This is a genomic window from Novosphingobium sp., assembly GCF_040079535.1.
GTDB lineage: Bacteria > Pseudomonadota > Alphaproteobacteria > Sphingomonadales > Sphingomonadaceae > Novosphingobium.
Genome location: NZ_JBEBKB010000015.1, coordinates 1 through 55919 on the forward strand (window position 1 = coordinate 1; position 55919 = coordinate 55919).

General features: G+C 62.5%; 57 protein-coding genes (1 of these 57 running past the window's edge). 24 read left to right on the forward strand and 33 right to left on the reverse strand.

Annotated elements, in window-relative coordinates:
• From ABL914_RS06870 to fabI, 3 genes are all read left to right on the forward strand, one after another.
• The coding region (locus ABL914_RS06870) for a DnaJ C-terminal domain-containing protein (protein ID WP_391562429.1) at positions 1 to 514 on the forward strand (514 nt) is incomplete at its 5' end.
• An 11-nt stretch (positions 515 to 525) separates the two neighbouring features.
• Entirely contained in the window at positions 526 to 1557 is a 1032-nt protein-coding gene (locus tag ABL914_RS06875; protein ID WP_391562430.1) for a YihY/virulence factor BrkB family protein, read from the forward strand.
• Positions 1554 to 2375, forward strand: coding sequence for an enoyl-ACP reductase FabI (gene fabI, locus ABL914_RS06880; RefSeq protein ID WP_391562431.1), 822 nt, complete (start codon positions 1554 to 1556; stop codon positions 2373 to 2375). Before ABL914_RS06875 ends, fabI begins: the two co-directional genes overlap by 4 nt.
• A 137-nt stretch (positions 2376 to 2512) precedes the next feature.
• Here fabI and ABL914_RS06885 read toward each other — a convergent pair whose 3' ends face one another.
• The 9 genes from ABL914_RS06885 to ABL914_RS06925 all read right to left on the reverse strand — a co-directional run bounded on the left by ABL914_RS06885 (position 2513) and on the right by ABL914_RS06925 (position 9687).
• Entirely contained in the window at positions 2513 to 3088 is a 576-nt protein-coding gene (locus ABL914_RS06885; protein WP_391562432.1) for a hypothetical protein, read from the reverse strand.
• A 119-nt stretch (positions 3089 to 3207) separates the two neighbouring features.
• Complete coding sequence (locus tag ABL914_RS06890; RefSeq protein ID WP_391562433.1) at positions 3208 to 3723, reverse strand: demethoxyubiquinone hydroxylase family protein; 516 nt, start codon at positions 3721 to 3723, stop codon at positions 3208 to 3210.
• Positions 3720 to 4232, reverse strand: a complete 513-nt coding sequence (locus ABL914_RS06895; RefSeq protein WP_391562493.1) for a disulfide bond formation protein B — start codon at positions 4230 to 4232, stop codon at positions 3720 to 3722. Before ABL914_RS06895 ends, ABL914_RS06890 begins: the two co-directional genes overlap by 4 nt.
• Complete coding sequence (locus tag ABL914_RS06900; protein ID WP_391562434.1) at positions 4232 to 5566, reverse strand: S41 family peptidase; 1335 nt, start codon at positions 5564 to 5566, stop codon at positions 4232 to 4234. Before ABL914_RS06900 ends, ABL914_RS06895 begins: the two co-directional genes overlap by 1 nt.
• A 97-nt stretch (positions 5567 to 5663) precedes the next feature.
• Positions 5664 to 6884 (reverse strand): murein hydrolase activator EnvC family protein, encoded by a 1221-nt coding sequence (locus tag ABL914_RS06905; protein WP_391562435.1) that lies wholly within the window; start codon positions 6882 to 6884, stop codon positions 5664 to 5666.
• Between the two features lie 8 nt (positions 6885 to 6892).
• On the reverse strand, positions 6893 to 7315 hold the full coding sequence (locus tag ABL914_RS06910) for a 23S rRNA (pseudouridine(1915)-N(3))-methyltransferase RlmH (RefSeq protein ID WP_391562436.1): 423 nt from the start codon (positions 7313 to 7315) through the stop codon (positions 6893 to 6895).
• 8 nt (positions 7316 to 7323) lie between these two features.
• Complete coding sequence (rsfS, locus tag ABL914_RS06915) at positions 7324 to 7713, reverse strand: ribosome silencing factor (protein WP_391562494.1); 390 nt, start codon at positions 7711 to 7713, stop codon at positions 7324 to 7326.
• A 61-nt stretch (positions 7714 to 7774) separates the two neighbouring features.
• On the reverse strand, positions 7775 to 8449 hold the full coding sequence (locus tag ABL914_RS06920) for a nicotinate-nucleotide adenylyltransferase (RefSeq protein ID WP_391562437.1): 675 nt from the start codon (positions 8447 to 8449) through the stop codon (positions 7775 to 7777).
• The gene (locus ABL914_RS06925) at positions 8413 to 9687 is read right to left on the reverse strand and encodes a glutamate-5-semialdehyde dehydrogenase (RefSeq protein ID WP_391562438.1); all 1275 of its coding nucleotides are present in this window, start codon (positions 9685 to 9687) and stop codon (positions 8413 to 8415) included. Before ABL914_RS06925 ends, ABL914_RS06920 begins: the two co-directional genes overlap by 37 nt.
• Before the next feature lie 204 nt (positions 9688 to 9891).
• Here ABL914_RS06925 and ABL914_RS06930 point away from each other — a divergent pair, with 204 nt between their 5' ends.
• Both ABL914_RS06930 and ABL914_RS06935 read left to right on the forward strand, forming a co-directional pair.
• The gene (locus ABL914_RS06930) at positions 9892 to 11064 is read left to right on the forward strand and encodes a peptidoglycan DD-metalloendopeptidase family protein (RefSeq protein WP_391562439.1); all 1173 of its coding nucleotides are present in this window, start codon (positions 9892 to 9894) and stop codon (positions 11062 to 11064) included.
• A 4-nt stretch (positions 11065 to 11068) separates the two neighbouring features.
• Complete coding sequence (locus ABL914_RS06935) at positions 11069 to 11425, forward strand: polymer-forming cytoskeletal protein (RefSeq protein ID WP_391562440.1); 357 nt, start codon at positions 11069 to 11071, stop codon at positions 11423 to 11425.
• 9 nt (positions 11426 to 11434) lie between these two features.
• Here ABL914_RS06935 and ABL914_RS06940 read toward each other — a convergent pair whose 3' ends face one another.
• The 3 genes from ABL914_RS06940 to ABL914_RS06950 all read right to left on the reverse strand — a co-directional run bounded on the left by ABL914_RS06940 (position 11435) and on the right by ABL914_RS06950 (position 14972).
• A complete protein-coding gene (locus ABL914_RS06940) occupies positions 11435 to 13105 on the reverse strand; it encodes an AMP-binding protein (protein ID WP_391562441.1) in 1671 nt (556 codons plus the stop codon).
• Positions 13106 to 13174: 69 nt separating this feature from the next.
• Positions 13175 to 13876 carry a DUF1013 domain-containing protein gene (locus ABL914_RS06945; RefSeq protein ID WP_391562442.1) on the reverse strand — a complete coding sequence of 234 codons (702 nt, stop codon included), beginning with the start codon at positions 13874 to 13876 and terminating at the stop codon, positions 13175 to 13177.
• A gap of 91 nt (positions 13877 to 13967) precedes the next feature.
• Complete coding sequence (locus tag ABL914_RS06950) at positions 13968 to 14972, reverse strand: NAD(P)H-quinone oxidoreductase (protein ID WP_391562443.1); 1005 nt, start codon at positions 14970 to 14972, stop codon at positions 13968 to 13970.
• Between the two features lie 94 nt (positions 14973 to 15066).
• On the opposite strand from ABL914_RS06950, the gene ABL914_RS06955 reads away from it, so the two are divergent.
• The 4 genes from ABL914_RS06955 (at position 15067) to ABL914_RS06970 (ending at position 19571) form a co-directional block, all read left to right on the forward strand.
• Positions 15067 to 15267, forward strand: coding sequence for a DUF1192 family protein (locus ABL914_RS06955; protein WP_391562495.1), 201 nt, complete (start codon positions 15067 to 15069; stop codon positions 15265 to 15267).
• Between the two features lie 131 nt (positions 15268 to 15398).
• Positions 15399 to 17786 carry an ATP-dependent Clp protease ATP-binding subunit ClpA gene (clpA, locus tag ABL914_RS06960; RefSeq protein ID WP_391562444.1) on the forward strand — a complete coding sequence of 796 codons (2388 nt, stop codon included), beginning with the start codon at positions 15399 to 15401 and terminating at the stop codon, positions 17784 to 17786.
• A 77-nt stretch (positions 17787 to 17863) separates the two neighbouring features.
• Positions 17864 to 18271 carry a group II truncated hemoglobin gene (locus tag ABL914_RS06965; protein WP_391562445.1) on the forward strand — a complete coding sequence of 136 codons (408 nt, stop codon included), beginning with the start codon at positions 17864 to 17866 and terminating at the stop codon, positions 18269 to 18271.
• 37 nt (positions 18272 to 18308) lie between these two features.
• Positions 18309 to 19571 (forward strand): SulP family inorganic anion transporter, encoded by a 1263-nt coding sequence (locus tag ABL914_RS06970; protein WP_391562446.1) that lies wholly within the window; start codon positions 18309 to 18311, stop codon positions 19569 to 19571.
• On the opposite strand, the gene ABL914_RS06975 is transcribed toward ABL914_RS06970, so the two are convergent.
• The 5 genes from ABL914_RS06975 to ABL914_RS06995 are packed head-to-tail and all read right to left on the reverse strand — an operon-like array spanning position 19568 to position 25299.
• Positions 19568 to 19852, reverse strand: a complete 285-nt coding sequence (locus tag ABL914_RS06975; protein WP_391562447.1) for a DUF167 domain-containing protein — start codon at positions 19850 to 19852, stop codon at positions 19568 to 19570. The two genes, ABL914_RS06970 and ABL914_RS06975, sit on opposite strands and share 4 nt — an antisense overlap.
• Positions 19833 to 20417 carry a gamma carbonic anhydrase family protein gene (locus ABL914_RS06980; protein ID WP_391562448.1) on the reverse strand — a complete coding sequence of 195 codons (585 nt, stop codon included), beginning with the start codon at positions 20415 to 20417 and terminating at the stop codon, positions 19833 to 19835. The genes ABL914_RS06975 and ABL914_RS06980 overlap by 20 nt, the downstream gene beginning before the upstream one ends.
• Positions 20414 to 22696 (reverse strand): spermidine synthase, encoded by a 2283-nt coding sequence (locus ABL914_RS06985; RefSeq protein WP_391562449.1) that lies wholly within the window; start codon positions 22694 to 22696, stop codon positions 20414 to 20416. Before ABL914_RS06985 ends, ABL914_RS06980 begins: the two co-directional genes overlap by 4 nt.
• Positions 22697 to 22700: 4 nt before the next feature.
• Positions 22701 to 23687 carry a porphobilinogen synthase gene (gene hemB, locus ABL914_RS06990; protein WP_391562450.1) on the reverse strand — a complete coding sequence of 329 codons (987 nt, stop codon included), beginning with the start codon at positions 23685 to 23687 and terminating at the stop codon, positions 22701 to 22703.
• Positions 23688 to 23718: 31 nt separating this feature from the next.
• Positions 23719 to 25299: a M23 family metallopeptidase gene (locus tag ABL914_RS06995; RefSeq protein WP_391562451.1), complete on the reverse strand. Its 1581-nt coding sequence runs from the start codon at positions 25297 to 25299 to the stop codon at positions 23719 to 23721.
• A 146-nt stretch (positions 25300 to 25445) separates the two neighbouring features.
• Between ABL914_RS06995 and ABL914_RS07000 the strand changes: the two genes are divergently transcribed.
• The 5 genes from ABL914_RS07000 to ABL914_RS07020 all read left to right on the forward strand — a co-directional run bounded on the left by ABL914_RS07000 (position 25446) and on the right by ABL914_RS07020 (position 30426).
• Positions 25446 to 27974 (forward strand): helicase-related protein, encoded by a 2529-nt coding sequence (locus ABL914_RS07000; protein ID WP_391562452.1) that lies wholly within the window; start codon positions 25446 to 25448, stop codon positions 27972 to 27974.
• A gap of 16 nt (positions 27975 to 27990) precedes the next feature.
• Positions 27991 to 28302, forward strand: coding sequence for an RNA-binding S4 domain-containing protein (locus tag ABL914_RS07005; protein ID WP_391562453.1), 312 nt, complete (start codon positions 27991 to 27993; stop codon positions 28300 to 28302).
• Positions 28299 to 28637, forward strand: a complete 339-nt coding sequence (fdxA, locus tag ABL914_RS07010) for a ferredoxin FdxA (protein ID WP_391562454.1) — start codon at positions 28299 to 28301, stop codon at positions 28635 to 28637. Before ABL914_RS07005 ends, fdxA begins: the two co-directional genes overlap by 4 nt.
• Positions 28638 to 28918: 281 nt before the next feature.
• Positions 28919 to 29455 carry a CarD family transcriptional regulator gene (locus ABL914_RS07015; protein ID WP_391562455.1) on the forward strand — a complete coding sequence of 179 codons (537 nt, stop codon included), beginning with the start codon at positions 28919 to 28921 and terminating at the stop codon, positions 29453 to 29455.
• Positions 29456 to 29616: 161 nt separating this feature from the next.
• Positions 29617 to 30426 (forward strand): head GIN domain-containing protein, encoded by an 810-nt coding sequence (locus ABL914_RS07020; protein ID WP_391562456.1) that lies wholly within the window; start codon positions 29617 to 29619, stop codon positions 30424 to 30426.
• On the opposite strand, the gene ABL914_RS07025 is transcribed toward ABL914_RS07020, so the two are convergent.
• Positions 30423 to 31376 carry an L-threonylcarbamoyladenylate synthase gene (locus tag ABL914_RS07025; RefSeq protein ID WP_391562457.1) on the reverse strand — a complete coding sequence of 318 codons (954 nt, stop codon included), beginning with the start codon at positions 31374 to 31376 and terminating at the stop codon, positions 30423 to 30425. The genes ABL914_RS07020 and ABL914_RS07025 overlap by 4 nt on opposite strands.
• 54 nt (positions 31377 to 31430) lie before the next feature.
• Between ABL914_RS07025 and ABL914_RS07030 the strand changes: the two genes are divergently transcribed.
• Positions 31431 to 33140 carry an acyl-CoA dehydrogenase gene (locus ABL914_RS07030; RefSeq protein ID WP_391562458.1) on the forward strand — a complete coding sequence of 570 codons (1710 nt, stop codon included), beginning with the start codon at positions 31431 to 31433 and terminating at the stop codon, positions 33138 to 33140.
• Positions 33137 to 33952, forward strand: a complete 816-nt coding sequence (locus tag ABL914_RS07035) for an ATP-binding protein (RefSeq protein WP_391562459.1) — start codon at positions 33137 to 33139, stop codon at positions 33950 to 33952. Before ABL914_RS07030 ends, ABL914_RS07035 begins: the two co-directional genes overlap by 4 nt.
• A 14-nt stretch (positions 33953 to 33966) precedes the next feature.
• Here ABL914_RS07035 and ABL914_RS07040 read toward each other — a convergent pair whose 3' ends face one another.
• Positions 33967 to 35439, reverse strand: a complete 1473-nt coding sequence (locus ABL914_RS07040) for a PQQ-dependent sugar dehydrogenase (protein WP_391562460.1) — start codon at positions 35437 to 35439, stop codon at positions 33967 to 33969.
• 61 nt (positions 35440 to 35500) lie between these two features.
• On the opposite strand from ABL914_RS07040, the gene ABL914_RS07045 reads away from it, so the two are divergent.
• Both ABL914_RS07045 and ABL914_RS07050 read left to right on the forward strand, forming a co-directional pair.
• Entirely contained in the window at positions 35501 to 35983 is a 483-nt protein-coding gene (locus ABL914_RS07045; RefSeq protein ID WP_391562496.1) for a GAF domain-containing protein, read from the forward strand.
• 183 nt (positions 35984 to 36166) lie between these two features.
• Positions 36167 to 36883 (forward strand): glycine zipper 2TM domain-containing protein, encoded by a 717-nt coding sequence (locus ABL914_RS07050; protein ID WP_391562461.1) that lies wholly within the window; start codon positions 36167 to 36169, stop codon positions 36881 to 36883.
• A 96-nt stretch (positions 36884 to 36979) separates the two neighbouring features.
• On the opposite strand, the gene ABL914_RS07055 is transcribed toward ABL914_RS07050, so the two are convergent.
• The 10 genes from ABL914_RS07055 to ABL914_RS07100 all read right to left on the reverse strand — a co-directional run bounded on the left by ABL914_RS07055 (position 36980) and on the right by ABL914_RS07100 (position 48486).
• Positions 36980 to 38134, reverse strand: coding sequence for an acyl-CoA dehydrogenase family protein (locus ABL914_RS07055; RefSeq protein WP_391562462.1), 1155 nt, complete (start codon positions 38132 to 38134; stop codon positions 36980 to 36982).
• Between the two features lie 86 nt (positions 38135 to 38220).
• Positions 38221 to 40908 carry a carboxypeptidase-like regulatory domain-containing protein gene (locus tag ABL914_RS07060; RefSeq protein WP_391562463.1) on the reverse strand — a complete coding sequence of 896 codons (2688 nt, stop codon included), beginning with the start codon at positions 40906 to 40908 and terminating at the stop codon, positions 38221 to 38223.
• 39 nt (positions 40909 to 40947) lie between these two features.
• On the reverse strand, positions 40948 to 41739 hold the full coding sequence (locus ABL914_RS07065) for a molecular chaperone (protein WP_391562464.1): 792 nt from the start codon (positions 41737 to 41739) through the stop codon (positions 40948 to 40950).
• 221 nt (positions 41740 to 41960) lie between these two features.
• Entirely contained in the window at positions 41961 to 42473 is a 513-nt protein-coding gene (locus ABL914_RS07070) for a DUF4402 domain-containing protein (protein WP_391562465.1), read from the reverse strand.
• Between the two features lie 165 nt (positions 42474 to 42638).
• A complete protein-coding gene (locus ABL914_RS07075) occupies positions 42639 to 43607 on the reverse strand; it encodes a ParB/RepB/Spo0J family partition protein (RefSeq protein ID WP_391562466.1) in 969 nt (322 codons plus the stop codon).
• Positions 43604 to 44380 (reverse strand): ParA family protein, encoded by a 777-nt coding sequence (locus ABL914_RS07080; protein WP_391562467.1) that lies wholly within the window; start codon positions 44378 to 44380, stop codon positions 43604 to 43606. Before ABL914_RS07080 ends, ABL914_RS07075 begins: the two co-directional genes overlap by 4 nt.
• Complete coding sequence (gene rsmG, locus ABL914_RS07085) at positions 44377 to 45021, reverse strand: 16S rRNA (guanine(527)-N(7))-methyltransferase RsmG (protein WP_391562468.1); 645 nt, start codon at positions 45019 to 45021, stop codon at positions 44377 to 44379. Before rsmG ends, ABL914_RS07080 begins: the two co-directional genes overlap by 4 nt.
• On the reverse strand, positions 45018 to 46880 hold the full coding sequence (gene mnmG / locus ABL914_RS07090; protein WP_391562469.1) for a tRNA uridine-5-carboxymethylaminomethyl(34) synthesis enzyme MnmG: 1863 nt from the start codon (positions 46878 to 46880) through the stop codon (positions 45018 to 45020). The genes rsmG and mnmG overlap by 4 nt, the downstream gene beginning before the upstream one ends.
• 54 nt (positions 46881 to 46934) lie before the next feature.
• Positions 46935 to 48212 carry a tRNA uridine-5-carboxymethylaminomethyl(34) synthesis GTPase MnmE gene (gene mnmE / locus ABL914_RS07095; protein ID WP_391562470.1) on the reverse strand — a complete coding sequence of 426 codons (1278 nt, stop codon included), beginning with the start codon at positions 48210 to 48212 and terminating at the stop codon, positions 46935 to 46937.
• Positions 48213 to 48228: 16 nt separating this feature from the next.
• Positions 48229 to 48486, reverse strand: coding sequence for a DUF6489 family protein (locus tag ABL914_RS07100; protein WP_391562471.1), 258 nt, complete (start codon positions 48484 to 48486; stop codon positions 48229 to 48231).
• A 116-nt stretch (positions 48487 to 48602) separates the two neighbouring features.
• On the opposite strand from ABL914_RS07100, the gene ABL914_RS07105 reads away from it, so the two are divergent.
• Together ABL914_RS07105 and ABL914_RS07110 are read left to right on the forward strand one after the other, a co-directional pair.
• Positions 48603 to 49301, forward strand: coding sequence for a dienelactone hydrolase family protein (locus ABL914_RS07105; RefSeq protein WP_391562472.1), 699 nt, complete (start codon positions 48603 to 48605; stop codon positions 49299 to 49301).
• Positions 49298 to 49696, forward strand: a complete 399-nt coding sequence (locus ABL914_RS07110) for a nuclear transport factor 2 family protein (RefSeq protein ID WP_391562473.1) — start codon at positions 49298 to 49300, stop codon at positions 49694 to 49696. Before ABL914_RS07105 ends, ABL914_RS07110 begins: the two co-directional genes overlap by 4 nt.
• On the opposite strand, the gene ABL914_RS07115 is transcribed toward ABL914_RS07110, so the two are convergent.
• The 4 genes from ABL914_RS07115 to hemE all read right to left on the reverse strand — a co-directional run bounded on the left by ABL914_RS07115 (position 49681) and on the right by hemE (position 53128).
• Positions 49681 to 50226 (reverse strand): AAA family ATPase, encoded by a 546-nt coding sequence (locus ABL914_RS07115; protein WP_391562474.1) that lies wholly within the window; start codon positions 50224 to 50226, stop codon positions 49681 to 49683. The two genes, ABL914_RS07110 and ABL914_RS07115, sit on opposite strands and share 16 nt — an antisense overlap.
• A 1-nt stretch (position 50227) precedes the next feature.
• A complete protein-coding gene (rho, locus tag ABL914_RS07120) occupies positions 50228 to 51484 on the reverse strand; it encodes a transcription termination factor Rho (RefSeq protein WP_391562475.1) in 1257 nt (418 codons plus the stop codon).
• Between the two features lie 140 nt (positions 51485 to 51624).
• Entirely contained in the window at positions 51625 to 52068 is a 444-nt protein-coding gene (locus ABL914_RS07125; RefSeq protein ID WP_391562476.1) for a CopD family protein, read from the reverse strand.
• Positions 52069 to 52102: 34 nt separating this feature from the next.
• Positions 52103 to 53128, reverse strand: a complete 1026-nt coding sequence (gene hemE / locus ABL914_RS07130) for a uroporphyrinogen decarboxylase (protein WP_391562477.1) — start codon at positions 53126 to 53128, stop codon at positions 52103 to 52105.
• A gap of 321 nt (positions 53129 to 53449) precedes the next feature.
• On the opposite strand from hemE, the gene ABL914_RS07135 reads away from it, so the two are divergent.
• The 4 genes in view from ABL914_RS07135 to coaE are tightly spaced (each overlapping or abutting the next) and all read left to right on the forward strand, a layout consistent with a single transcriptional unit that may run on beyond the window.
• Positions 53450 to 54280, forward strand: coding sequence for a pyruvate, water dikinase regulatory protein (locus tag ABL914_RS07135; protein ID WP_391562478.1), 831 nt, complete (start codon positions 53450 to 53452; stop codon positions 54278 to 54280).
• A complete protein-coding gene (locus ABL914_RS07140; protein WP_391562479.1) occupies positions 54277 to 54864 on the forward strand; it encodes a Maf family protein in 588 nt (195 codons plus the stop codon). The genes ABL914_RS07135 and ABL914_RS07140 overlap by 4 nt, the downstream gene beginning before the upstream one ends.
• Positions 54861 to 55718 carry a shikimate dehydrogenase gene (gene aroE / locus ABL914_RS07145; protein WP_391562480.1) on the forward strand — a complete coding sequence of 286 codons (858 nt, stop codon included), beginning with the start codon at positions 54861 to 54863 and terminating at the stop codon, positions 55716 to 55718. The genes ABL914_RS07140 and aroE overlap by 4 nt, the downstream gene beginning before the upstream one ends.
• Positions 55715 to 55919, forward strand: the beginning of a protein-coding gene (gene coaE / locus ABL914_RS07150; protein WP_391562481.1) for a dephospho-CoA kinase. It continues 395 nt past the right edge of the window; 205 of the gene's 600 nt are visible here — the first part of the coding sequence; the start codon lies at positions 55715 to 55717; its stop codon lies off the right edge, out of view. The genes aroE and coaE overlap by 4 nt, the downstream gene beginning before the upstream one ends.

Below are 55919 nucleotides of genomic sequence, written 5' to 3' on the forward strand. Positions count from 1 at the left end.
GGCCAATGTCCAGTACATGCTGGGCGTCTCGATGTCCGATGCCGCAACCCGCGCCACCCAGCGGATCACCTTGGCCGATGGCAAGACGATTGATCTCAAGCTGCCCGCCGGGGTAGAGGATGGAACCCAGATGCGGCTGGCCGGCAAGGGTGAACCTGGGCCCGGCGGCGCGGGCGATGCGATCGTCACGATCCAGCTTCAGGCGCATCCGTTTTTCCGCCGCGATGGCGATAACTTGCGGGTCGATCTGCCGATTACCCTGGATGAGGCGGTAAATGGCGCGAAAATCAAGGTCCCCACCGCCGATGGTGCGGTGATGCTGACCATCGCGCCGGGATCGAGTTCGGGCAAGACCTTGCGGCTTGGCGGCAAGGGCTTTTCGCGCAAGGATGGCAGCCGCGCCGATCAGTTGGTGACGCTGGAGGTGCAGTTGCCCGAAGCCGATGAAGATCTGGCCCGACGGCTTGACGGCTGGCGCGATCCGCGTGATCTGCGCGGCCGGATGGGCGTTTAGGATAGGCGGGCGTGGAAGAGCGCGAGCTTGACGAAGGCCATCTGCCGCCGCTGACGATACCCGATCTGTCGCCAGAAGCCCGGCGCAAGCGCGCCCGGCGGCTGCGCGATACCTATGATGAACATATCGGGCCCCAGGGCAGGCTGTGGGTAACGCGCCCGTTCAAGGTGGCGGCGCGGGTCTGGGCGGGGGCCTATCACGATGGCTTCATCCATGCCGGAAACCTGGCCTATATGGCGATTCTGGCCCTGTTTCCGTTCTTCATTACGATCGGCGCGGTGTTCAGCCTGATTGGCGAGGCCGCGCAGCGCGAGGCTTCGGTCCATGCCGTGCTGGTAACACTGCCGCCGGTGGTGGCCCGCGCGCTCGAACCGGTTGCGCGCGATGTGATCGTTGCGCGCAGCGGCTGGCTGCTGTGGATTGGCGGGCTGGTCGGGCTGTGGACCGTCGGCAGTCTGGTCGAGACGATCCGCGACATCCTGCGCCGGGCCTATGGCACCCGCGCGGTCCATGCCTTCTGGCGCTATCGGCTGATATCGACAATTGCGATCATCGGCGCGGTGATTGCGCTGCTGTTCGCGCTGCTATCGCAAGTGCTGATCGGGGCCGCACAGGAAATTGTCAGCGCCTGGTTCCCGCGGCTGCAGGGCCTGGCCGATGCATTGACCACATCCAGCCTGCTGCCGCCCGCGATAATCTATCTATCGCTGTACCTGCTGTTTTTCACGCTGACCCCAACCGCCTACCGCAAGCGCCAGTATCCCAAATGGCCAGGCGCGCTGCTGGTTACGGTCTGGTGGGTGGCGGTCAGCCGCGCGCTGCCGGTGCTGCTGGCGCGCTTTTTCACCTATGACCTTACCTATGGCAGCCTGGCCGGGGTAATGATCGCGCTTTTCTTTTTCTGGCTGGTCGGTTTAGGGATGGTGGTAGGCGCAGAACTGAATGCCGCATTGGCTGAGAGCCCCGAGGAACGGGACATCATCGGCCAGACCGACAATCGCGCAACTGCCAGCGCGGAACCGACGACGGGGAAGAACGAATGACTGGACTGATGCAGGGCAAACGCGGGCTGATCATGGGCCTGGCCAACGACAAGTCGCTGGCCTGGGGGATCGCCAAGAAGCTTCACGAAGCGGGCGCGGAGCTGGCCTTTTCGTATCAGGGCGAAGTGATGGAAAAGCGGGTACGGCCGCTGGCTGAAAGCCTTGGGGCCGATTTCCTGATCGATTGCGATGTATCAGATATGGCCGCGCTCGACACCGCCTTTGCCACATTGGCGGCGCGCTGGCCGACGATCGACTTCGTGGTTCACGCGATCGGCTTTTCCGACAAGAACGAATTGCGCGGGCGGTATTATGATACCAGCCTTGATAACTTTCTGATGACAATGAATATTTCGGCCTATTCGCTGGTCGCAGTAGCCAAGCGCGCCAAGGACATGATGCCGCTGAATGAAGATGGGACGGGCGGCGGCTCGATCCTGACCCTGTCTTACTATGGCGCGGAAAAGGTTGTGCCGCACTATAATGTGATGGGTGTGGCCAAGGCTGCGCTGGAAACCAGCGTCAAATACCTTGCCAACGATCTTGGGCCGCAGAACGTGCGGGTCAATGCAATTTCGGCCGGGCCGATCCGGACGCTGGCGGCCAGCGGGATTGGCGATTTCCGCTATATCCTCAAATGGAACGAGCTCAATTCACCGCTGCGCCGCAATGTGACGATTGAGGATGTTGGCGGATCGGCGCTGTATTTCCTGTCTGATCTTGCCTCTGGCGTGACCGGCGAAGTGCACCATGTGGATGCCGGCTATCACCTGGTCGGGATGAAGCAGGAAGACGCGCCGGATATCGCGCTGGGCTAGATCAGGGCCTGTTTCACGTTCGTGAAAGCACCACCGGCCCGCTCCTCCTCCCGGCTGCCCTATCCTAGGTTATCCTATGGGCGGCCGGGAGGGGGAGCGGGCCGGTGGTGCCTGTTTCAGCTTCACTGAAACAGACTTCAGTCAGGCTTGGTAGCCGGAGCTGGCGCGGGAACCGCCGGTTCACTCTGCACTGGCAAACCACTGGCCTGTTCCTCAAGTTTGCGGCGCGCGATCAGCTGTTCTTCCTGCTGTTCGACCAGAGCCTGGGTTTCGGCGGCTTCGGCATCGATTCCGGCCAGCCGCTTTTCACGCTCAGCCGCGATCAGTTCACCCGCGCGCACCCCGGGGCCAGTAGCCTTTTCGGCATAGGCCTGATCGATCAAGCGGCCAGCGCACCCGGTCCAGCCACCAACACCAACCGGCGAGCAGCTCATCGTTCCGCTTTGCCCGACATATTCAAGACTGCGCACGCGCTGGGTCCAGGCCTCGTTAGCCGGGGCTTGCGAAGTGCGCAGAGACGGCGGGATCCGATAGCGTTCCCCTTCATCAAGCCGCGGACAGACCACGATCGTTTCGCCATCGGATTCGGGGCATTTGTCGTTGCCATATACGATGACCATGTTGACCTTGGGTTCGGCCGCCTGCTGGGCAACAATCGGGCTTGCGGAAAATCCGGCAGCCAACACGGCAAATATGGTCGCGATTGCTCGCATGGTCAGTCTCCTAGGTCAGGCCCGGCTATAGGGGCCTTATCCGCTGAATAACAGATGAAGCAGGTGCCTGCACTGACACACGTCAAGCAAGCATCGCCAAAAAGCCAAGGGTCAGGGCCCTAGATCCGCTCGGCCAGTTTGATCGCCATCCGGCAGCCCAGCCGGATCGCGCCCGCCAGCAGCGGATAGGCCGGGGCCTGCTCTGCCCCGGCGGCAAGCGCAGTTGCGCGGTGTTCGCGTTCATCATCGCGGAATTGTTCGATCATGCCTGATAGTTCGGGATCATCGCCGCCCAGTTCATCCAGTTGGGCGCTGTAATGGCGATCAATCTCTTCCTCAACCGCTGCGGTGCAGGCCATTGCCGCTTTTGGGCCGATCAGCGCGGTCGCCGCGCCCAGCGCAAACCCGGCCACGTGCCAGAATGGCTGCATGGCAGTGGGCCGCACGCCGCGCTGGGCGATCAATGCATCGAACTTGGCCCGGTGTTCGGCCTCTTGTTCGGCCATATGGCGAATCTCGCCCGAATAGGGGGCCCGATCCCCCATCACGGCCAACTGCCCGGCATAGATCCGCACCGCGCCATATTCCCCGGCCTGATCGACCCGCAAGATCCGGTCTTTCGCTGCGCGATTCATGGCTGGGCCCGCTGGGCCCGGCGCAGCAGCGCCAGCACCAGCGCCGCAGCCGGCACCGAAATCAGGAAATTGAACCCGGCAAGGCTGATCCCCAGCAGTTCCCACTGAACCTGATCGCAGCGGATCAGCGGTCCATTGGCAATCGCTTCAAGCGGATCGGCAGAAAGATCAAGCTCGCTGGTGCAGGCGGTCAAGCCTTGCCACCAGCCATATTCCACCCCGGCGTGATAGGCCCCGATCAGCCCCGCAAACAGGATCGCCATGCCGGCCAGCGAAGTTAACAGCGCGGTCAGCGTTCGGGCCGATGGCCGCACCGACCCGTGCACATGGGCCAATAGCGCCAAGGCCAGCGCTGCAAAGTGGGCATACCGCTGCCACCAGCACATCTCGCACGGGTAGAGCCCGAATATGAACTCCCCGATATAGGCCCCGCCCAGCAGCGCCGCAGGCACCGCCAAGGCCAGCAGCCGCGCAGCGCGGGCCGCCGGTTCACCGATCGGCAGCACGATCAGCGCCGCCGGCCCCGCACCGCCGTGCGGTGAACGGTCTGGATCGCGTAGAACAGCTGATAGTCCTTGATCCCCTTGGCCTTCAATTCGTCTGCTGAAAGCTTGAAGCGAGGATCTTCTTGCCGATCGGATTCCAGCTTCTTGTCATCAAGCCCGGCCTCATTGACCAGATGGCGGCGCAGATCGCTTTCACGCACGGTCAGTTCGGCCCGGCGGCGGACATCGGGATCGCTGAGCTGCGGGACGCGGATATCGGGGATGATCCCGCCTTCCTGAACCGAGCGGCCCAGCGGCGTGTAATACCGCGCCGTGGTGATCTTGACCGCGCTGGACCGTTTGCGATCAAGGAAGAACAGCGATTGGACCGAGCCCTTGCCAAAGCTGCGCTCACCCATGATCAATGCCCGGTGCAGGTCCTGCAACGCGCCGGCAACGATTTCAGAAGCCGAAGCCGAACCGGCATCGATCAGCACGATCAGCGGCAGGCCCTTGGCGGCATCGCCAGGAAAGACGCTTTCGGCCTTGAAGTATTCATCCTCGCTTTTGTTGCGGCCGCGCTGCGAGACGATATCGCCTTGCGTGACGAACAGATCGGATAGCGCAACAGCTTCGCCCAGCTCTCCGCCGGGGTTCTGGCGCAGATCAAGGATCAACCCTTCAAGGTTGCCGCCAGCCTGGCGCTTCAGATCCAGGACGCCCTTGTTCACTTCAGCAGCAATATCGTGGCTGAACTCGTTGACGGTGATAACCCCGACGCCTTCCTTCAGCTCCCAGGTGACAGCTTCCAGTTTGATCGTTCCGCGGGTCACGGTAACGTCAAACGGTTGTTCGCGGCCCGAACGGAAGATCGTCAGCCTGATCTTGGTCCCGGCTTCGCCGCGCATCTGCGAAACCGCATCGTCCAGTTCGCCGCCATAGATCAGCTTGCCATCCAGGTGGGTGATAAAGTCCCCGGCCTTGACCCCGGCGGCTTCGGCCGGGCTGCCGCGCATCGGCGCCACAACCTTGACCGCGCCGTCATCCATCACCACCGACAGGCCCAGGCCTGAATATTCCCCATCGATCATTGTGTTGAGCCGCTGCATCGTTGCGCCCGACAGGTAGGACGAATGCGGATCGAGCGAGCTTAGCATGCCGTCGATCGCGCCTTCTTCCAGCTTGGCGTCGTCGGTTTGCTCAACGTAGTATTGGCGAACCAGCCGATAGACCGTTTCAAGCCGCTCGAACCCGCCCGAAGTGCGGCTGTCGATCGCAGCAAGACCTGCTGTGGTGGCCGGTAGCAGCGCTACAACACCGGTAAGCAGGGCTGCGCGCAGCAGGGGCAAGGTTTTCATCGTTCTGGGTGCTTTCCTGAAAATGGATGCGTCGCTGACGACCTGTTTATCGCGCCTGATGCCTTAACACCAGATGGCGCGTGCATCACCAATTCGCCTAGTTGCGCAAATATTCAAGCGGATTGACCGGTTGCCCGGCTCGGCGCAGCTCTAGCGTGAGCACGGCATTGCCGGCGCCAAGCCGGCCAATCGGCGATCCTGCCACCACTTGTTGGCCAACCCGGCAATCAAGCCCGGTCAGCCCGGTTACCAGCGAAGTCCAGCCGCCGCCGTGTTCAAGGATCACGATCAGGCCGTAACCCTGGAATGGTCCGGCAAAGGCCACGCGGCCGGCACCGGGCGCCACCACCTGGGCCTGATCACCGGCGGCCAGGGTTAATCCGCGCGATTGTGGCCGCCCCGGCTGTTCTGCCCCAAAGCCTGCAATCAAGCGGCCTGTGACTGGCAGCAAATAGCGCGGCGGAGCGCCCGTGGCAGCAGCGCCGGGCACAGCAGGATCAGGCGCGGTTTGCGCCATTCCGGGCTGGGCCGGGCGCAGCACCGGGCCGGGCAGCGCGGCCAGTGCTTCGCGCAGCGCGCCAGCCTTGCCCAGTTCGCCCACCAATGATGTCAGATCGCGGGCCTGTTCGCTCAGCCCCAGGGCCCGGTCAGCCTCGCGCTGCGCGGCGCCGCTTGCCTCGCGCGACGCCAGCACCTGACTGGCTTCAAGCTTGGCCAGCTGTTCGCGGCGCCGGGCCAGCTCTGCCTGATTGGTGCGCAGCGCCAGATTGGCCTGTTCAGCCTTGCGCTGAAGCGCACGCGCCCGCGCGATCGCACCGCGCAGGCCAGCGGTTCTGCGGGCTACTTCGGGCAGGATCGTTTCCAGCACCGCGCGCAGATAAACCGTATCCTTAAGCGATCCAGGCCGCAGCAGCGAGAGCAGCGGTGGCCGGCGTGAGAGCCGCTGTAGCGCCGCGGTCAATTCAACCAGTGGGCGCTGCTTTGCGGCCAGTTCGCGCCCCAGGGCAGCTTGCTGGCCGGCAATGATCCGGATCTGGGCGGAATTGACCGCAATCTGGGCTTCGGCTTCCTGAACCCGGGCCGCCAATGCGGCGGCTTCCTGGCGGGTCCGATCGGCGGCGGCTGCCGTAGTTGCGGCCTGTCCTTCAAGCGCTTCGGCGCGGGCCCGGGCCTCTGCCCCTTGTTGCTGGGCGCGCTGCAACGCAGCCTCGGCCGCCTCAGCACTTTCAATCGGGGGCGCAGAGCGCTGCGCACCCAGCGCCTGCCAGCCCAGCACGGCAGCAAGCGGCAACAGCAGGATCAGCCAGCGGAACCTCATCGCTGCTCTTATCCCGAACGATGATACGGATGGCCAGCAAGAATGCTGGTGGCGCGCCACAATTGTTCGGCAAGCATCGCCCGGGCCATGATATGCGGCCAGGTCATCGCGCCAAATGCGATCAGCAGATCGGCTTCACTGCGGGCCAGATCACCGTGGCCATCGGCCGCGCCGATCAGGAACCGCGTCTCGCGCACGCCAAGATCACGCCATTTGCCAAGGAGTTCGGCAAATTCCTCTGATGTCAGTTGCTTGCCGCGCTCATCAAGCAGTACCGTGCGGCTTAGCGGAGGTGCTTCGGGCAGCGTTCCGCCCACATCTGGCAGCTCGGTTTGCTTGAACGGCCAGCCGATCCGCTTGATATACCGATCAACCAGCTCGGCCTCTGGCGAGCGGCCGATTTTACCTCTGGCAATGATATGCAGGCGCATGGAATTCTTCAGGCAGAACCTGAATCTCCAAAGGCCCACATCCGTTCAAGATTGTAGAAGGTACGCACTTCGGGGCGGAACAGATGGACGACAATATCGCCGGCATCGATCAGCACCCAATCGGCAGCGGGCAGGCCTTCGATCCGGGAGTGGCCAAAGCCGCCGTGCTTGATCCGTTCAGCCAGCTTTTGCGCCATCGCGGCGACCTGACGGGTTGAGCGGCCGCTGGCGATCACCATGTGATCAGCGATCGAGCTTTTGCCTTCGAGGGGAATTGAAACCAGCTCCTGGGCCTGGTCGTCATCAAGCGACTTCAGCACGAGTTCGTGGAGCGAGCCCGGCTCCGAGGCGGGGAGCGGGGCAGGCGTTGCGGCAGGAGCCGCAGAGGATTGGGCCATATCGGCGGAATTGGGCGTCATGTAAGCGGAAACGGCTCCTGTGTGCGGGCTCGCAAATGGATCATGCGATGTCGGGATCGACGAGATGGTGCGTCAAACGATCGCGCTGGGCCACGCCAGTTATCCGGCTGGCCCAATCTGGATCGGCGCGGCGAATTGCAGTCGCCGAGCGCGGATCGGGATCGAATCGCAAAGTGATCAGCGCGGGTGCGCTCCATCCTGCCCGGTTGCTCAAACTGGCTGCAGACCGCCGGTATCGGCCAAGCCATGCCCCCGCGGGGCTCGCGCAGGCAGCGGCTTCATAGCCCGGACGCGCAATAACCGCAATCGGCATGGTGCGGGCGATGCCGCGCCAATCGCGCCAGCGGTGCAATTGGGCGAGATTATCGCTGCCCATAAGCCACACGAAGCGGTGTTTGGGGTAGCGCTGCCGCAGCCGCCGCAGGGTATCAATGGTAAAGCGCGTGCCCAGTTCGCGCTCGATTGCGGTGGGCACGATCCGCGCGCGCCGCGCCTGCTGCCGGGCCGATCCAAGCCGCGCGGCCAGCGGCGCCATCCCGGCCTTGGGCTTCAGCGGATTGCCCGGCGAAACCAGCCACCAGACCGCGTCGAGCCCCAGGGCATCGCGCGCAAACAGACTTATCCGGCGGTGGCCGCCGTGTGCGGGATTAAAGCTTCCGCCCAGAAGCCCGATGGTTTTCAGGGTCTTATCTGCCCGTTGCCACGAACCACCCATTTGTAGGTGGTCAGCCCTTCAAGCGCCACCGGCCCGCGCGCGTGCAGCCGCCCGGTGGCAATCCCGATTTCCGCTCCCAGCCCAAATTCCCCGCCATCGGCGAACTGGGTTGAGGCATTGGCCATCACGATCGCGCTATCGACCTCGGCCAGGAAGCGCTCGCAAATACCAGCGTCTTCGCTGACAACCGCGTCGGTGTGGTGTGAGCCGTGCTGTTCGATATGGGCCAGCGCGGCTTCCAGCCCATCGACAACCGCAACTGAAAGGATCGCATCGAGGTATTCGGTATCCCAATCCGCCGCGCTGGCTGGGACCATCCGCGAATCGAGCGCGCAGGCCCGCGCATCGCCGCGCAGTTCGCAGCCGGCCTCAAGCAATGCGGAAACCACTGCCTGACTGGCAGGGAACTGCGAATCGAGCAGCAATGTCTCCATCGATCCGCAAATGCCGGTCCGGCGCAGCTTGGCATTCAGCGCGATCGCCTGGGCCTTGTCCGGATCGGCGGCGGAATGGACGTAGGTGTGGCAAATCCCGTCCAGGTGGGCCAGCACCGGCACCCGGGCATCGGCCTGAACCCGTGCGACAAGGCTTTTTCCGCCGCGCGGCACGATCATATCGATCAGCCCTGCTGCAGTCAGCATCGCACCCACGATGGCCCGGTCCTGACTGGGCACCAATTGCACGGCATCAGCCGGAATGCCCTGCGAAACCAGCCCCTTGACCAGCGCCAAATGGATCGCGCGATTGGACAGAACCGCTTCGCTGCCGCCGCGCAGCAGCACCGCATTGCCCGATCGCAGACACAATGCCGCGGCATCGGCGGTCACATTAGGGCGGCTTTCATAGATGATCCCGATCAGCCCGATCGGGATTCGCACCCGCGCCATGACCAGGCCATTGGGGCGATGATCCTGCGAAATGATCGCACCAACCGGATCGGGCAATGCCGCAACGCCGTCGAGTGCATTGGCGATATCCGCCAGCCGCGCCGGATCAAGCCGCAGCCGGTCCAGCATCGCCGGGCTCAGCCCGCCCGCTTTGGCGGCTGCCATATCCTGGGCATTTGCGGCCAGGATTGCCGATTCGCTTGCGCGCAGCACGGCGGCGGCGGCCCGCAGGCCCTGCGCCATGATTTCAGGATCAAGCCGCGCCAGTTCGCGCTGCGCAGCCCGGCCGGCTTGCCCCAGTCTGGCGACGAGCAACTCTGGGGTTTCGGCGGTAGCGGGGTCTGCGGTCATGATCGCGCGCCTAACACCGCGCGCGGCGCTTGTCATCGCCCAAGCCGATTCGCGGCTGGCCCTGCCGCCAATCTTAACCCGCGATAAACGATTCAACCCGCCAGTCTTTCGATTCGGCGACTCTCGCTTACACAGGATTCGCCACCTGCCTGCCAAGCTGCTAGCCGCCCCCCCCAATAGGAACAAAAGGGACTCGGGGTCGCTTTGACAAACATTGCTGCTGGCAGGCTCTCAGCCCGCCTGCGGAGCTGGTTTCCGGATCGCGAATTTTTCATGCGTTCCGAAGGTCAGGTCCGTTTCATCAAGGTTTCTTCGCGCACGCAGATGATCGCTGCGGGGGTCGCTGTGTCGTTGGCCTTGTTCTGGGCCCTGACCATGGCCGCAATGGCGATTGCCAGCTATATTTCAGAGCGTGATCGGATCTCGATGCTTGATCGCAAGGCCGCGGTGGAAAGCGCGGAACACCGGATCAAGGCTTACCGCGGCGATCTCGACAAGCAGGCCGATACCGTCAATCGCCGCCAGGACTTCATCGAAAAGACCGTGCAGGCCCATCTGGGCGAACTTCCACGCGACGCCAAGGCCGGCGAAACCGTCAGCGATAGCGCAAGCGAAGCGGCTGAAACGGTTAGAAAGGTTTCTCAAGCCACGCCCGAAGCTGCTGCATTGGTGCGGATCGAAGCCCGTCAACTGGCCTTCATCGAAGGTTTGACCCGGCTGGCCGATCGCCGCGCTGCTGCTGCCGAAGCCAAGCTGGCGAGCCTGGGGGTAAGCCCTGAAGTGGCGCTGGGTGCGATCAACGATCGCGCTGCGCAAGGTGGCCCGCTGATCATGATGGCGACCGCAGCCGATGGTTCGATCGATCCGCGGTTTCAGCGCTTTGGCCTGTCGCTGGCCCGGATGGAGGCGCTTGAACGCTCTGTTGCCGGACTGCCGCAAGTGCTGCCTGCCAGCCTTGAATACATTTCTTCGGGCTTTGGGTTCCGCTCCAATCCCTTTACCGGCGGCGGCGGTGAATTTCACCCCGGGCTGGATTTCAAGGGGCCGCATGGCGCACCGATATATGCCGCAGCACCCGGCACAGTCAGCTTTGTCGGTTGGCGTTCGGGCTATGGCAACTGCGTTGAGATCGATCACGGCAATGGCCTGATCACCCGCTATGCCCACATGTCCGGCTTTCGCACTGTTCAGGGCAAGCAAGTGCCCGCGGGTGATGTCATTGGCCTGATCGGTTCAACCGGCCGTTCAACCGGACCGCATCTTCATTTCGAAGTGCGAATCAATGATCGTCCGGTCAATCCCCGCCCCTTCCTTGAGGCTGCATCCAATGTTCTCCAAAAAGCCGGCAGCGCATCTGCCCCAGATTCCGCAAGGTAGCTCGATGTCAAAATCCACGTTCTCGGTGCTTGGTGCCGATCTCAAGGTCAAAGGCGATATTGCCGCCTCGGCCGATTTGCACATCGATGGCCGGGTTGAAGGCGACGTTTCGTGCACCAACCTGGTCCAGGGCGAAAGTGGTGAGATCATTGGCGCAGTAAAGGCCGAAAGCGCCCGCCTGTCCGGCACGGTCCGCGGCACAATCGCAGTGCGCAATCTGGTGGTGCTGAAAAGCGCGCGGATTTTTGGCGATGTCCACTATGATTCGCTGACGATTGAGCAGGGCGCCCAGGTTGACGGACGTTTCGCGCCGCGCGCCGCCGAAGACGATGCAACCGTGGTAACCCTGGCCGCGAGCTAGGGTCAGGACCTAGATTCCCAATTCCGCGCGCAGGGCCTTTCGGTCCAGCTTGCCAACCATCGTTTTGGGCAGTTCTTCGCGCACAACCACGCTATCGGCGCGCTCATGTTTGCCGATCCGGCTGTTGAGCCAATCGCGCAAGTCATCGCCGCTGGCCGCTGCGTCCTCGTTCAGGCTTACAAAGGCGCGCGGCACTTCGCCAAGCCGCGCATCGGGCACGCCGATTACCAGCGCTTCCTTGACGGCAGGATGCTGCAACAGCACGGCCTCTACCTGGCTGGGAAAGACCTTGAAGCCGCCGACCGCGATCATATCCTTGATCCGGTCAACGATTTTGACATAGCCCGCCGGATCGATCGTCGCGACATCGCCGGTCCGCAGCCACCGCCCATCGCTGCGCTGGGCAAAAGCGCTGGCGGCAGCTTCGGGCCGCTGCCAATAGCCCTGCATCACTTGCGGGCCCTGAACTGCCAGTTCACCCGGTTCACCCGGCGCGGCATCGCGCGCAGGATCTTCGCGGTCAAGCAGGCGCACCCGGGTGCCCGGCAAGACCTGACCGATGGTGCCGATCCGCTCTTCGCCGGCATAGGGGTTGGTCGATACCACCCCGGAACTTTCGGTCAGCCCGTAGCCTTCAACAATCCGCGCATGCGTTGCCGCTTCGAACCGGGCTTTGAGCGGCAGGGGCAGCGGCGCGCCGCCTGAAATACAGATCCTGAGACTGGAAAAATCGGTCTTTGCTGCGGCCGGGTGATCGAGCAGCGCCTGAAACATGGTTGGCACGGCGGGCATCGCCGTCGCCCTGACCCGCTGCAGGGTTTTCAGCGCCTGTCCGGCCTCAAACCGGGGCAGCATCGCGATGCAGCCGCCATTGGCCACGGTGCGGTTGAGCACGCAAGTGTTGGCAAACACATGAAACAGCGGAAGCACCCCCAGGATCATGTCGCGCTCACCCTTGCCGGGGTCGATCGCGGCAACCTGGCGGGCATTGGCTGTCAGGTTCTGGTGGGTCAGGATCGCCCCCTTGGGGGTGCCGGTTGTGCCGCCGGTATATTGCAGCAAGGCGATGTCACGGACCGGATCGATCGCAACCGGCTGCGGCTTGTCACCGAACTGGCATTGGGACCAGGAGAAGACATCGCAGCGCTTGGGCAGCGGCATGACTGCCTTCCGGCCGAGAATCGCCAGAGCCAAACGCTTGGTCCAGCCGAGCATCTGGCCAAGTTCGCCCACGACGATCCATTCGAGCGGTGAATTGCCCAGAACCTCAAGCGCGGTTGGCAGCAATGCGCTCGAATTGAGCGTTACCAGTATTCGCGTGCCCGAATCCCTTACTTGCGCCGCCAGCTCTTCAGCGGTGTAGAGCGGGCTGAAATTGACCAGTGTCGCCCCAATCATGGCTGCGCCATAATAAGCCGCAATATAGATCGGGACATTGGGCAGATAGAGCCCGATCCGGTCACCGCGCCCAATCCCCCCCATCATCTGCAGATAGGCAGCGAAGGCCTGGGCTTGCTGGTAGAGCGCCACATAGCTGTACTTCCGCCCCAGAAAATCCACCAGCGGCCGGTCCGGATGGGCCAACATTGCTTGGTTGAACATTTCGGGCAGCGAGAGCGGCGGCAGATCAAGCGCCCAGCCGCTGGCATGCGCATAATGCGCAAGCCAGGGTTCAGTCATTGGATCATCTTCGCTCACGACCTAAGGCCTAACCCATTCGCGCAGGATGGGTAGCGATTTTTGAGGGGCCTATTCCTCGCCAGCCGCCTCTGCTGCGCGCTTCGCCTCAAGCCAGGCTGCCGCTTCGGCTTCCTGGGCGGCTTCGCTGGCGGCCTTGGTCTGGGCTTCGCGTTCGGCGCGCAGCTCTTCAATCAGGGCTTCGCGATCATCACCAAGCCGCGCATCGTCGCCGGCCAGATCTTGCAGTCCAGCCTTCTTGGCCGCCTTGGCCACAATCGCATCAAGTTCGCGCTGGCTGCACAGGCCCAGGGTCACCGGGTCCTTGGGCTGGATGTTGGCAATGTTCCAGTGGCTGCGATCGCGGATTGCAGAGATGGTGTTGCGGGTGGTGCCGATCAGCTTGCCGATCTGCGCATCCGAAATTTCGGGGTGGCTCTTGAGGATCCAGGCGATGCCATCGGGCTTGTCCTGGCGCTTCGAAACCGGCGTATAGCGCGGGCCTTTGGTGCGGCTGACTTGCGCCGGAGCCTTTTGCATCACCAGCGAATAGGCAGGATCGGCCTGGCCCTTTTCAATCTCGGCCATGGTCAGCTCGCCCGAGCGAACCGGATCGCGCCCGGTGTACTTGCTGCTGGCCAGATCATCAGCCATCGCCTGCACTTCCAGGATATGCAGGCCGCAAAATTCGGCGATCTGTTCAAAGCCCAGCGCGGTATTATCAACCAGCCAGGAAGCGGTTGCATGCGGCATAAGCGGGGTTGGCTGGGACACGGGTTTTCTCCGGTTGAAATAGATAGGGCCGCCCCTTGCGGAGCGGCCGTTCGCGGGGTCATCTAGGCCAGTTCTTGGCCAAGGGCAACTCTCAACCCACTTTGAGCACGATCTTGCCAATATGGCTGCCAGCTTCCATCCGGGCATGGGCCTGATCGGCATCGGCCAAGGCAAAGGTCTGGTCCATGATCGGGCGCAGTTTGCCGTTTTCGACCAGCGGCCAAGCCACTTCGCGGATTTCCTGGGCGAGCAGCGCCTTGAACGCGTCTGAGCGCGGGCGCAGGGTCGATCCGGTCATGGTCAGGCGGCGGCGCATGATCTCCACCATGCTGACGCTTGCCTGTAGCCCGCCCTGAACCGCAATGGTGATATGGCGGCCATCATCGGCCAGACACTGCAGATTGCGCGGCACGTAATCGCCCGCAACCATATCGAGCACGATCTCCACCCCTTTGCCCCCAGTGATCCGCGCCACTTCGGCCACAAAATCCTGGGCCTTGTAATCGATTGCGTGATCGGCGCCGATTGCCAGTGCGGCAGCGCATTTGCTGGCCCCGCCGCAAGTGACAATCACGGTCAGCCCGAAGTGTTTGGCCAGCATGATTGCCATTGTGCCGATCCCGCTGGTGCCGCCATGAACCAGCAGCGTTTCGCCTTCGCGGGCATAGCCGCGCTCAAACACGTTATGCCATACGGTAAACAGCGTTTCGGGGAGCGCCGCGGCTTCATCCATTGCCAATCCGGCGGGCACCGGCAGGCAATGCCCGGCCGGAACCAGGCAATATTCGCCGTAACCACCGCCTGGGGCGAGGGCGCAAACCTTTTGCCCCGGCAGCCATGCCGTCACGCCTTCACCCAGCGCCGCGATAGTGCCCGAAACTTCAAGCCCCGGCAGCGGCGAGGCGCCCGGCGGGGGCGGATAAAAGCCCATGCGTTGGATCACATCGGGCCGGTTTACCCCGGCAAAGGCCACCTTGATCAGCACTTCGTCCGGGGCGGGGCGGGGCACCGGCAGTTCTTCCAGCCGCAAAACTTCGGGCCCGCCGGGCGCATCATACCCGGCCGCCATCATGGTTTCTGGAAGCGAATCAACCATTTGCCTATCCCTGCCTGCTGCCGCCCAGTGTTTTTCCGCCCTAGCTGCTGGCGTGGTTGACAGCAAGGCCGCAGCGTCCGATTCTGGACCGATCATGGATGAAGACCTGCCCCGACCCAAAGGCGATGCCGCCGCCGCACTGGCCAAGGAAAGCCTCGATCCCTATTCGCAGGATGAGCTGGGCGAACGGATTGCCTTGCTTGAGGCGGAAATCGCCCGGATCAAAGGCCACCGCGACAAGGCCGCCGCGCACCGCAGCGCCGCCGATGCGCTTTTTGGCCGCCGGCCAGATTGATGGCGCGGATTGCCCTTTTCGAACCGGCGGGGGCATCCCATATAGGTTTGGTTAACCCTGTTTGCTCATACTCCCCGGAAGTGCCAAATTCACCGTCCGGCGTGTCTACCCCCCAGCGGAGACCAGATTAGATGCCCAGTTTCGCCCAGAGCCTTGAAAAGACGCTGCACGCGGCGCTCGCCAATGCGTCCGAACGCGCGCATGAATATGCCACGCTTGAGCACCTGCTGCTGGCGCTGATCGATGATGCCGATGCCGCGCAAGTGATGCAATCCTGCGGTGTTGAACTGGCCGAGCTGACCGAAGTGGTTAAGCAATACCTCGATCAGGAATACCAGTCGCTGAAAACCGAGGCCAAGGGCGATCCTTCGCCAACGGCGGGATTCCAGCGGGTGATCCAGCGCGCAATCCTGCACGTCCAAAGCTCTGGCAAAGACACCGTGACCGGCGCGAACGTGCTGGTCGCCCTGTTTTCTGAGCGCGATAGCTATGCGGTCTATTTCCTCCAGCAACAGGACATGACCCGGCTTGATGCGGTAAGCTTTATCAGCCACGGGATCGGCAAGGGCGGCAAGCGGATCGAGGATCGCACCCCCAAGGGCAGCGATACCCCCGAGGCGCCCCAACCTGAGGACAAGGGCACTGCCAAAGACGGCAAAAAGGATTCCGCGCTCGACCAGTTCTGCGTCAATCTCAACGAAAAAGCCCAGGCCGGAAAGGTCGATCCGCTGATCGGGCGCGGGCCCGAGGTTGATCGGACGATCCAGATCCTGTGCCGGCGCAGCAAGAACAATCCGCTTTATGTTGGCGATCCGGGCGTAGGCAAAACGGCGATTGCCGAGGGTTTGGCCCGCAAGATTATTGAGGGCGAGGTTCCCGAAGTACTTGAAAATGCTGTGATCTATTCGCTCGATATGGGCGCGCTTCTGGCCGGAACGCGCTATCGCGGCGATTTTGAGGAACGGCTCAAGCAGGTTGTGAACGAGCTTGAGAAGATGCCCGATGCGGTGCTGTTCATCGATGAAATTCACACCGTGATCGGCGCCGGGGCAACCAGCGGCGGGGCGATGGATGCATCGAACCTGCTGAAGCCAGCCTTGTCGGGCGGGTCGATCCGCTGCATTGGATCGACCACCTATAAGGAATTTCGCAATCACTTCGAAAAGGACCGCGCGCTGCTGCGCCGGTTCCAGAAGATCGACGTGAACGAACCGACGATCGAGGATACGATCAAGATCCTCAAAGGCCTGCGCAGCGCCTTCGAGGAACACCACAAGGTCAAATATACCGCTGATGCGATCAAGACCGCGGTTGAGCTTTCGGCGCGCTACATCAATGATCGCAAATTGCCCGACAAGGCGATCGACGTGATCGACGAAGTGGGCGCAATGCAGATGCTGGTCCCGCCCAGCCGCCGCAAAAAGACGATTACCGCGCGCGAGATTGAAATGGTGATCGCCACCATGGCGCGAATTCCGCCCAAATCGGTCTCAAGCGATGACCGGCAAGCGCTGGAACACCTTGAAAAGGACCTCAAGCGGGTTGTGTTCGGACAGGATCAGGCGATCGAAGTGCTGTCCAGCGCGATGAAGCTTAGCCGCGCAGGCCTTCGCGATCTGGAAAAGCCGATCGGCTCTTTCCTGTTTTCCGGCCCGACCGGCGTCGGCAAGACCGAAGTGGCCAAGCAGCTTGCCAGCATCATGGGCATCCCGATCCAGCGGTTCGACATGTCGGAATATATGGAGCGCCATTCAGTTTCGCGGCTGATCGGCGCGCCTCCCGGCTATGTCGGCTATGATCAGGGCGGCCTTTTGACCGATGCGATCGATCAGCAGCCGCACTGCGTGTTGCTGCTCGACGAAATCGAAAAGGCCCACCCCGATCTGTTCAACATCCTGCTGCAGGTAATGGACAACGGCCGGCTGACCGATCACCACGGCAAAACTGTCGACTTCCGCAATGTTGTGCTGATCATGACCACCAATGCCGGGGCCAGTGACATGGCGCGGCAGGGGATCGGGTTTGGTGATGTATCCAAGGCCGATGCCGGTGACGAAGCGGTCAAGAAGATGTTCAGCCCGGAATTTCGCAACCGGCTGGATGCGATCGTGCCGTTCGCCTATCTGGGCACCGAGGTGATCGCCCGGGTGGTCGAAAAATTCATGCTTCAGCTGGAACTGCAACTGGCCGAACAGAACGTGCATATCCAATTCGATGGCGACGCCCGCGAATGGCTGGGCAAGCGCGGCTATGACAAGCTTTATGGCGCGCGGCCGATGGCCCGGCTGATCCAGGAAAAGGTCAAGCAGCCACTGGCCGAAGAGCTGTTGTTCGGCAAACTGCGGCACGGCGGCGAGGTGCATGTCAGCGTCAAGGACGAGGTGCTGGCATTTGAACTGACCCCGGCCCCGCCCAAATTGGACAAACGGACGAAGAAGGCTGCCGAAGCGCCTGCGGCCAAGCCAAAGCCAAAGCGCAAACCCAAAGCGACCCAGGAACCAAGCGGCGAGAGCGACTGATTGACCGCAATCAATTCCCCGGCTGATCAGCGCCGCTAGGGCGGGGGTTGAAATGCCGCCTGCGGGAGAATGAGCGCGTGCGTGATGCCGAAAATTCACAAGTCTTGGCTGACAGTCCGTTTGAACGGGTCGGCGGCCATCCGACGCTGCAGGCAATTTGCGAACGCTTCTATGACCTGATGGACCAGGATCCGGCCTATGCCGATCTGCGCGCGATGCATGCGCCCGATCTATCGATGATGCGCGCGTTGCTGCCGCAGTTTCTGGCCGGCTGGGCCGGCGGCCCGCGCGACTGGTTTGAAGCCAATCCCGGAAAATGCATGATGAGCATGCACGCTCCTTTCCCGATCGGCCGCCAGACCGCTGACCAATGGGCAGACGCGATGACCCGCGCGATTGCCGAAACCGATCTGGCCGACCGCGAGATTGCCAATGCCATGGCCGATGTGCTGGGCCGAATGGCCCGCGGCATGGCGCGCGAATAATTGCCAAGGCTGCAAGTCAGCCTTAACAGGCTCGCCTATGAAGCCCAAACTGCTGTCCACCCTGCCCGGCTATACCGCCGCGCAGTTTGCCGCCGATGCCTTGGCTGGCCTGACCGTGGCGATGGTAGCCTTGCCGCTCAGCATCGCGATTGCGATTGCCTCCGGGGCTGATCCAGCAAAGGGCCTGATCACCGCCATAGTCGCCGGTTTTCTGATTTCGCTGCTGGGCGGAAGCCGGGTTCAGATCGGCGGACCGACCGGCGCATTTATCGTCGTGGTTTACAGCGTGATTGCCCAGCATGGCTATGACGGGCTGGTTCTGGCAACCCTGATGGCCGGAGTTATCCTGGTTGTGGCCGGGATGCTGAAGGCTGGAAATCTGATTGCCTATGTCCCCGAAGCCGTGGTCAACGGGTTCACGATCGGGATCGCGATCATCATCGCCGCCAGCCAGTTGAAGGATTTCCTGGGCCTGACTGGCGGGGCCATGCCGGCTGAATTCATTGCCAAGCTGGAGGCGTTGTGGGCCGTGCGGACCAGCCTTAATCCGATCGCGCTGGCGATGGGATTGAGCGCTTTGGTCCTGATCGTCCTGTTGCGGCGGAGGTTTCCGCGATTTCCTGGGCTGATCGCGGCGATGGCGGCGGTTTCAGCAGGGATTGCCCTGTTGCACCTGCCGGTTGATACGATTGCATCGCGCTATGGCGAATTGCCCGCGGCATTGCCGGCGCCGACAATGCCGGTGGTTTCGCTGGCGCGGCTCAACCAATTGTTGCCATCGGCGCTGGTAATCGCCTTCCTGGCCGCGATCGAATCGCTGCTCTCGGCGATGGTCGCCGACCGGATGATCGAAGGCAGGCATCGGCCCAATGCCGAAGTGCTGGCCCAGGGCTGGGCCAATATCGGCTCTGCGCTGTTTGGCGGCTTGCCCGCGACCGGAGCGATTGCCCGGACTGCGACCAATGTGCGCGCCGGGGCGACAACCCCGGTTGCCGGCCTGGTCCATGCTGCTGCCATCCTGGCGGTCATGATGATTGCCGCCCCGCTGGCTGGATACCTTGCCATGCCGGCGCTGGCAGCCTTGTTGCTGACCACCGCCTGGAATATGAGCGAGCCGCACAAATGGGCCGGATACTGGGCCACCCCGATTGGCGACCGGGTACTGCTGCTGGTTACCATGGTGCTGACTGTGCTGAGCGATCTGACCGTTGCTATTGGCGTTGGCGTTGGCCTGGGGCTGGCCTTGCGCCTGCGCGACCGGCAGCTTGAAGCCGATGCCTGGCAGCCACCCGAGCGTTAGGAAATTTCGAGCTGCACCAGCTTGTCGCGGCCAGTCGAACCGCGCAGCAAGGTGATGCGCGATGGCGCTGTGCCAAGCGCGGCGGCCAGCACGGCAATGACCGCATCGTTGGCCTTGCCATCCTGCGGCTTGGTCCGCACTTTGATCAGCAGCACCCCTGATCCCAGTTCAATCGCTTCGCTGCGTGCGCCCGGTGTTACCTTGAGCGCCAACCGGCCCTGGCTGTCGGCCAGCGCCCGGATTGCGGCGGCTGGCGGAAATTCAGCTTTCGGGCGAGCCATCCATTTTGCCATTGTAAAGCGCGGCGTGGGCGCGCGCATTTTCAACATAATGGGCAACGCCCATCTGCAACCCGGCAATCGCCCTGTCATCCAGATCGCGCATGAAAATCGCCGGGCGGCCGGTCCACAATTGCCGCGCCGGGATCCGTTTGCCCGGCGCCAACAGCGCGCCGGCTGCCAGCATCCCTTCGGCCTCGATCACGCAGCCGTTCATAGTCTGCGCGGCGAAGCCGACGAAGCCCTTGTCCTCAATTACGGTGCCGTGGATCATCGCCATATGGCCGATCAGCACATTATCCCCGATCAGTGTCGGGAAGCCGGCGGGCGCGCCCGGCATTGGGCCATCGCAGTGGATCACGCTGCCATCCTGCACATTGGTGCGCGCGCCGATCACCACTTTGGTAACATCGCCGCGGATCACGCAATTGTACCAGATGCTGGCATCTGGGCCGATCTCGACATCGCCGATGATCCGGCAGCCCGGCGCGATAAAGGCGCTATCATGGATCCGCGGGGCCTTGCCGCCGAAAGCCATGATGGTGGTATCGGGTCGTTGCATGATCATCGGATCCCCAAAAAGTTGGTCCAGGTTACATAGGGCAGGATCGAGGCATAGTCATCGCGCCAGACCTGCGGTGCCGGTTTGCCCAGGCTGCGCCACGCGTGCTGCGGGGCCAGCGCCTTGATTTTGGCAATCTGGGCGGGATCACGGCTGACTGCAACCCAGCTGGTTGGCCAATAGTCTGCCGTATCGGCGGGATTATCCTCGCGCAGCGCGGCGACAAGACCGCGCGCCGCAAGCTCTGCCGCCAGCGCCGGTTCCAGATCGATAAAATTGTTCGAGATGTGAACCATCATCACGCCCCTGGGGCTAAGCGCATCAAGGTAGACCCCGAAGGCTTCATGCGTGAACAGGTGCATCGGCACCGAATCCGATGAGAAAGCATCGATCGCCAGCAAATCATAGCTGCCCTTCGGCTCCCGCGCGAGTTCGAGCCGGGCATCGCCCAGTACAACCCTGGCCTGCGGTGCACAGTCTTCGAGATAGGTGAAGGTGCGCTGGCGCGAGAGGGCGAGAACCGCCGGATCGATTTCAAACGCGGTCAACCGCTGATCGTTCTGGCGGAAACACGCAAGCGAACCGGCGCCCAGCCCCAGCACCCCGAAATGGGCCCCACTGCCCACCAGTTCGCGCGGGTGGGAAAACACGATACCCGCGCCCGAACTGGGCCCATAATAGGCCAGCGGGGTGCGGCGGCGCGCCGGATCGGTTGATTGCACCCCATGCGCGGTGGTGCCGTGAAGCAGGGTGCGGCGGCGCGTCTCGGGGTGCTCGCGTACGGTGTAGATCCCGAAGTAGCTGCGCGAGCGATTGCCCGTCTGGCTTTCGGCCAGGGTATCCAGCCCGCCCTGCGCCAGCATGATCCCGCCCAGCGTCATGGCCGCCAATCCGCGCCACGGAACCAGCGCCAGCCCGGCCAGCACCAGCAATGCCGCAAGCGGCCACCGCTGCGGGCGGCCCTCAACATAGAGATTGGCCTGATAGAGCATCCAGACCATCACGGCAGCGCTCAGCACCAAGGCGCCCAGCGCCATCCAGCGCATCGCCGGATCGAGCCCGGGGGCATTGCGCCAATCGGGCAGCAATCCGCGCGGCAAGAGCATCGCCGCAGCAAGGACCAGCAGCGGATATTCCCAGACCCAGTCGAAAGCCAGCGGGGCAATCAGCGCGGTGAACAATCCGCCAAGCGCCCCGCCCGCTGACATGGCCAGATAAAATGTGGTGAGGTGCTGCGGATCTGGCCGTAGATCATAAAGCCGCGCATGGAGCGCCGTGCAGAGCAGGAACAACAGCACGACACTGCACAGCAGCGGCACCACGCCCATCCAGCCGTAAGAGACAGCCGCCATCCCGCCAGCCGACAGGATCCCAAGCCAGGCCAGCGCTGAAACCAGCCGGGCCGGGCCGCGCCAATCGGCAAAAGCAATCACGAAACTGAGCAGATAGAGCCCTAAAGGCAGCACCCAGAGCAGCGGCATCGCGAAGACATCGGTGGTAAGGTGGGTGGTGGTGGACAGCATCAAGCCCGATGGAATCGCCGCCAGCGCAGTCCAAATTGCAAAACTACGTCGCGAAATTCTGCCGGTTTCTGATGGTTGCGGTATCATGATACCTTGTGATGAAAGCTGCCCCCGGCGCGCTCGCGCGGAAAGGGCGATGAGGACCAGCAGCACCAGATAGCCCAGGCTCCACGCCCAGGCCTGCTGGCGCAAGGTCAGCAGCGGTTCGGCCAGCAATGGATAAGCGATCAATCCGCCGAAGCTGCCCAGGTTCGATGCCGCATAGAGCGCCCAGGGCTGACCGGCGCCGGGATGCAGCGCATACCAGCGCTGCATCAGCGGGGCCTGCGCTGAAACCACAAAAAACACCGGCCCGATGCTGAGCGCGAACAGCAGAGGCACCCACCACACCTCGGTTCCGGGCTGCGGCGGGGCCAGATTGGCCAGCGACACCGGCAGGGTCAGCGCGGCCAGCGCAAACAGGCCAAGGTGGATCTGGGTCTGGCGCCGCAGCACCAGCTTGGACAGCCTGTGTGCATACCAGTAGCCGCCCAGCAGCAGCGCCTGATAGACCAGCATCGCGCTGTTCCAGACATTGGGCGCGCCGCCCAATCGCGGCAGCGCCATCCGTGCCACCATCGGCTGGATCAGGAACAGCAGGAACGATCCGGTCAGGATCGTCGTGACAAACAGCCCGCGCGACGCGGATGCGCTTATCGCCGCGAACGATGCGCGATCCTCATCGCGCCAATTGCGCCATAACAACCGCCCGGTTTCAATCACCGGATCAGCCAAGCAGCTTGGCCGCATGCGCCGCATGGTAGGTTAGCACGCCCGAGCAGCCCGCCCGCTTGAAGGCCAGCAGCGTTTCCAGCACCAAGGCATCGCGATCCCCGGCGCCGGCGGAGGCAGCGTGTTCGATCATCGCGTATTCGCCGCTGACCTGATAGGCAAAGACCGGCACTTCAAAGGTTTCTTTGACCCGCCGAACGATATCCAGATAGGGCAGCCCGGGTTTGACCATGACGCTGTCTGCGCCTTCGGCCAGGTCCAGCTCAACCTCGCGCAGGGCCTCTTCGGCATTGCCGGGATCCATCTGGTAGGTCTTCTTGTCGCCCTTCAGCAGCCCGCGCGATCCCACCGCATCGCGGAACGGGCCATAAAAGGCGCTGGCATATTTGGCGGCATAGCTCATGATCTGAACATTGGCGTGGCCGGCCTCTTCAAGACAATCGCGGATTGCGCCGATTCGGCCATCCATCATATCGCTGGGGGCAATCACATCGGCCCCGGCCGCCGCCTGGTTAAGGCTCTGGCCAACCAACATTTCGAGCGTGGCATCGTTGAGGACATAACCGGCATCATCGACCAGCCCGTCTTGCCCATGGCTGGTATAGGGATCCAGCGCGACATCGGTCAGCACCCCGATCGTTTCACCGCAAGCATCCTTGATCGCCTTAATCGCCCGGCACATCAGATTGTCAGGGTTCAGCGCTTCGCGGCCATCGTCACTGCGCAAGCCGGGCTGGGTGTTGGGAAACAGCGCCAGGCAGGGAATGCCCAGCCCCGCAGCTTCCTTGGCCCGGGCGGCGATCAGATCAACCGACCACCGCGAAACGCCGGGCAGCGAGCCGATCGGCTCTTCAACCCCGGCGCCGTCCGTTATGAACAGCGGCCAGATCAGATCGGCCGGGGTCAACACGGTTTCACGGTGCAAGGCGCGGCTCCAGGCCGAGGAACGGGTGCGGCGCAGACGTGTAGCGGGATAGGTCATCCGGGGGTCTTAGGCCCGCAAACGCAAACCTTCAATTCCCCAGGCGGTCAATCTCGCGCCGGGCTTCGGGCTTGCCGATCGCGGCCTGACGCGGCGCCAGGCTGTTAAGCGCAGCACCCGGGGTGATCGCCTTCATCTGGATCAGCCGTGCCTTGTAGGCCGCAAGCTCTGCCGGATCGACCTGGTTGACCACCGTGAACGAGACGGTCATCGGGTTAACCGTGGTTCCGCCGCGGTACAGTTCATAATGCAGATGCGGGCCGGTTGAGAGCCCGGTCGAACCGACATAGCCGATCACTTGTCCAGCCCGAACCTGGCTGCCCGGTGCCACCGCAATCCGGCTCATGTGGGCATAACCAGTGGCAAATCCGCCCGGGTGATTCAGCCTGACATAGTTGCCATGGCCGCCGTGCCAGCCGGCGAAATTGACCGTTGCATCGCTGACCGCATAGATTGGCGAACCATAGGCAGCACCAAAATCGATCCCGGCGTGCATGCGGGTATACCCCAGAACCGGGTGGCGCCGTGCGCCAAAGCCCGATGTAACCCGCCCGCCAACAACCGGCATGATCAAGCCGGTGCGCTGTTGGCCCATGCCGCTCGCCTCAAAAAACTGGCCGTCCTTGCCCCACCGCAGCAGCTGCGCCTTGGCCCGGCCATCATGTTCAAGCCCGGCATAGAGCAGTTCGCCCACCTGGGTTTCACCACTGGCAGCGCGGCGGAACGAAACCACGATATCGAAGGTATCGCCAGGCTCGATTCCGGCATCGAGGCTCATATGCTGATCGAGCACTTGCAGGTATTGCTGGATCGCCTCGATCGGAGCGCCGGCCGCCCGGGCAGAGAGGTAGATCCCCGATCCCACCGTGCCGCGGATCCGCAGCGGAGTTGTATCGATCGCGATCGGCCGGCTTTGCAGCTGCAACAGGCCGCCGATCCGGCTGATGCTGAGATCAAGATCGAAACGCGCCCTGAAATCGATCATCTGGAGCGCCCGGCCGCCCTGTGCGGTGCTGGCCAGCGCAATATCAAACTGGGTTCCCGGCGCAATCTGATCAAGCGGGATCTGGCCGGCGACCAGCCTGGCTACCTCAGCCGAATCCGCTGCGCTCAGCCCGGCACGGGCCAGCATCCGTTCAAAGCTATCGCCCTGGGTCAAGGTCGCGGTAAATTTCACGCTGGCGCTTTGAGCCGGACCTTGTGCCGCGATCAGCGCCGAAGTTGCCGCCATGCGCCGGCCGCTGTCGGCGCCCAGCGCCAGCGGCTGGATCATCTGAACCCGGAATTCCTCGCGCGCGTTGCTATCGATCGGCATCGCCGGAAGCGCCGCAACTGCCTTGGCATTGGGCCACAGCGCCAGGGCTGCGGCGCCAAGCGACAGCATGACACCCAAACCTTTGAACCAGTGGGCGGAACCGATATCTTCAGCCAGATCACAGGTCCAGTCAGCTTGAGCCTGACGGGCAATATAGCCGCGCAGCCGGGCAATTCGGCCCGATTGGATGGCAGGCTCTGTGGTGACGCGGTCAATCGCTTGCGCTTGGCTTAGCGCTGCGGCCCCTGATGCGGGGCCACCCTGACCGAACTGCGGCAATTCACGCGGCTTGAACAAGTTTGGCCCCCTGGGGTGGACGTACCGCTTCTCCCTGCACTGGTTTGGTTAAACTTCGCCTAATTTCGGCACATTTCGCCAGTTCTGGGGAGAGCCGGGACGGGCCTATTGCCGCGCCGTCCAGCTACCACCACATTATCTGCATTATGGTCCGCAATTCGGCTTCTTCATGTCTCAAGGCGGTGCTGGGGCCAACCAATACCGGCAAGACCCACCTTGCGATTGAGCGGATGTGCGCGCATTCGTCTGGCGCGATCGGATTTCCGCTTCGGCTGCTAGCGCGCGAGGTTTACGAAAAAGTCTGTGCCATCAAAGGGGCCGAACGGGTTGCCCTGATCACCGGCGAGGAGCGGATCGAGCCGAAACACGCCCGCTATCTGCTGTGCACCGCTGAAGCCATGCCAGTAGCGGCAGACCTGGCCTTTGTTGTGATCGACGAGGCGCAGCTTGGTGCAGATCGTGAGCGCGGGCACATCTTTACCGACCGGTTGCTGCACGCCAGAGGCCGCGAGGAAACCATGCTGCTGGGATCGGGTACGCTTGAACCGCTGGTTCGCGCGCTGCTGCCCGAGGCCGAGATCGTCACCCGCCCGCGCTTTTCAACGCTTAGCCATGCTGGCGCAAAGAAGCTCAGCCGGGTGCCGCCGCGTTCGGCGCTGGTCGCCTTTTCAACAGAGCAGGTATACGCGGTGGCTGAAATGCTGCGCCGTTTCAGGGGTGGGGCGGCAGTGGTGATGGGCGCGCTAAGCCCCGAAACCCGCAACAAGCAGGTCGCGCTCTACCAATCGGGCGAGGTGGACTATCTGGTTGCCACCGATGCGATCGGTATGGGGCTTAATCTGGATATAGATCACGTTGCTTTTGCGGGTCTTTCCAAGTTTGACGGCCAGCGTCAGCGGCGCCTGACCACCGCCGAAATGGCCCAGATCGCCGGGCGGGCCGGGCGCCACCAGCGTGACGGAACATTTGGCACTTTGGCCGGAAGCGGCAGTCATGACGCCGAATTTACCGCCGATGAGGTCTATGGGATTGAAGAGCACCGCTTTGCCCCGCTGACCCGGCTGTTCTGGCGCGAACCCCAGCCAGACTGCGCATCACTGGCCGGGCTGATCGCCGATCTTTCCCGTCCGCCGAACCAGCCCGAACTGGCGCTGGCCCCCGAAGCGATCGACCTTGCTGTGCTCAAGCGTCTGGCAGAAGACCCCGAGATTGGCGGAAAAGTGCGGGGCGAGGCGCAGATCAAGCGGTTCTGGGCGGCCTGTTCGCTGCCCGATTTTCGCCAGTATGGGGCAGAGAACCATTCCCGGTTTGTAGCAAGGCTGTGGCAGGATCTGGCCAAAGGGATGCTGGGCAGCGATTATGTCGCACGCTCGATCGCTGATCTAGACAATCCCGCTGGCGATATAGACACCCTGCAGATGCGGATCGCTGCGATCCGGAGCTGGGCCTATATCGCGCAGCGGCCCGATTGGGTGCTGGCCCGCGAGGAAATGGCAGCCCGGGCCCGCGCCGCTGAGGCCCGGCTTTCCGATGCCTTGCATGCCCGGCTAACCGAACGCTTCGTCAATCGCCGCACTTCGGTGTTGATGAAAAAGCTGGGCAATGATGCTGCGCTGCTCCCGGTGGCGCTGGAAGGTGATGAAGTGCTGGTTGATGGCGAGGCGATCGGGCACCTGGCCGGTTTTCGGTTCCGGGTTGATCCGCAGGCCCGCCTGGCTGACCGCAAGCTGCTGCTGTCCGCCGCCGAGCGCCACTTGCCGGCGCTGCGAGCCCAGCGCGCGGCGATGCTGGCCGAGGCCTTGGCGAAAGGCGCCGCCGATTTGCAGCTGAACGGCGCTGAGCTACGCTGGGAAGGCGCGCTGCTTGGCCGGCTTGCGGCGGGAAAAAGTTTGCTCAGACCGCTGATCGTACTCGACAAGGCGCTGGATGATTTGCCAGCAACAGTGCGGCGGGGGTTGGGTGATGCACTGGCGCTGTGGCTTGATGGAGCCATGCTGCCGCTGGCACCGCTGGCGCGAATTGCCGCCGCCTCAGCCGATCCTGCCGCCGGGGCAGAGCTGCGGGCGCTGCTGATCCGGCTGGCCGAAAGTGGCGGTTTGATGGAACGGCAAGCAGCCCGGCTTGAACGGCTTACGCCGCTGCAACGCAAATTTCTGACCCGGCTTGGCATCAAGGTAGGGGCGCTTGATCTGTTTGTGCCGGATATGCTGAAACCGGCTGCGCTTGGCGCCTGGCGGGTGCTGCGGTCGATCGGCGGCGTGCATTTGGCAGCTCCGGTCCCGGCGATGCCGCCGGTTGTGGCAGCCAGCGGCAAATTCCCGGTGCCGCCGGGCTATCGACTGTTGGGGCAGCAGGCGATCAGGATCGATCTGGCTGAAAAGCTGCTGCGCGCCGCGCATGAGGTGCGGGTGGCTGCGGGCCGCAAGGACTTTGTGCTCAATCCGGCGCTGGCGATATCAACGGGCCTTACAACTGCCAGCTATGCCTTGCTGCTGCGGCTGGCAGGATTCCGCGCAACTGTGTCTCGGCCGTTACCGCCGGCCGCGCTGGGACCGCCGCAGCCGCCGCGCTGGCGCTGGCAACCGCTGCGGCAGGGACTGCCGGTGGCAAATGCGGCTCCGATTGCCCCCCGGCCCGGCAATGCATTTGCCGCATTGGCAGAGCTACTGCGCTGATGCTGGTGATAGCCGGGTGAGGATCGACAAATTGCTCTGGTACCTGCGCCTTGCCGCCAGCCGCAATCTGGCCCAGGCTTGGGTTTTGGCCGGGCACATCCGGATCAACGGGCGCCGGACCGACAAGCCTGGACACGCTGTCAAAGCCGGCGATGTGCTGACCTTGCCGATGCGCCTTGGCGTCAATGTGATCGAGATTACCACTTTGCCAATCCGGCGCGGACCGGCGCTGGAAGCACAAAGCTGCTACCGGGTGCTTGACGGGAGCGCGGCAAATCTCATAGCAGACGTTCAACCGATACTTTCCACTGGGGATCCGATACCATGACCTATGTCGTCACCGACGCCTGCATCAAGTGCAAGTATATGGACTGTGTAGAGGTCTGCCCGGTCGATTGCTTCTATGAGGGTGAGAATATGCTGGTGATCAACCCCAGCGAATGCATCGATTGCGGGGTGTGCGAACCTGAATGCCCGGCCGAAGCAATCCTGCCTGATACCGAAAGCGGGCTAGAGCAGTGGCTTGAGCTGAATACCAAATATTCTGCCGAATGGCCCAACCTGACCACCAAGAAGGAAACCCCTGCCGACGCCGACGAGCACAAGGGCGAAGACGGCAAGTTCGACAAGTACTTCTCGGCGGAGCCCGGCGAAGGCGATTGAGGGGATTGAAAGTGCGCTGATCGCCTCCGCGATCAGCTTTGCAACACCGGCGTAAGCCGGAAAAGACGCGCCTATGGCAATAATGTTGCGGATATGTTATACGCTTGGCCACAGGCGGCGGGATTCGGGTTTCCGTCGCACGAGCGAATCTTGAAAGGCCGGAATTCTATCTGCGGTTGATGGCAGCATCGAGCGGGCAATTTGCTTGGCCGATACCTAACTGTGATCGATCGTCCTGGTGCCGCGCAGCTACACCAGACCGGTAAACGAAAGGACGTTACATGGTGATCAAGGCAAATGCCTTCGATGTTGGCGATTACGTTGTTTATCCCAAGCACGGCGTCGGCCGGGTGATTGAACTGCTAGAGCAGGAAATCGCCGGGATGCAGCTTGAACTTTATGTGCTGCGCTTTGAAAAAGAACGGATGACCCTGCGCGTGCCGGTCAGCAAGGTCGAAGCGATCGGGATGCGCAAGCTCTCATCAGACAAGACCCTGCGCGAAGCGCTCGATACGCTTAAGGGCAAGCCCAAGGTCAAGCGCACAATGTGGTCGCGCCGCGCCCAGGAATACGAAGCAAAGATCAATTCGGGCGATCTGGTTTCAATCGCCGAAGTGACCCGCGATCTGTTCCGTGCAGACGATCAGCCTGAACAAAGCTATTCCGAACGGCAGATCTTTGAAGCCGCCTCATCGCGCCTGGCGCGCGAACTGGCGGCCATGGAAAAGACTGACGAGCCAACCGCGCTGCAAAAGATCCTGGCGATCCTTAATGAGCATGCCCCCAAATACTATGCGGAAGCCGTGGTTACCGCCTGATTTGGGCCCAATTTGAACATTGGCTTTGGCAAAAGGGCCGTCCTGCTGGGGCGGCCCTTTTCCTATGAACGGCTGCGCTGGACCGATGGATGGCACAGCGCGCCCTTGATCGCTCCGCATTGCTGTATTATTTCACCAATACACAACAGTGGAGAACCGGCATGAAATTTGGCCATTTCCTGAAATCAATCGCCCCCGTGCTGGCCCTGGCCATGGCGGCAGGCGTTTCGGGCTGCGACGGATCGAGCATCAAGATCAACGGTGAGGAAGGCAAAAAGCTGTCCGAGCTGGATCTTTCGGGCCCGGTGCCGGATGAACTGGCGATGTTTGGCCCCGACAAGGTCGAAGTGACCCAGGGCGACAAGCTGGCAATCACCGTCGATGGCGATCCGGAAGCCGCCGCGCAGGTGCGCTTTACCCTGAAGGACGGTACACTGGGCATCCTGCGCGCAGACAAGGTCTTTTCCAGCGGCGGAAAAATCGCGGTAATCCATGTCACCATGCCGGCCCCGCGCGATGTGGCGATGTTTGGTTCGGGCACAATCAACACTGCGGCGCTGGGCCGCGATGCCACGGTGATGATCGCGGGATCGGGCCGGATCGAGGCGCAGAGCCTGGGCGGCGGTAAGCTGGACGTAACTTTGCCGGGTTCAGGCGCGATTCGTGCGGCCGGGAATATCGATCAGCTTGACGTAACGATCATGGGCAGCGGCAGCGCCGAACTGGATGCCGTGCGCACCGGCAAGGCCAAGATTTCGATCATGGGATCGGGCGGTGCAGCCTTTGCTTCTGACGGCGATGTTGAAGCGACGATCATGGGATCGGGATCAGTCAAAGTGAAAGGCCGCGCGCGCTGCACGGTGAGCGCGATGGGATCGGGCAAGCTGGTCTGCGAAAACGGCGCTACCGAAAGCGATGCCGATAGGGCGCCCGAGCCCCCTGAAGCACCCGAACTGCCCGAGGCACCCTAGGCAGCAGCGGCGCGGCGCAGCCGATCATTGATCGCTGCGCCCAGCCCATGATCTGGGATCCGCGCCACGGCCACTTTTGGCTGCGGCGCGGATGCGGCTGCGTGGAGGCAAGCATAAAGCTGCGCCGCCGCCTGGCCAAGATCGCCGGACGGGCTGAGGTTGATCGCACCGTTCAGCGCGCCAAAACCGATCAGAAATTCATCCTGCGCACCTCCATCAGCATTGAGGCGCACCGGTTTGCCGGGCGAATAGTGGCTGGCAAGCTGGCCTGGCGCTTCGATCCGGGCTTCCCTTATGGCGTCAGGCGCACAGCCCAGAACTTGCCCGATCTGGGCTGCGGTGATCGGGCCGGGGCGCAGCAATTGCCAGCTGCCATCGCTGCGCAGCGCCGCAATGCTGCTTTCAAGGCCCGCAGCGCAGGCCCCGCCATCCAGTACCAACGCAATCTTTCCGGCCAACGATGCCGCGACATGCTGCGCGCTGGTTGGGCTGACCCCGCCTGATCGATTGGCCGATGGTGCGGCCAGCGGCAGTCCGGTTTCAGCCAGCACCGCGCGCATCACCGGGTGCGCAGGACAGCGCAATGCAATCGTATCAAGCCCGGCGGTTACTGCCGGGGCGATTCGTGCATCGCAGCGCAGCGGCAAGACCAGGGTTAGCGCGCCCGGCCAGAACGCCGCGGCCAGGCTTTGCGCGCGGGAATCAAACTGGGCGATCGCTTCGCCCTGAGCGGTATCTGCAACGTGGACGATCAGCGGGTTGAACGATGGCCGCCCTTTGGCGGCATAGATTGCCGCTACGGCATCAGCAGCGTCGGCCCGGGCTGCCAGGCCATAGACCGTCTCGGTTGGCAAGGCCACCGGCTGCCCGGCGCGCAGCAAGGCCGCCGCTGCTGCGATCCCCGCGGGATCGGCTGCGCGCAGATCTGGGCCTGGATGCTTGCCGGACATGGCACTCCCGCTATAGCGGACCGCAAGCAAAGCCAAGGAAAAGGCGAGAACACGATGGACTTCACCCCGCCCACTGCCGATCAATTGCTGGCGATCAGGGTCAACGCCGAAATTGAAGAGCTGGCCGCACACGATCGCTTCGGCGATGCCAGCATCGACATGGTTGAAGCGATAGTCTCGGGAATCGGCCAGTTTGCCGCTGGCGAATTTGCCCCGCTTAACCGCAAGGGTGATCTTGAAGGCGCCCGGCTGGCCAATGGCGCGGTCAGCCTGCCCGATGGGTTCGCTGCGGCCTATCAGGGCTATTTCGAACAGGGCTGGAATGCGATTTCTGGGCCAGTTGAATTTGGCGGGCAGGGCTTGCCTTTTACATTGGCCAGCAATGTGATCGAAAATCTTGGCAGCGCCAACATGGCCTTTACCTTGCTGCCGCTGTTGACCGTGGGCGCGATCGAAGCGCTGCATCATCATGGCAGTGCCAGCCAGAAGGCGCTGTACCTGCCCCGGCTGGTTAGCGGCGAATGGTCTGGAACGATGAACCTGACCGAACCCCAGGCCGGCAGCGATGTTGGTGCACTGCGCACCGCCGCCAGCCCACGCGGTGATGGCAGCTGGCTGATCAAGGGCAGCAAGATCTTCATCACCTGGGGTGAGCATGATCTGACCCGCAATGTCATCCATCTGGTCCTGGCCCGCACCCCCGGCGCACCGGCCGGATCGCGCGGGATCAGCCTGTTTGTGGTGCCCAAATACCTTGTTGGCGCCGATGGCAGCCTTGGTGAGCGCAACGATCTGCGCTGCGTCAGCCTGGAGCACAAACTGGGAATCATGGCCAGCCCAACCTGCGTGATGAGCTTTGGCGATAACGACGCCTGTATCGGTGAACTGATCGGCCATGAGAACGAAGGCCTGAAGGCCATGTTCACGATGATGAATTCCGCCCGGATCAATGTGGGCAACCAGGGTGTGCAGATTGCCGAACGGGCGCTGCAACAGGCGCGCCGTTATGCCCGTGACCGGATTCAATCGGCCCGCTCCGGTTCGGCCGACAAGGCCGCGGTGGCAATTGTTCAGCATCCCGATGTGCGGCGGATGCTGCTGCGGATGCGGGCGCTTACCGAGGGCGCGCGGGCGCTGCTCTATTACACCGCCGGGCAGGTTGATCGCGCCACATTGGGGTCTGCCGCAGCCCAGTCCCGCGCCGATTGTCTGGTCCCGATGCTTAAGGCCTGGGGCACCGATGTGGGCTGCGAAGTGGCCAGCCTGGGCGTGCAAATCCATGGCGGCATGGGCTTTATCGAGGAAACCGGCGCGGCCCAGCATTACCGCGATGCCCGGATTGCCCCGATCTATGAGGGCACCAACGGGATCCAGGCCGCCGATCTGGTAACCCGCAAGCTGGGCTATGAAGGCGGCGGCGTCCTGGCGTCGCTCTATGCCGAGATTGAGCAGGGCTGCACTGCTTTGCCCGAACTGGCCGGCTTGGCCGGCGATTGCCGGGCAGTGGCAGACTGGATGGCCGGCAACGCCAGCATCGATGACAGGTTGGCCGGATCGGTGGCGTTCTGCACGATGAGCGCTGTAGCCGTGGCCGGATGGCAATTGCATCGCCAGGCCCAGGACGGCGGCGGCGGGGAAGCCAAACGGGTGGTGGCCGCCTATTTTGCCAGCGCGATTTGCGGTGAAGCCCGCGGACTGAAAGGTTCGGCCATGGCCGGGGCCGAATTGCTCTATGCGCTTGATGCCGAAACTCTGGCCGGATGAGCGACGAATTGGCCCGGATTGCCGCAGCGCTTGAGCGGTTGGCCCCGGCGGCCCGGCCGGCGAACAACTGGCTGGGCGCACCGGGCTATGTCTGGCAGCAATCGGCTCGTCCGGTAGGCGCCATTAGCGCCCCGGCATTGCACTTGCTCAAAGGGATCGACGCACAAAAGGAGCTGGTCCGGGCCAATGTTGCCCGGTTTGCCGCAGGGCACGCGGCGCATGACATGCTGCTGTGGGGGGCGCGCGGCATGGGCAAATCGGCGCTGCTGCGGGCGGCGGTTTGCGCCGCACAGGCTCAGGATCCCGCGCTGATCGCGCTGGTCCAGGTGGCACCGGAAACGCTGGTTGGGCTATCCGGATTGTTTAGCGAACTGGGCAGAGCCAAGCGCCGCTTTGTGGTGTTCATCGACGATCTGGGTTTTGAAGAGGGCGATAGCGCCGGCCCACGCGCGCTGCGCTCATGGCTTGAAGGCGGGATCGAGGCGCGGCCCGGCAATGTCCGGCTGGCGGTTACCTCGAACCGCCGCGCGATCGTGCCGCGTTACCTGTCTGAACAAGACGACGTGATCAACCCGCGTGACAGCGTGGATGACAAGCTGGCGCTGGCCGACCGGTTTGGTCTTTCGATCGGCTTTCATGCCTGCAACCAGGACGACTATCTGGCCATTGTGGCGGGATATTGCGCCGAGCTGGGGCTGGCCTTCGATCAGGGCGAAGCGCTGGAATGGTCAAAGCGGCGCGGCGCGCGATCGGGCCGGGTGGCCTGGCAGTTCGTTACCGAACTGGCCGGGCGCAACGGCCGGGCGATTTGATAGGCGCGCTTTGATCAGCGCTGTTTGACCAGCGTTTCGTCCTTCATCTTGGCGGTGTACCGGGCATCAGGATCACCGGTCAGGCTGCGCTGTGCTGGCAGGCGGCCGGTAACCAGCGGCTTGACCTGAGCGGAAGGCGCAGCCGCCGGATCGATCACGCGCCAGATGATCCCGGCGGTATCATCGCTGACCAGCAGCGCCCCTTCCTTTGACCAGGCCAGCCAGGTCGGCCGGCCATGGGTGTCGCCATCGGTGGTCAGGAATCCGGTCAACACCGGGATCGGCTTGCCTTGTGGATTGCCGAACTGGTCGAATGTCACGAAAACAACGTCGTAACCAGAAGGCGGGGTCCGGTTCCACGATCCGTGACGGGCGATGAACGCGCCGCTGGCAAATTGTGGTCCCATCCGCTGGCCACCGGTGACGAAGACCAGCCCCAGCGAAGCCGTATGCGCGCCCAGCGCAAATTCGGGCTTGCGCACATAATCATCGAAATAATCGGGCGGGGCGGCCACCACCCGGTCATCGTCAAACACCTTCCACCACACAAACGGCCAGCCATAGTGCGATCCGAGCGGGACGCTGGTGAGGTAATCGGGGACCAGATCCGGGCCCAGCATATCGCGTTCGTTTACGGTCACCCACAGTTCGCCCGTGCGCGGGTTCCAGGCCAGGCCATTGGGATTGCGCAGGCCATTGGCATATTGGCGCGGGTAGCCCTTGCTGCCAAATGTCTTTTCCCAGATCGCCGCGCGGCCTTTTTCAATCTCCATGCCGTTTTCGGCGATGTTGGATGATGATCCGACCGCGGCATAAAGCCGCTTGCCATCGGCGCTCAGCACGATGTTGCGCATCCAGTGATTGCCGCCGCCGGGCAGATCCATCACTTTGCTGGGCGCTGCGTTCAAGGCCGTTTCACCCAATTTATAGGGGAAGGCCTGAACCATATCGTGATTGGCAACATAAAGGACATCATCACGCCAGGCCAGGCCCGAGGGCGAAACCAGTCCATTACCCTGCCGCAGAGTGTGCTTCTGATCCGCCGTGCCATTGCCGTCGGTATCGCGCAGCAGGACCAGCGCATCGGCGGATTTGCCGTGCGCTCCCGCGCTTTGCATCAGCCAATTGGCCACGCTGGCCATGATCCCACTGCCCATGGCGCCTTTGGGCGCATCGGCAAGCGCCGCAATCACATCACCATTGGGCAACGTATAGATCACGCGCGGGTGATCGAGCCCTTCGGCAAAGCGGGTAACCGTCAGCCCCTTGGCCGCAACCGGCGCTTCATTGGCCTGCCAGCCGATCGGCGAGGCAATCGCGATCGAAGGGATCTGCTCAGGCTTGGGCTTGGCCAGCACCGGATCGCGGCCCGAAAGCTCCTCAACCGTGTATTTGGCGGGCGTCCCGCGCCAGATCCAGAAAAACAGCCCACCGAATACCAACAGGAACACGGAGAGGGCGACAAGCAGCTTGCGTTTGGTCGACATGTACCAGAGATAGAGCCAAGCCGGGGCTGCGGCAATGGTGGAACGGGGTCTGATCGAGATAATGTATCATTTTGACCCCGCGACCGGCCTTTCCAAACCGGAACTTTACCGCGAACTTGCCCTTTCGGCGCAGGCGCTGGTGGCGGGAGAACGCGATTCGATTGCCAACATGGCCAATCTTGCTGCGCTGATCTGGCAATTCATCCCCGATCTCAATTGGGCCGGATTTTACCGCGCGGTGGATGGCGAACTGGTGCTTGGTCCGTTCCAGGGTAAGGCTGCCTGTATCCGCATTCCCTTTGGCCAGGGCGTTTGCGGCGCAGCGGCAGCCAGCCTGGCGACCCAGCTGGTTGAGGATGTCCACGCCTTTCCCGGCCACATTGCCTGCGATGCCCTAAGCCGTTCGGAATTGGTTGTACCCGTGCTGCGCGGCGGGCAGCTGATCGCAGTAATCGATCTCGATAGCCCGAGCCCCGCACGTTTCGATGCCGCCGATGCCGCCGGGGTTGAGGCCCTGGCCCAAGGTATCGCGGCTTCGATCTAGGACACACAAATGGCTGACGTCGCGGCCGCATTGCTGCGCGGCGCCGGTAATTCCTGCGCCCCGGGCTGATCCGAATCGGGACAGCACCCAGATCAACCGGGCCGAACGCTTGGATTGCTGCGCCTTGGGATGGTAAGGTTCGCCTTAACGCCGGAATCGCCCGGCCAGATTCAGGGGAATGCCATGAAGTCTCGACGTCTAAGCTTGCCGCTGGCCTGCGCCGCTGCACTGGTGCTGGCATCGCCAGCCATGGCCCAATCGGCGCCACCGCTGCCCCCGCCGGGCACTGTCGATGCCGCCGGACACGTCTATGGCAATGCTGATCCGCGCCCCGAATGGCGCGGCGGCGGCGCTGCTACGGCGCATCACCAGGCCCCTTCCGCGCATGATAGCGCCGCGTTTGAACGGGCCAGGGCTGATTGGTTGACCGAATGCCGCCGCCGTCAGGGCAGCGGCAAGACTGTTGGCGGGGCTGTGCTGGGCGGCGTGATCGGCGGCGTAGTTGGCAACCGGGTGGCCGGGCGCGGCAATCGCACCGAAGGCACCGTGATCGGCGCAGCAGTTGGCGCAGTTGCCGGCGGCGTGGTTGGCGCGGCGGCTGATCGGCGCGAAGCCAGTGACTATTGCGAGGCCTACCTCGATCAATACATGAGCCAGCATCCAGCCGGATACGGCTATGCCCAGCCGGTCGCCTATGGCTATGCCCCGATGATGATGATGGTCCCGGTGGCGATGGTGCCGGTTGCCGTTCAATCGCAGCAGCGCGAATGCAAGGAAACAATCGTGACCGAGGAATGGGTCACGGTCTCCACACCGCCGCGCCGCCGCTATATCCCGGCAGCACGTCCGCGTCCTGACAAGCGGGTGCGCGTTGTGGCTGACAAGCGGGTCCGGATCTGATCCTCCTGCGCATGAGAAATACGAAAAGGGGGGCCAGATCGGCCCCCCTTTTTTGTGTTCCGGCGCTGCCCTGCTTCGGTAGGCCTGAAGCGGGCCCTAAAGCTTGCGCCCGATCAGTTCTTTCATGATCTCATTGGTGCCGCCAAAGATCCGGGTGACCCGCGCCGCGCGCCAGGCCCGGGCAATCGGATATTCGTTCATATATCCAGCCCCGCCGAACAGCTGCAGGCACTTGTCCATCACCTCCCATTGCAGATCGGTGTGCCACAGCTTGGCCGCCGCACCTTCTTCGGGGGTCAGTTCCTTCTTCATGTGCCGGGCCAGGGCCCAATCAAGATGCGCCCAGCCGACCTGCAGCTTGGCTTTGAGATCGGCCAGTACGAAGCGGCTGTTCTGGAAATCGAGGATCGGTTTGCCAAACGCCTTGCGATCACGGGTATAATCAACCGTCATATCGAAGGCGCGCTGTGAGCTGGCCTGGGCCGAGACTGCAATCGAGAGGCGTTCCTGCGGCAGCTCGCTCATCAAGTAGATGAAACCTTTACCTTCTTCGCCAAGGCAATTGGTGATCGGCACGCGCACATCTTCAAAAAACAGTTCAGACGTATCGGCTTCATCCTGCCCGATCTTGTCTAGATTGCGGCCGCGCTTGAACCCGTCGCGGTTCGCCTCGACCAGAACGATCGAGACCCCCTTCCAGGCCGGCTCGATTTGGCTATCAGTCTTGCAGCAGACCAGGATCAGATCGGCATTCTGACCATTGGTGATATAGGTCTTGGATCCGTTGATCACATAATGGTTGCCATCTTTCCTGGCCGTGGTCCGCATCGCCTGAAGGTCTGATCCGGTCCCAGGCTCGGTCATGGCGATGGCGGTGATCACCTCACCGGAGACCAGCTTGGGCAACCACTCCTTCTTCTGCTCTTCCGAGCCGTGGTTGACGATGTAGTTGGCGACAATATCGGACTGCAACGAGAAGCCGGTGGTCACTCCGCCGTAATAGGCGCTTTCCTCATCCACGATCGCATTGTAGCCGAAATCGAGGCCAAGCCCGCCGTATTCCTCGGGCACGGTCGGGCAGAGCAGCCCCAGCTCACCCGCCTTGGGCCAGATGGATTTGGGAACGATCCCGGCTTCGGCCCAATCGGCACCGTGCGGGGCAATCTGTTCGACCATAAAGCGCCGCACGGTTTGGCGGAAAGCTTCGTGATCTTCATCATAGGCAGTGCGGGCAAGCGAATCGAGCGACATTGGCACAGCTCCGTAAGTTTCGAGGCGTCTCTACGCCTGGCTTGCCGCGCTCCCAGCCGGCGGTCAACCGTAATTTAATCGAGCGATTAAGGGGACTGTCCGCGCGGCGGCAGATTTGGCTGCGCTTCCAGTTTGATCCGGCCCAGCCGGGCCGAAGGGCGATGCTGATCAATCCGCAGGGCGCTGGTTACTTCGGGCCTGACCCCGATCACCGCCGCGTCTTTGGCCTCCACCCGGATCCGGTAATCGCCATAGGGCACGCTATCGAACAGCACATAGCCATCGAAATCGCTGTTGGTCTGGAACATGATCCGCCCGGCCGCATCAACCAGTTCCACGATCACCCCGCCCTGCGGCTGACCGGCGGGATCAAGCAGGACAATTTCCACCTCGCCGGTCGGCGCGATCGGGATCGATACCGCGGCGGCAACCCCTGGGCGCGGCACCACGACCACGCCCTGGACTTTGGGTTTGAGCAGCGGATCATTGAGGCTGCCAAGATCGATCGAAACCATCACCGGAACGTGCGGGCTCAGCCCATCGATGACTGTGCGGCCCGATGCATTGGTTGGCTGTTCGCTGTGATGGAATCCGGCTTCGACACTGACCCCTTCGATCGGCGGTTCGCTTGGCTGGCGCAGGCCATCGCCGTTATCATCGCGGAACACCTCGATGCTGGCCTGGCCTTGCTGTGCCAGCCGCTCACGCGAGACGCGCCAGCCGCCATCAACCGGATTGGGGCCCAGGCTTAGGGCCAGGGTCAATCCAGCGCTGACATTGCCGTGATTGTCCAGCCGGCCTTCGCCGCGCAGTGCGAATGTTGGGAATTGTCTAACAAAACCAATGGAATAAGCCTGCGTATCAGATGGACCATCGATATCAATTGCGCCGCGTAAGGTCGATTTTTCGGCCACGCGGACGTCTGCCACCAGCTGCGCCTTGCGGAAACCGGGGCGATTTCCGCTGAGGCCGAATTCGGCCTGCCCACGCAAGTGGACCCGGCCGATGATGCTGCTGCCCAGCAGGCTGACAGCAAGGCCGCGGTCTTCCTGGGCGGTCAACGCGGGATTGCCGGCGGCGCTGCGGTGCAGCAGCTGGACCGTTAACGTGGCCCGGCTGATCCGGAACGCGCTGCTGGTAAGCACTTCGGTGATCTTCACCCCCTGGCGGCTCAGCGTATGCCGGACCCCGGCCTCAACCGGAAGCCGCCAACCACCCAGCTTCAAGGTTCCGCCCAGCCGCAAATCGTATTCGCGGTGCTGCTGCGCATCGACCAGTTCGCTATCAAACTGCCCATCAACCCACAGTACATGTGCGGAAACCCGCACCCCGGCCACGCGGCCGATTGCTTCGGTCCGCCAGGCCCGCCCGGCCCCGATCTGCTGTGCGCCCGAAAGCTCGATCAGCAACGGCCCCAGCGAGCGGCGCAGCACGCCCTCAAGATAGTGTTCACGCCGCCCGCCCAGCACAACGCTGTTGTAGGACATGCCAATCGTTGTCCGGCGGTTCAGCCCACGTTCGATCCCCCCGCCCCAGCGCCAGCCGGTAAGCGGATCATCCGGCCTGCCGCCCAGCCCGATCAGATCGCGGCGATCTTCGACGGCCCCGGCCCAGTACCAGGTCTTGCCAGCCGGCAGGTTCTCGATCCCGACCGGTAGACTGGAGCGGATGTGGCGGACCTGTCCTTGCGGACCGTAAAGCACCACATCGAATTCGTTCTCACCGAAATCAAGCTCGACATCGGCGAATTCATAACGGCCATCGCCGCGATCCGATTGATAGCCGCGCAAATCGCCGTTGCGGTAGAGCTCTGCATCCCAACCCGCCGGCAACACGCCGCGCAGCGTGGTTGCGCCAAAGCGCGAGGGGAGGTTGAGCGGGCGATTGGAAACAAAGGCACCGCGGCCGAATGCGCTTTGGCTGGAAAGCGCGGTGGATGGGCTTTCAACATCGCCAAAGGCAAAGCGGGTCGCCTCAAGCGGGCCCAACAGGCCGCCGGCGGGATCGTTGCGATAGAACCCGATCCGCAGGGCATCAGGTACTGCGCCATTGCTCGACGCTACACGCAGGCCATAGCTGAGGCCCAGAAGCTCGCCGCTGGCCAGCCCTTCATACTGAACCTGGGTGCCGCTGCGGCTGGACCATTGCGCCTGAACCTGAACATCAACCGAAGGCGTGCGCCAGGTGCGATAGGGCGCATCGGCTTGTGGCAAAGCGGCCAGATCGAAGCTGTTGTCCTTGGGCCGGGAAAGTCGCGCCGCGCGACTTTTGCGTTGAATCGCCTCAATCGCCGGCAATGGCCGGTCTGATTCGAGCATTACCACCATATTCGGCAGATCAGGACGGAACCGGACGTTCATCCAGCCCGACAGCGCCTTGACGTCGACACACCAGCCTTCGGGCGTGTCGCGGATCGCCCCAGGCGCTATCGCAGCCTTTCCGTTCATGGTTTGTACCATGTTAGAATCGCGATCTATCGCCAGTTTCTGGTCCTCCGCGAACAACCAGCCGGTTGCGCGGCGCGACTTCTTGTCGAGCCTGACCGGCAGATCGAGCGTCTGGATCAGATCGGCAAAATCAACACAGACCCCATCGGGGGTCTGATAGCCGCGAATGGTATCACCAATCCGGTAGTTTCCGGCGTGCAATTCAAGCAGCAGCGAATCGTCCTCGCTGGCCTGCCAATTGTCTGCCCGCGCCGGCAAGGCCCACACGGCAAAGGCCGCAGCAAAAGCTGCGGCAATCTGCCTGGTGGTGCCTGAAGGTCGGGTCATGACGTCATTTCTCTCGTCAAGTCAAAGACTTGCGGTACCTCATGGGAAAGTTGCCGTGGTTTCAGCCAGCAGCGCGCCGCCGTTTTCCGGCAGTTCGCGATACTCGATCGTGACCCGGCCTTTGAGCCTGGGCAGGACATCGGCGGGAACCCCAAGCCTGACCATGCGGTGCGAAACCTCGGGATAAACCGCGATACCGCGCAGGTTGAACAGCACGGCGCCGCCGGCATCCTTGACGATCATTTCGCCAAATACCGATCGCTGCCCACTGCGGCTGACATCCAGTTCGATGAATGTTCCGTTCGGCGTGCTGACCAGGTGCGGATTGGCCAGCGCGGCCGCAGCCTCAAGCCGCCCGCGACGAAGAAAGACCGGGATCGTAATCCCGTAAACCGGAACCAGCTTGATCGTCATCCCGGTTGCCGGGGCGCCGGCAGCGTCCTCGGCCTTGACCGCGGGGGGGATCGCCCGGAAATTAAGGTGAACCCGGTACTCCCCATCGGGCAGGTCTGCGGGTGGCCGGATAGAGATCCGCACCGATTGCGGCTGGCCTGGCAATAGCATGATCCGCCGCGGGGCAAATGTAACCATTCCCAGCGATGCTTTTTCGACCGGGTTGGCGTCCACTTCGGCCACTTCCGAGAAATCGCCATCCTCGTCCATCCGGCGCAGTTCTGCCGAGATTCGATAGGTTGCTGGCTGGTTGCCGATATTGCTCAGCACCACTTCTGCGCTGCCGCCCTGGTTGATAATTACCCGGGTGGGCGCGACCAGCAGATCACCCTGGGCCAAAGCCGGCGGCGCTGCAAACAGGCTGGCACAAATGGCCATCAAGCGGGCGAGTTTGCGGAAACGTGTGGCAATCGGCATTGCATGACCTCTCAAAGTTCCTCCCTCAGCCGGGCGCGGCCTGGGTGATTTCCCTGATTAGATAGGCAAACACGGTTAATTTTCGGCTAACCACGCGGCTGTTCAGCGGATACGAAAAGGCCGCATTCGCAGTGTATGCGAATGCGGCCTTGGTTATCGCCCGGGTCGGGGCGATAATGCGCTTATTGGTATTCGACCGAAACGCTGAAGGTACCCCTATAGACGCCCGGCGTCTGGCTGGCGCCAACCGTCAGCGTTCCGCCAACGGTGAAGTTGCCGGTGCCGGTGGCTCCCAGCTGGAAGGCGCCGTTGGGCGAGCTGTTGAAGCCGCCCAGCGACATCGTTTCGGTGAAGCCCACGCGGGTCAGGTTAACCGCAGTGGTGGGCAGGGTCACGAAAACCATCGAGTTGGCCGAACCGGTGACGGTCAGCGCAACCGGGCTGCGGGTGCCGGTTGAAATCAGATCGCCGGTGCTGGCAACGGTTGCGTCAGCATTGACGGTGACGGTGCCGCCATTGTTGGCAGCGATCTGACCGAAATCGAGCTGGCTGCCCGGATCAACGGTTACCGTCAGCGAGCTGAGCACTTCTGCGGTTGCAGTAGCAGTAGCCGAAGCAGCGGCCTGAGCCGAGGTTGCCAACGAAGCGGCGGCGAGTGCAGCGCCGACAGCGGCGAGGCGAAGCGTATTACGCATAAGTATATGGTCCCTTCAAATTTGCCGGCAGCGCGACCGCTGCCCTGAATGGCTGGCAAACCCCCCCATTCGCGGATCATAAGTAGGAACACAGTGTTCAGTGTTTGCTTTCGAGTGTGGTTAACGGAATTGGGCGCGTTGTTAACGCCTCCCCCGGAAAAACCCCTAGATTCCGCCGCCTGTCAGCCGCTGGCAGATCAGATCAAGCTGATCGAGCGAACGATAGCGGATCGTTACCGCGCCCGAACGCGGATCGGCATCGGTGTTGATCCGGACCGAAAGGCCTAGAAATTCCTCAAGATGGTTTTGAACCGCAGCAATATCGGCTGAAGCCCCCGGCTCGCGCTCGGTGCGCGCCCGGCGCGGCGGGCTGGCCGGGGCATTGGCCCGCCGGACCAGCCGTTCAACATCGCGCACAGTCAAATTCTTGGCAATTGCCTGGGCGGCAAGCTCTAGCGCATTGTCAGCCCCGATCAGCGCGCGGGCGTGGCCCATCGACAGTTTGCCCTCCTCGACCAGTTCGATCACCGGTTCGGGCAGGGCCAGCAGCCGCTGCAGATTGGCAACGTGGCTGCGGCTTTTATCGACCAGCCGGGCAATCTCGGCCTGGGTCAGACCTTCGCCTTCGGCCAGCCGGTGATAGGCCCGCGCTTCCTCGATCGGATTCAGGTCTTCGCGCTGCAGATTTTCAATCAAGGCCAGCGCGGTTACTTCACGATCGCTTAAATCGCGGATAATTGCTGGAATTTCATGAAGTTGTGCACGTTGCGCGGCGCGCCAGCGGCGTTCGCCCGCTACAAGCTGATACTGTCCGGCACCGTGCGGCACCACGATAACCGGCTGAATCACCCCGCGTGCTGCGATCGAAGCCGCCAGTTCTGCCAGCGCCGCCTCGTCAAACCGGCGGCGCGGCTGGCCGGGATGCGGGACAATATCGGCCACAGCCAACATCGCCAGGCCCGATCCGGGCTTTGATTCGCCCTTCGGCGCGCCGGCCGCGGGGAACTGCGTCACCAGCGGCTCTTCCCGCCGGGTTTCGCCCAGCAATGCCCCAAGCCCGCGCCCAAGTGCCTGCCGCTTTGGGGCAGGATCGCTTTTGTGGGCCGATAGGCGGACGACCGGATCTTCGCTCATGCGGCTTTCCTTTGCTTGGGTAATCGCGTGATCAATTCACGCGCCAAAGCCATGTAGGCGCGGCTGCCCACGCAGTTGATATCATAGACCAGCGCCGGCAAACCGTGGCTGGGCGCTTCGGACAGGCGGACGTTGCGCGGGATCACTGCCTCGAACACCAGATTGCCCAGGCACGAGCGGACGTCATCAGAAACCTGATCGGTCAAGCGATTGCGCCGATCAAACATGGTCAGCGCAATCCCGACAATGCCCAGATCAGGATTGAACCGCTGCTGGACACGCTCAACCGTCTGGAGCAGCTGTGAGAGACCTTCGAGCGCAAAGAATTCGCACTGCAGCGGCACCAGCAGCGTATCGGCGGCCGTCAGCGCGTTGAGCGTGAGCAACCCGAGTGAAGGCGGGCAATCGATAAAGACAATGTCGTAGCCGTGTTCACCCGCCAAGGCATCGCGCAACCGGTCGGTGCGGTGCTCGACATTGACCAGCTCTATTTCCGCGCCAGAAAGGTCCTCGGTTGCCGGGACCACATCGAGCCCCGGAATTCGCGTGGGCATGACGCAATCGGCAAGTGCGACCTGATCTACCACCAGATCGTAGGAAGACCTGGTCCGATCGGCGCTGGAAATTCCGATCCCGGTTGAAGCGTTGCCTTGCGGGTCCAGATCGATCAGCAAGACCTTCCAGCCGGTTGCCGCCATCGCCGTAGCGATGTTGATGGCCGTAGTGGTCTTGCCCACCCCGCCCTTCTGATTGGCGATCGCAACGCGAATCACGACTTTTTCCCTTCTTTCCCGGCCAGTCGGCCAACAATAACGCCCGATTCGGCGTCGGTCAGCGATTGTTCCACGTGAAACACGTGATCCCAGCCTTTCAGCTCTGACAGTTCCTGCCGGGCCGAACGCCCTTTCGGCAACAACCAGATCGTTTCGCTTGTGGAGAATCCTGCGGATAGCTCAAGCAGTTTGGGCAATGGTGCAAACGCCCGTGCCGAAATGGCGCGGAATGGGCGCGCTGGCACTTTCTCCAAAGTCCGGCCGATCACGCTTGCGCGCTCCAGACCAAGCGCAGATCGCGCATCCTCAAGCCACTGAACCCGGCGGGCCCGCGATTCGATCATGACCACTTCCGAATCGGGGCGCAGCGCGGCAATCACCAATCCAGGAAACCCGGCGCCGGTCCCCAAATCTAGCCAGGGTGTCGATGTTTCACGTGGAACATGCCGCAGCAGCTGGGCCGAATCGGCAATATGCCGCAGCCAGACCGAATCGAGACTGGCCGCCGAGACCAGATTTTGCCGCGCATTTTCTTGCGCCAGCATCGCAATCAGCGCCTCAAGCCGCTCACCCGCCAGATTATCCCATTCCGGCAGCGTCTCAAGCCAGGCCCGGGCCGCAGGTTCATCTCGAAGTATCATACCGCGCGCCTGCGGGCATGGACCAGCAGCGCTGCCAGCGCCGCCGGGGTAATCCCGGGCACCCGGCCCGCCGCAGCCAGGGTCGCGGGCCGCGCCCGGCTCAACCGTTCAACCATTTCATGCGAGAGCCCCGGGATTGCGGCATAGGGAAACGCATCGCCCAGCGGCAAAGCCTCCCCCGCGCGCAAATCGCGCAGTTCGCTGTCTTGCCGCGCCAGATATGGGGCATAGGCCGCGTCTTCTTCAATCTCGGCCAGCAATTCAGCGTCCTCGGGCAGTTCCTCATCAAGCCAGGGGACCAGATCCTTCAGCCCCACGCCGCCAAAGCGCAACCATTCACGCAAGGGCAAGCGCCCGGCATCAGGCCGCACCGGCAATCCTGCCGAGGCCAGATCCCTGGCCGCAGCGGCTGAACCAAGCGCCGCGTCAATCCGCTCCAGCTCAGCCTCACGCCGGGTAAACCACTGCGCCCGTTCCGGCCCGATGCAGCCGATCTGGATGCCCAGAGGGGTCAACCGGCTGCTGGCGTTGTTGGCGCGCAGCCGCAAACGGTATTCGGCCCGTGCGGTCAGCATCCGATAAGGCTCGGTCACCCCGTGCAGGGTCAGATCATCAACCATCACCGCCATATAGCTGTTGGCCCGATCAAGCGCGGGCGGATCACGGCCCAGCACAGTGGCGGCCGCGTGCATCCCGGCGACAAGCCCTTGCGCCGCAGCCTCCTCATACCCGGTGGTGCCATTGATCTGACCGGCGCAGTATAGCCCAGGGATCGCCCGCAATTCCAGGCTGGGGCGCAGCGCGCGTGGATCGATATGATCGTATTCCACGGCATAGCCCGGAACCGCCATATCGACCTGCTCCAACCCGGCCATAGTCCGCAGCATTGCCAGCTGGACATCGGCGGGCAGCGAAGTGCTGATCCCGTTGGGATAGACCAGCGGGCTATCAAGTCCTTCCGGTTCCAGAAACACCTGATGCCCATCACGATCGGCAAAGCGGTGGATCTTGTCCTCGATCGACGGGCAATAGCGGGGCCCAGAGGCCCCGATCGCACCCGAAAACAGCGGTGAACGGTGCAGATTGGCGCGAATCACATCATGGCTGGCCGGATTGGTCCGGGTGATCGCACAGAACACCTGCGGCAGCGCCCGGCATGGCCGGCCATTGACACTAGACAACGGCGACATGGTCCAGGGATCGCGATCACTGGGCTGTTCCTCCAGCCGGGCCCAATCAATCGTTCGCCCATCAAGCCGAGGCGGTGTCCCAGTTTTGAGCCGGGCCATCGGCAGGTCTGCCTCGCGCAGTTGCCTGGCCAGCCGCTGGGCCGAAGCTTCGCCGATGCGGCCTCCGGTCAACCGCTCTTCGCCGCGATAGAGCAGCCCGCCCAGAAAGGTCCCCGTGCACAGCACCACCGTGGGCGCAGCAAGCGCGGTGCCATCGGCCAGATCAACCCCGCTGGCCCGTCCGCCAGTTAGCCGCAGCGCCGCCGCCTCGCCGGCTATCAAGGTCAGATCACCTTGCTGCGGCAAAAGCGCCTGGACCGCAGCCTGAAAGCGTTTGCGATCAGCCTGGACCCGTGGCCCCTGCACCGCCGATCCTTTGGAACGATTGAGCATCCGGTAATGGATTGCCCCGGCATCGGCGGCGCGCGCCATGATCCCGTCAAACGCATCCACCTCACGAACCAGATGGCCCTTGCCCAGCCCGCCAATCGCCGGGTTGCAGCTCATCGCCCCGATCGCAGCAGGATCAAAACTGACCAGCGCAACATGCGCGCCCATCCGCGCAGCCACAGCCGCAGCTTCCACCCCGGCATGGCCCCCGCCAACAACAATGACATCAAAACGCACCATATCACCTCGGCGCATAGCCGAGGAGTGTTTCACGTGGAACAGCTTTCGCGGGTGCTACTTCCCAATGCAAAATCGCCCGAACAGCGTATCGAGCATGTCTTCGGTTGCGGTGCGGCCCAGCAGGCCGTCAAAGCCGACCCGGGCCAGCCGCAGGCCTTCAGCGATCAGCAGTGGATCATTCTCATGCCGGGCAGCGGCCAGCGCGCGGTTCGATCCCAACAGCAGGCTGTGCTGGCGTTCGCTTAGGGCCGCCTCACCGGGTTTGGGCAAGGCGCCGCGGGCCGCGGCAATCAGGTCTGCGCGCAGTTCCGCAATTCCCGCACCACTGATTGCAGAGATCCGGTGGCGGGCACTGCGTTTGACCAGGCTGGCCTCACGGTCAATCTGCGAGGCAACTTCCCAGGCCCCATCTGGCCCTTCGCCCTCAGGACCCAGCCACAGCACCAGATCAGCCCGGTCCAGCGCATCCAGCGCGCGTTCGATCCCGATTGCCTCAACCCCGTCGCCAGCCGCATCATGCAGTCCTGCGGTATCGGCAAACAGTAACGGGATACCTTCATAGGCCACCGGGCGGGTCAGAACATCGCGGGTTGTGCCCGGAATTGGAGTGGCAATTGCCGCATCAGATCCAACCAAAACATTGAAAAGTGTGCTTTTTCCAAGGTTCGGCGGGCCAGCAATAACCACCCTGTAGCCTTCACGCAGCGCTTCTGCGCGGGGCCGACCCAGCCACCCGCCAATCTCCTGCTCCAGCGCCGCAATCCGCACCATGAAATCGCCCGGCAGGGTCGTAACATCGTCCTCATCAGCAAAATCAAGCACCGCCTCAAGCGCGGCTGATTGCATCAGCAACCGCTCACGCCAATCGCTCACCACCCGCGAGAAGGCCCCGCCCGCCATGGCCTGGGCAACGGCGCGTTGCAGCTCGGTCTCAGCCTCCAGCAGGTCCGCCAGCCCTTCGGCCTCGGCCAGATCAATCTTGCCATTGGCAAAGGCCCGGCGGGTAAATTCACCCGGCCCGGCCCGCCGCAAACCCGGCAGCTTGGCCAGCGCACTTTCGATCCCGCCAATGATCGCCCGCCCGCCATGGCATTGCAGCTCGGCCACGTCCTCTCCGGTTTCGGTCGCGGGTCCGGGCAGCCACAGCACCAGCGCCTCATCCAGCAGGCCGCCCGCGCTATCGCGCAGCTTGGCCAGACTGGCGCGGCGCGGCGCAGGCAAACGCCCTGCCAGTGCAACCAGTGCCTGCCCTGCCTGCGGGCCGCTGATCCGGATGACCCCGATCGCCGCAGGCGGAGCGCCGCTGGAAAGGGCAAAGATGGTGTCTGTCATTGGCTGAGCGGCGGGATCAGTCCGCGTCCTTCTTTTTGGCCCCGGCTGCAAGAGCCGCGCCGCCTTCGATGAATTGCTGGAATAGCTTCATCCCAACCTGGCCCATCGGCGCAAGGTTCTTGGCAAAATCCTGGACCTGATCAAGGTTTCCGGCCCCTTTCATCGCTTTGGCAATCGCCTCGACATACAGGCCGTTGGCCTTGGATACATCGGGCAGACCCAGAAAGGCACGGGCCTCTTCAGGGGTGCATTCGATCTCAACATGGACTTTCATTCGGAGACTCCTAACCAGCACCCAGCCATTCCCTGCCCGCAAGCTGGCATAGGCCCTTCACAAAGTCCAATGTCGGCTTAGGGTGCCGCCGATACAACCCCTTTGGAGAATGACCGATGTCTGAAGCAGTCCAGATTGCCTCAATCAAGGACGATGGCGCGATACCCGTCTATGTCGCCCGCCCGGCTGCTGCACCCAAAGGCGCCATCATCGTTATTCCGGAGATCTTCGGGGTAAACCCCGGAATTCGGCAGAAATGTGATAAGTGGGCCGCCAATGGCTATCTGGCGGTTGCACCAGATATCTTCTGGCGGTTTGCCGCCGGGGTTGAACTGGACCCGGATATTGAGGCGCAGCTTAATCAGGCGTTCGGCTATTTCCAGCAGTATGATCCCGCCGACGGGGTTTACGATATCGAATCGACGATCCGCTGGATCCGTCAGGACGCCGGCGCCATCAAAGTCGGCTGCGCGGGATACTGTCTTGGCGGCAGGCTGGCCTATATGGCGGCCGCGCGCACCGATGTGGATGCCTCGGTTGGATATTACGGCGTGATGATCGACACGATGCTGGATGAAGCGCACCGCATCGCCAATCCGCTGATGCTGCACATTGCCTGCGAAGACCAGTTCGTCTCGGCCCAGGCACAGGCGGCGGTCCATGCGGGGCTGGATGGCCATCCCCGTGTTACGCTCTATGACTATCCCGGCATGCCCCACGGTTTCGCCGCCGAAATGGGTGATCGCCGCCACGCTGCCGAAGCCGAACTGGCCGACGCCCGGACGGAAGCGTTCCTGGCGGAGCACCTGGCATGAGCCCGGCCCGGCAAGGTGTCGCCGCCTGGCACACCTATATGCAAAGCGGCGGCGATGCCGATCTGCTGGCGGCGGGGCTGGCCGATGACCCGGTGTTCCATTCGCCGGTGGTGCACAGCCCGCAAGTGGGCAAGGCCAAGGTTATGATGTACCTGCTCAGCGCCGCCAAAGTGCTTGGCAATGACAGCTTTCGCTATGTCCGCGAAGTGGTGGACGCAAACGATGCCTGCCTTGAATTCACCGCTGAGATTGATGGGGTTCACGTTAACGGGATTGATCTGATTCGCTTCGATAACGATGGAAAAATCATTGATTTCAAAGTAATGGTCCGCCCGGTCAAGGCAGTCAACAAGCTGTGGGAAATGATGGCAGCACAGCTTCAGGCCGCAGGATAGACTTTCGCTTTCATGAAGCTCAGCCGGTCTTCCACGCGCACAAGCGGCAAATCGATCAGTTCATAGCCATAGCGCCGCCATGCTGCGGTAACGGCCTGGTCGCTGGCCACGGCCTGGTCCCAGTCTTGAATTCGCTCTGAGTCCTGGGCGTAAATTTCGGCCCAGGCCGGCGCCCGCAGAACCGGGCCGCAATAGCGCCAGGACCGGCAGGCATGATCAATGGCAGCTGGAACCGCCAGGCCTGAAACATCAAGAAAGCCCACCACATCGGGCAGGCCGCGATCAAACACCACCAGACAAGGCTGGCCTGCGTGGCGCTCATGCTCCTTGATGTGCGCCTCGGCCATCGCTTCCGCAAAACCGAGTGGATCCTGGGCCCGCAGGGACATTCCGCCGGGGGTCTTGAGAAGTTCGCGGGCAACCTCGGGAGAGGTCCGGATTCCGGCTGCCGCAGCAGCATCCAGCAACGTGGTCTTGCCCGCCCCCGGCGCGCCGGTAAGAACCGCGTGCCGGGGTGCAGACAGGTCCATCCTATTGATTCATCGTCGCGAAGAAATCTTCGTTGGTCTTGGAATCCTTCATCTTGTCGAGCAGGAATTCCATCGCATCAACCGTGCCCATCTGCATCAGAATCCGGCGCAGCACCCACATCTTGGAAAGCTTGTCCTTCTCAACCAGCAGCTCTTCCTTGCGGGTCCCAGACTTGCCGACATCCAGCGCCGGGAATATCCGCTTGTCAGCCACCTTGCGATCAAGCACGATTTCGCTGTTGCCGGTGCCCTTGAATTCTTCGAAGATAACTTCGTCCATCCGGCTGCCGGTATCGATCAATGCGGTCGCGATGATTGAAAGCGATCCGCCTTCCTCGATATTGCGGGCCGCACCGAAGAAGCGCTTGGGGCGTTGCAATGCGTTGGCATCGACACCGCCGGTCAGGACCTTGCCCGAGCTGGGCACCACGGTGTTGTAGGCGCGGCCAAGGCGGGTGATCGAATCGAGCAGGATCACCACATCGCGCTTGTGTTCAACCAGCCGCTTGGCCTTTTCAATCACCATTTCAGCAACCTGGACGTGGCGCTGGGCCGGTTCGTCAAAGGTAGAGGAGATCACCTCACCCTTTACCGATCGCTGCATATCGGTGACTTCCTCGGGCCGTTCATCAACCAACAGCACCAGCAGGAACACCTCAGGGTGATTGTCGGTGATTGCCTTGGCGATATTTTGCAACAGCACGGTTTTGCCGGTCCGCGGCGGAGCAACGATCAATGCACGCTGGCCCTTGCCCTGGGGGCTGATGATATCAATCACCCGTGCCGACTTGTCCTTGACGGTTGGATCAAGCGTATCAAGGCTAAGCTTCCGATCAGGATAAAGCGGGGTCAGATTGTCAAAATTTACCCGATGGCGAACCGCTTCGGGATCATCAAAGTTCACCGTAACCAGCTTGGTAATGGCAAAATACCGCTCACCATCCTTGGGCGCCCGAATTTCACCTTCAACCGTATCGCCGGTGCGCAGGCCCCATTTGCGGACCTGATTGGGCGAAACATAGATATCGTCGGGACCAGCCAGATAGTTGGCTTCGGGACTGCGCAGAAAACCGAAACCATCGGTCAGCACTTCGATCGTGCCCTGGCCAACAATCTCTTCACCGTCCTCAGCAACTTCCTTGAGGATCGCAAACATCAGATCCTGGCGGCGCAGTGTGCTGGCACCTTCAACGCCCAGCTCTTCGGCCATTTCGACCAGCTCGGCGGAGGTTTTTTTCTTGAGTTCTTTAAGATGCATTTTGACTGTCGTTTCCGTTGAATTCGCATTGGCAATGGCCGGACGATCATGGGGCTTGGAGAAAGCGGATCGCACCGCGCGTGATCGCGCTGGTCATGCCGGTAAGCACGTCAAATAAGCGTCAGACCAAAAAAGGTCAATCAAAACGGCCGCACCACCACCATTATGACGATCAGCGCAGCGGCAATCCCGGGTACTTCATTAAGCAGCCGCAATTGCCTGCCGCTCAGCCGCCGATCACCGCGGGCCAGCGCCTTGTGATAGCCCACCATCCAGATGTGGTATCCGCTCAGGCCCGCAACCAGTGCAAATTTCGCAAGAAACCAACCTTGTGAAAAGGCGCCGGTTGACCAGGCCAGAACCAGGCCAAACACCCAGCTGACAATCAGCGCCGGCCACAGGATTATCCTGATCAGCCGGCCTTCACGATCGATCCACTGCGCGTTTTCAGGCGAATTCGGGGCGGCTTCCTGATGGTACACAAAATAGCGCGGCAGCATGAACAGCCCCGCCATCCAAAAGATCACGAAGACGATGTGGCCGGCCTTGAGCCAGAAGTAAGTCATCGAAAGCACCCAGTTCATCACGCCCTGATATAAACACGCTTGCCAAGGTTCGTCACCCCCGCCAGCCCCGAACCAGAGACAGCAGTTGACCAACATGTTCAACCGGTGTGGTCTGGCCAATCCCGTGGCCAAGATTAAAAACATGCGGCCGATCGGCAAAAGCCTCAAGAACCAGGCCAGCCTGACGGTCCAGCTCCGCTCCACCTGAAATCAACAACAAGGGATCAAGATTTCCCTGCACCGGCATACCTTTGGGCAATTCACGCGCAGCCCAGATCGGATCAATCGTCTCATCCAGGCCCAGCGCATCCACGCGGGTTTCGCGGGCATAGGCGGCAAGTTTTTCGCCGGCACCTTTGGGAAAGCCAATAATCGGCACACCAGGAAAACGCGCACGGATTGCGGTAACAATCGCCGCATTGGGCGCGATCACCCAGCGTTCAAACTCGGCCGGAGCCAGACTGCCAGCCCAGCTGTCAAACAGCTGCACTGCTTCGGCACCAGCATGGATCTGTCCGCCAAGATATTCAATCGTTACACCCACGATGGCATCAATGATCGCCTGGAACGCGCCCGGATCGCGATAGGCATAGGCCCGCGTTTCATGCTGATCGCGGCTGCCTTCACCAGCTACCATATAGGTCGCCACGGTCCATGGGCTGCCGGCAAAACCAAGCAACGTCTTGTCGGCTGGAAGCTGGGCTTTCACCTGCCTTACCGTCTCGTAAATCGGGCTCAGCCGGTCTGGCACCGCAGTCAGGCTGGAAAGCGCAGCATCCACCAGCCGCGGCGAAAGGTGGGGGCCTTCACCGATCAGAAATTCCAGATCCTGTCCCATCGCATATGGCACGATCAGAATATCCGAAAACAGGATCGCGCCATCAAACCCGAACCGGCGGATCGGCTGCAGGGTGATCTCGGCCGCTGCCGCGCTATCATAGACCAGCGGCAGGAACCCGCCCTTCTGGGCCCGCAGCGCGCGGTATTCAGGCAGATACCGCCCGGCTTGCCGCATCAGCCAGACTGGACGCGGTTTGGCGTTGGCACCGCGCAGGGTATCGAGAAGCAAACCGGGCATCGCGCATAGATCCAATCAAATACAAATTAGATTCCTATAAGGATTCTGTTTTAGTTGGCCCTGTGGAAACTGGGGATTGGCCGTCCTTGCCGGATTTCTGCCGCGCTGAACAGACCAAAGGCGGGATCGAATCGTGCAGGCTTCGCGTCAAGCCGATCTTGTTCCCGCTATCCCCAGCCTGTGGGGAACGCTGTCCACCTGTCTACAACGATCAGATCGCGGCGCCGGTAATGGGCATGCATTTCTGTCCCAAACTTGTAAGCCCCTCTCTCCCGTGGTTTATGCCGTAAATCATCCACAGGGGCCCGCTGTCACGCCGTCATGCCGCAATTGCACCTTCACCTCTTGTCAGATTCCACCGGCGAAACGCTGGAAATGCTGGCCAAGGCAGCCCTTGCCCAGTTTGAAGGATCGGACGTGATCCGCCATTTCTGGCCCATGGTTCGCTCGCAGCAGCACCTTGATCGGATCATGGCCGAAATTGCCAGCAACCCCGGGCTGGTTTTCTACACCCTGGTCAATGCCGATACCCGGCTGCGGCTGGAAGAACACTGCCGCTCATTGGCACTGCCGGTTGTTGCGGTGCTCGATGCCGCGGTTGATGCGCTGGAAGCAGCGCTGGGCCAGCACCCCAAAGCCCGCCCCGGCCGCCAGCACGTGATGGACGAGGCATATTTCGCGCGGGTCGATGCGATCCACTACACGATCGCCCATGATGACGGCGTGAATTGGGAGAACTGGGAAGAAGCAGACATCGTCCTGGCCGGCGTATCGCGCAGCTCCAAAACCCCAACCAGCATCTATCTGGCCAACCGTGGTTACAAGGTTGCCAATATTCCGGTTGTGGTGGAAAGCCCGCCGCCCGCGGCGCTGTTCGGGCTCAAACATCCGCTGGTCGTGGGGCTGACAACAGCGCCAGACCGCTTGATCCAGGTTCGCCGCAACCGCTTGCTGTCGCTGGGGCAGGCCCCGGAAACAGCCTATGTTGAGGAGGACCGGGTTGCCAAAGAGGTGCAGTATGCCCGCCGGATGTTTGCCGATAACGGCTGGCCCGTGATCGATGTGACCCGCCGTTCGATTGAAGAAGCGGCTGCTGCGATCATCAATCTTTACAGCGAATTTCGCGGCGGCCACGGGCAGGTTAATCCATGAGCCTGATCCTTGCCTCGCAAAGCGGATCACGAAAGGCCATGCTTGAAGCCGCCGGGGTGCCGTTTGAAGCCGTGCCCGCCGCGATCGATGAACGCGCACTGGAGGCGCAGCTGGGCGGGGCAACCGCAGCGCAGACCGCCCTGGAACTCGCCCGGGCGAAAGCGCTGGCGGTTTCAACCCAGCGCCCTGGCCGGCTTGTGCTGGGCAGCGATTCGCTGGTCAGCGTTGCCGGCCGGCGGTTTGACAAGCCGCAAGGCCGCGAGGATGCAGCCGATCATTTGCGGTTCTTTTCTGGCCAGGTAATGGAACTGTACAGCGCAGCCGCACTGGCGCGCGATGGCGCGGTATTGTGGGATCATGGCGCGCTGGCCCGGCTCAAACTGCGCGAATTGTCTGATCGCTTCATCACCGCCTATCTGGGGCACGAATGGCCCGCGGTAAGCGGCTGCGTTGGTGTATTCAGGATCGAGGCACGCGGGGTCCAACTGTTTGAAAGCATCGAAGGCGATCACTTTACGGTGCTGGGCATGCCGCTGCTGGCGGTGCTGGGCGCACTGCGTGAACATGGTGAGTTGGCGGCATGACCCGGGCCTATGCCGAAGTGATCGGTGATCCGATTGCCCAATCGAAAAGCCCCGCGATTCACAATTTCTGGCTGGCCAAGCTAGGGATCGATGCTGACTACAGGGCATATCACGTGGCACATGAGGATCTGGCCGACTATCTGGCTGGCCGGGCGCAGGATCCCGATTGGCGCGGCTGCAATGTCACCATGCCGCACAAGCAGGCGATCATCCCGCTATTGGGAGCGATCAACCCCGCCGCTGCCGCGATCGGCGCGGTCAATACAGTGGTGCGCGGCAATGATGGCGTGCTGACCGGGCACAATACCGACGCGCCTGGCTTTCTTGAGCCACTGCGCAGTGCGCTGGATCGCCCGCATCTTTATCGCATGGCCCGGATTTTGGGGGCGGGCGGGGCGGCCCGGGCGATTGTTGCGGCGCTTGCTGGCCGGGGATTTCATCTGGTGCTGGCCGCGCGTGATCCGGCCAAGGCGCAGGCGCTGCTCGATGCTCTTGCGCCTGGCAGCGATCACTACGCGGTTGAACTTGCGCATTTTGCGCCCGCCACCGATTTTGCTTTCGATGACCGCGAGGGGCTGTTCGATCTGGTGGTCAATGCCAGCCCGCTTGGCATGGCCGGCCAGCCGCCGCTGGCGTTTGATTTCAGCCATGCCCCGCCGGGATCGGTTATCTATGACATTGTAACCCATCCGCTTGAGACCCCTTTCCTGGCCGAAGCGCGCCGCCGCGGATTTGAAACCGTCGATGGGCTGGCCATGCTGATCGGCCAGGCCGCTGCTGCGTTTGAGCGATTTTTCGGGCAGCCCCCGCCGCGCGATTGTGATGATGAATTGCGGGCAATCCTGATCGCATGACCAAGCCGTTCATCCTTGGCCTGACCGGCTCGATCGGGATGGGCAAAAGCGCGGTTGCGGCAATGTTTCGTGGGTTGGGCGTGCCGGTGTTTGATGCCGATGCCGCCGTGCATGTGCTGCAGGGGCCAGGCGGGGCCTGCACCGCGCCGATTGAGCGGGCTTTTCCCGGCACCACTGGCCCGGCCGGGGTTGATCGGGCAA

Bases quoted from the DNA above. Each gene is read 5' to 3' on its own strand.
- fabI (WP_391562431.1), top strand. From the start codon at position 1,554: ATGACTGGACTGATGCAGGGCAAACGCGGGCTGATCATGGGCCTGGCC.
- ABL914_RS06885 (WP_391562432.1), bottom strand. From the start codon at position 3,088: ATGCGAGCAATCGCGACCATATTTGCCGTGTTGGCTGCCGGATTTTCC.
- ABL914_RS06890 (WP_391562433.1), bottom strand. From the start codon at position 3,723: ATGAATCGCGCAGCGAAAGACCGGATCTTGCGGGTCGATCAGGCCGGG.
- ABL914_RS06900 (WP_391562434.1), bottom strand. From the start codon at position 5,566: ATGAAAACCTTGCCCCTGCTGCGCGCAGCCCTGCTTACCGGTGTTGTA.
- ABL914_RS06905 (WP_391562435.1), bottom strand. From the start codon at position 6,884: ATGAGGTTCCGCTGGCTGATCCTGCTGTTGCCGCTTGCTGCCGTGCTG.
- ABL914_RS06910 (WP_391562436.1), bottom strand. From the start codon at position 7,315: ATGCGCCTGCATATCATTGCCAGAGGTAAAATCGGCCGCTCGCCAGAG.
- rsfS (WP_391562494.1), bottom strand. From the start codon at position 7,713: ATGGCCCAATCCTCTGCGGCTCCTGCCGCAACGCCTGCCCCGCTCCCC.
- ABL914_RS06920 (WP_391562437.1), bottom strand. From the start codon at position 8,449: ATGGGTGGTTCGTGGCAACGGGCAGATAAGACCCTGAAAACCATCGGG.
- ABL914_RS06925 (WP_391562438.1), bottom strand. From the start codon at position 9,687: ATGACCGCAGACCCCGCTACCGCCGAAACCCCAGAGTTGCTCGTCGCC.
- ABL914_RS06935 (WP_391562440.1), top strand. From the start codon at position 11,069: ATGTCAAAATCCACGTTCTCGGTGCTTGGTGCCGATCTCAAGGTCAAA.
- ABL914_RS06940 (WP_391562441.1), bottom strand. From the start codon at position 13,105: ATGACTGAACCCTGGCTTGCGCATTATGCGCATGCCAGCGGCTGGGCG.
- ABL914_RS06950 (WP_391562443.1), bottom strand. From the start codon at position 14,972: ATGGTTGATTCGCTTCCAGAAACCATGATGGCGGCCGGGTATGATGCG.
- ABL914_RS06955 (WP_391562495.1), top strand. From the start codon at position 15,067: ATGGATGAAGACCTGCCCCGACCCAAAGGCGATGCCGCCGCCGCACTG.
- clpA (WP_391562444.1), top strand. From the start codon at position 15,399: ATGCCCAGTTTCGCCCAGAGCCTTGAAAAGACGCTGCACGCGGCGCTC.
- ABL914_RS06970 (WP_391562446.1), top strand. From the start codon at position 18,309: ATGAAGCCCAAACTGCTGTCCACCCTGCCCGGCTATACCGCCGCGCAG.
- ABL914_RS06975 (WP_391562447.1), bottom strand. From the start codon at position 19,852: ATGGCTCGCCCGAAAGCTGAATTTCCGCCAGCCGCCGCAATCCGGGCG.
- ABL914_RS06980 (WP_391562448.1), bottom strand. From the start codon at position 20,417: ATGATCATGCAACGACCCGATACCACCATCATGGCTTTCGGCGGCAAG.
- hemB (WP_391562450.1), bottom strand. From the start codon at position 23,687: ATGACCTATCCCGCTACACGTCTGCGCCGCACCCGTTCCTCGGCCTGG.
- ABL914_RS07000 (WP_391562452.1), top strand. From the start codon at position 25,446: ATGGTCCGCAATTCGGCTTCTTCATGTCTCAAGGCGGTGCTGGGGCCA.
- fdxA (WP_391562454.1), top strand. From the start codon at position 28,299: ATGACCTATGTCGTCACCGACGCCTGCATCAAGTGCAAGTATATGGAC.
- ABL914_RS07015 (WP_391562455.1), top strand. From the start codon at position 28,919: ATGGTGATCAAGGCAAATGCCTTCGATGTTGGCGATTACGTTGTTTAT.
- ABL914_RS07020 (WP_391562456.1), top strand. From the start codon at position 29,617: ATGAAATTTGGCCATTTCCTGAAATCAATCGCCCCCGTGCTGGCCCTG.
- ABL914_RS07025 (WP_391562457.1), bottom strand. From the start codon at position 31,376: ATGTCCGGCAAGCATCCAGGCCCAGATCTGCGCGCAGCCGATCCCGCG.
- ABL914_RS07030 (WP_391562458.1), top strand. From the start codon at position 31,431: ATGGACTTCACCCCGCCCACTGCCGATCAATTGCTGGCGATCAGGGTC.
- ABL914_RS07035 (WP_391562459.1), top strand. From the start codon at position 33,137: ATGAGCGACGAATTGGCCCGGATTGCCGCAGCGCTTGAGCGGTTGGCC.
- ABL914_RS07040 (WP_391562460.1), bottom strand. From the start codon at position 35,439: ATGTCGACCAAACGCAAGCTGCTTGTCGCCCTCTCCGTGTTCCTGTTG.
- ABL914_RS07045 (WP_391562496.1), top strand. From the start codon at position 35,501: ATGTATCATTTTGACCCCGCGACCGGCCTTTCCAAACCGGAACTTTAC.
- ABL914_RS07050 (WP_391562461.1), top strand. From the start codon at position 36,167: ATGAAGTCTCGACGTCTAAGCTTGCCGCTGGCCTGCGCCGCTGCACTG.
- ABL914_RS07055 (WP_391562462.1), bottom strand. From the start codon at position 38,134: ATGTCGCTCGATTCGCTTGCCCGCACTGCCTATGATGAAGATCACGAA.
- ABL914_RS07060 (WP_391562463.1), bottom strand. From the start codon at position 40,908: ATGACCCGACCTTCAGGCACCACCAGGCAGATTGCCGCAGCTTTTGCT.
- ABL914_RS07065 (WP_391562464.1), bottom strand. From the start codon at position 41,739: ATGGCCATTTGTGCCAGCCTGTTTGCAGCGCCGCCGGCTTTGGCCCAG.
- ABL914_RS07070 (WP_391562465.1), bottom strand. From the start codon at position 42,473: ATGCGTAATACGCTTCGCCTCGCCGCTGTCGGCGCTGCACTCGCCGCC.
- ABL914_RS07075 (WP_391562466.1), bottom strand. From the start codon at position 43,607: ATGAGCGAAGATCCGGTCGTCCGCCTATCGGCCCACAAAAGCGATCCT.
- rsmG (WP_391562468.1), bottom strand. From the start codon at position 45,021: ATGATACTTCGAGATGAACCTGCGGCCCGGGCCTGGCTTGAGACGCTG.
- mnmG (WP_391562469.1), bottom strand. From the start codon at position 46,880: ATGGTGCGTTTTGATGTCATTGTTGTTGGCGGGGGCCATGCCGGGGTG.
- mnmE (WP_391562470.1), bottom strand. From the start codon at position 48,212: ATGACAGACACCATCTTTGCCCTTTCCAGCGGCGCTCCGCCTGCGGCG.
- ABL914_RS07100 (WP_391562471.1), bottom strand. From the start codon at position 48,486: ATGAAAGTCCATGTTGAGATCGAATGCACCCCTGAAGAGGCCCGTGCC.
- ABL914_RS07105 (WP_391562472.1), top strand. From the start codon at position 48,603: ATGTCTGAAGCAGTCCAGATTGCCTCAATCAAGGACGATGGCGCGATA.
- ABL914_RS07110 (WP_391562473.1), top strand. From the start codon at position 49,298: ATGAGCCCGGCCCGGCAAGGTGTCGCCGCCTGGCACACCTATATGCAA.
- ABL914_RS07115 (WP_391562474.1), bottom strand. From the start codon at position 50,226: ATGGACCTGTCTGCACCCCGGCACGCGGTTCTTACCGGCGCGCCGGGG.
- rho (WP_391562475.1), bottom strand. From the start codon at position 51,484: ATGCATCTTAAAGAACTCAAGAAAAAAACCTCCGCCGAGCTGGTCGAA.
- ABL914_RS07125 (WP_391562476.1), bottom strand. From the start codon at position 52,068: ATGAACTGGGTGCTTTCGATGACTTACTTCTGGCTCAAGGCCGGCCAC.
- hemE (WP_391562477.1), bottom strand. From the start codon at position 53,128: ATGCCCGGTTTGCTTCTCGATACCCTGCGCGGTGCCAACGCCAAACCG.
- ABL914_RS07135 (WP_391562478.1), top strand. From the start codon at position 53,450: ATGCCGCAATTGCACCTTCACCTCTTGTCAGATTCCACCGGCGAAACG.
- ABL914_RS07140 (WP_391562479.1), top strand. From the start codon at position 54,277: ATGAGCCTGATCCTTGCCTCGCAAAGCGGATCACGAAAGGCCATGCTT.
- aroE (WP_391562480.1), top strand. From the start codon at position 54,861: ATGACCCGGGCCTATGCCGAAGTGATCGGTGATCCGATTGCCCAATCG.